This is a genomic window from Streptomyces sp. NPDC059816 (genome assembly GCF_042732055.1).
Lineage (GTDB): Bacteria > Actinomycetota > Actinomycetes > Streptomycetales > Streptomycetaceae > Streptomyces.
The window spans coordinates 101,416-156,028 of the sequence record NZ_JBHWIQ010000004.1 but is presented as its reverse complement, the minus strand read 5'-3'; the positions used below and the strand labels follow the sequence as shown (position 1 = coordinate 156,028).

Sequence of the window (54,613 nt, the reverse complement as noted above, 5' to 3'; positions counted from 1 at the left end):
CTCGCGGGGGGGTTCGGCCGCGCGGGGGGGGGGGGGGGGGGGGGGGGGGGGGGGGTGGGGGGGGGGGGGGTCGGGGGGGGCCGGCCCCCCCCCGCCCCCCCCCCACGGCTCGACGGCTCGGAAGGATCGAGAAAAGGGACAATGGCCGACAGGGGCCGCTCGACGGCCCCCACCGGTGGCCGACGGGCAACGCACGAGAGCGGACGGGTACGGAAGCGGATGGAGCGGATGGAAGGGTCCGAAGGGCCGAAGGCGGCCGAGGGACCGGAGGGGCCCGCGGGGCCGGAGCGGGTCGCGGGGCCGGGGCGGACCGGGGCGGCGGCCGGGAGCCCCCGGCCGGGGCGCGGCGGGTTCACCTTCAGCGAGGCGGATGCCGAACGGCAGCGCGGCGTGCGGCGGATGAAGCTCACCGCCACGGGGCTGCTGGTGTTCGTGGCCCTGGTGTACGTGCTCGCCAAGTGGGCCCAGAGCAACGGCGCGGGCGCCTGGACGGGGTACGTGGCGGCGGCGGCCGAGGCGGGCATGGTCGGCGCGCTCGCGGACTGGTTCGCGGTGACCGCGCTGTTCCGGCACCCGCTCGGGCTGCCGATCCCCCACACGGCGATCATCCCGACCAAGAAGGACCAGCTCGGGGCGTCGCTCGGGGAGTTCGTGGGCGAGAACTTCCTCTCCCGCGAGGTGGTCCGCTCCCGACTGCGGTCGGTCGGCATCGGCAACCGGCTCGGTGCCTGGCTCGCCCAGCCGGAGCACGCCGACCGGGTGACCGCGGAGCTGGCCACCGCGCTGCGCGGGGCGCTCACCGTGCTGCGGGACTCCGACGTGCAGGCCGTCGTCGGCGAGGCCATAACCCGACGGGCCGACGCCCAGGAGATCGCCCCCGGCATCGGGAAGGCCCTGGAGCGGATCGTCGAGGACGGCGGCCACCGGCGGGTGGTGGACCTGGTGTGCGTACGCGCCCACGACTGGCTGGTGGAGCACGGGGACTCCGTGATGGACGCCGTGCAGGGCGGGGCGCCCGGCTGGACGCCCCGGTTCGTGGACCGCAAGGTCGGCGAGCGCGTCTACCGGGAGCTGCTGCGGTTCATCACCGAGATGCGGGACATGCCCGACCATCCGGCGCGGGAGGCCGTGGACCGTTTCCTCGCGGACTTCGCCGGCGACCTCCAGTCGGACACGGACACCCGGGCCCGGGTGGAGCGCCTGAAGCGGGAGGTCCTCGCCCGCAGCGAGGTCCAGGACCTGATCGCCTCCGCGTGGTCCTCGGTACGAGCGATGATCGTGGCCGCGGCCGAGGACGAGCGCAGCGAACTGCGGTTGCGGGTCCGCACCTCCCTGCTGTCGCTCGGCGCGCGGCTGTCCACGGACGCCGGGCTCCAGGGCAAGGTGGACGGCTGGATCGAGGGCGCGGCGGTGTACGTGGTGACCACGTACCGGGACGAGATCACCTCGCTGATCACGGACACCGTGGCCGGGTGGGACGCCGAGCACACCTCGAAGAAGATCGAGGCGCACATCGGTCGCGACCTCCAGTTCATCCGCATCAACGGAACGGTGGTCGGCTCGCTGGCGGGACTGCTCATCTACGCGGTCTCGCACGGCCTCTGGCCCTGACCCGCGGCACCCGGCCCGTTCGCACCCGCCCCGGTGCGGACGGGTCAGTCCTTGCTCGGGGGGAGCTCCCCGCGGCGGGCCGCCCGGCGGTCGAGCTTCTCCTGCCGGCGCTCCGCCTTCAACCGCTCCTTCTCGGCGCGGGTCACCTTGCGGCGGACGCCGACCCCGCCCCAGAAGGCGAACCCGGTGACGATCACGCGGGGCGCGGCGGGGTCGGTGTACTCCTCGGGGTCGGGGTGGTCGAAACCGCCCATGACCCCGATGCCGCGCACCACGACGTCGACGCCGGGCGGCACGGTCACGTCGACCCCGCCCATCACGGCGATGCAGTTGATCACGATCTCGTTGTCCTGGAAGTCGGCGTCCCGCAGGTCGATGTCGCCGCCGCCCATCAGCGCGAAGGCGTTGAACCTGCGGGGTGCCGTCCAGCGGCCCTTGCGCTCGAACGCGCTCATGATCGCGACGCCCATCGAGGAGGTGGGCTCACCGCCGATCCGCTCCGGCCAGCGCGGGCCCGTGGCCGTACCGGGCGGGGGCTTCACCAGCGAGGTGGGCGCGGTGCCGACCTCGGGCAGGTCGCGGGTGATCGGCGCGAGTTCCCCGTAGGTGCGGGCCGCGTAGGCGGCCTCCAGTCGCTCCCCGAACTCGTCGAGGTCGAGACGGCCCTCGGCCATCGCGTCGCGCAGCCGCTCGACGACCAGTTCCCGGTCGGCGTCCGACGCCCGTAGCTGTGCCGGGTTCAGCTCCTTGCCACGGGGTACGGGGGCGTTCGCAGGGGAGGGCTCCCGTGCGGGGTCGGCGGCGGGTCCAGGCTCAGCGTCCGTCATGCGTTCAGCCTACGAGTTCGGCTCCGATCCCACTACGACGGGCACCCCTGGCTCACCCCTGAAGCGGTGCGCCGCGGTGCGCTAGCTGTGGACGCGGTAGCCGCAGCCACACTCCCACTTGACGAGGTGGTGGTCCTTCGCTCCGGTCATGTACCGCCCGCACTGTCTCGGGCACGCCATGCGCACGGCGCCGCCGTCCACCTGCCGGTACGGATTCCAGTACGACTGCCGGCCGCCCGACGGGGGCTGTTGCTCCATGAGCGCAGACTAGGGCAGATCACCTCCCGTGGGGCACACCTCACCCGGTGGGTGCGGGCGGGGCGGGGACCACGGACGGGGTGGCCATGTCGTTGTCGGCCAGGGCGATTTCGTCCAGTTCGACGCTGCGGACGAGGACGCCGGGGAGGTCCGCGAACCGGCTCAGCGCGTCGGCGACGGCCCCGGTCAAGGTCTCCGCCTCGAACGCGCACGTGAAGCGGGAGTACCCGGGTGCTTCCTCAAGGGCGATGCGCCCGTCGTGGAAGCTGGCCAGGCCCGCGAGCGTGTCGTCCTGCTCCTCGGTGAGGGCGTCCTGAAGGACCAGGTTGAAGTACCAGTTACGCACGGTTCGCGTGCCTCCGCGTGAATCGGTCGATGCCTCTGAGCACCGAGGATCAGATCACTCGGACGAGCGGGCGTCCACCCGCCGGGGACCAACGGGGCGGCGCGCCCGTCACTGTCCCTCCTTGCCCGCGTACATGCGGGCGATGACCGACTCAATGTCCGGCTCCCGCACCGACAGGTCGGCGAGCGGGTACTCCGCGGCGATCCGGGCGACCAGGGGCGCCGCGGAGCCCTCCGCCGGGAAGGCGAGCCACTGGCGGGGGCCCTCCACCTTGACCACCCGGGCCGCGGTGCCGACGTCGATCGGCCCCAGCTCGCGCTCCAGGTCCACCACGAGGGTCCGTTCGCTCTTGCCCGCCTCGTGCAGCCCGGCCAACGCGCCGTCGTACATGAGCCGCCCGTGGTCGATGACCATCACCCGGCGGCACAGCTGCTCGATGTCGGTCAGGTCGTGCGTGGTGAGCAGGACGGTGGTGCCGCGCTCGGCGTTCAGGTCCCGCAGGAACTCCCGCACCCGCACCTTGGAGACGATGTCGAGGCCGATGGTCGGCTCGTCCAGGTACAGCACCTCGGGGTCGTGCAGCAGCGCCGCGGCGATGTCCCCGCGCATCCGCTGGCCGAGCGAGAGTTGCCGCACGGGCACCTCCAACAACTCGCCGAGCTGGAGGAGTTCCACACAGCGGTCGAGGTTCTCCTTGAAGCGCGCGTCGGGCACCCGGTACATGCGGTGCGCCAGCCGGTAGGAGTCGATCAGCGGGAGGTCCCACCACAGGGTGGTGCGCTGGCCGAAGACGACCCCGATCCGGCGGGCGAGCCGGGTCCGCTCCCGCGTCGGATCGATGCCGGCGACCCGGATGCGCCCCGCACTGGGGGTGAGGATGCCGGTCAGCATCTTGATCGTGGTGGACTTCCCGGCGCCGTTGGGGCCGATGTACCCGACCATCTCGCCGCGCGCCACGCCGAACGACAGCGAGTCCACCGCCCGGACCTCGCTGCGCTCCCGGCGCAGGAAACCGGTGCGGCGGCGCACGTCGAAGACCTTCTCGACCCCGTCGAGCGTGATCAGTGGCGCTTCGGGCGGCCCGGCCTGGTCAGGGACGCTTCCCGTGGTCTGTGCCATGTTCCTTCCGGTTCTGCGTGGGGGCGGGGTGGGTGCGCACCGTGGTCAGCTGCCCGTGCTGCGGTACCCGCGCAGCCCCGCGCGCCAGGCCAGTCCGGCGAGCGCACAGCTGGCCACGGCGACCAGGGGCGGGGCGAAGGCCAGCCAGCTCGGCAGGTCCAACGGATAGGGGCGGTCCAGGAGGTACAGCGTGGGCAGCCAGTTGACGAAGGCGAGCGGGAAGACGAACGTCACCCCGCGCACCAGCTCCTGGGTGAAGATGGCCGGCGGGTACTGGAGCATGGTGACCCCGCCGTACGTGAACGCGCTCTGCACCTCGGCGGCGTCCTTCGCCGCGAACTGGAACGCCGCGCCCGCGACGAACACCGCGCCGAAGATCCCCGCCCCGCTCAGCACCATCAGCGGGACCATCAGCACCGCGAGCGGGGTCCAGTCCACGTCCACGTGCAGCAGCCCGTACCCGAGGACCAGCGCGCCCTGGGAGACCCGGCCGAGGCGGCGCAGGGCGAAACGGTCGGCGGCGACCTGGGCGAGGACCGGCGCGGGACGCACCAACAGGGTGTCGAGGGTGCCGTCCCTGACCCGCCGCCCCAGCCGGTCCACCGAGCCGATCGCGAGGTCGACGAGCCCGAACGAGGTCGAGGCGGTGCCGTACAGCAGCGCGATCTCGGCGAGCGCGTAACCACCGAGCGAGTCGACCTGCGAGAACATCAGCAGGATCGCCACGAAGTCGAGGATGGTGACGGCGAAGTTGCCCAACAGGGTCAGCGCGAACGACACCCGGTAGGTCATCGTGGAGCGGATCCACATGGCGGCGATCATCCGGTACGTGCGCAGTCCGTCCCGCAGCTTGGTCAGGGCGCCGTCGCGGGTTCCGAAGTCCGGGGCGGGCAGCGGCGCGACGGACCGGGGAACGGGGTCCCCGGGCGGCGCGGGAAGCGTGGTGCGCGGTGGTTCAGCCACCCTGGACCACCACCCTGCGGGTCGCGACCGTCTGGAGGAGCCGGCCCACCAGCAGCAGCGCCACGGCCCACCCGGCCTGGAAGGCGAAGGCGCCCCACAGCCGCGCACCGGAGTACTGGCCGAGCAGCACGTCGGCCGGCACCTGGATCAGCGCGGACCAGGGCAGCGCCCGGGCGACCTCGCCCAGGGCGCCCGGGAAGACGTTGAGCGGCAGCAGCATCCCGGAGAAGAAGATGCCCGCGAGGAATGCGATCTGCGCCACACCCGCGCCGTCCAACAGCCAGAACGCCGTCAGCGCGACGAGGTAGCGGATCGCGAAGCTGACGATCGCCCCGAGGAGGACGGCGAGCAGGAACGCGAGCCAGCGCGAGGGCCCGTCCGGGAGGGCGAGCGGGAAGGCGAGCGCACCGACCGCCAGGGGCACGACACCCCGTCCGAGCAGCTGGAACGCGCCCCGGCCCAGGTCGGCGGCGAGCCACCACCCCTGGAAGTCGACCGGCCGGTACAGGTCGATCGCGATGTCACCGCTGCGGATGCGCTCCATCAGCTCGTCCTCGAAGCCGCCGCCCATGGTCGCCATCACCGCGAGCAGGCCCTGGCTGACCCACACGAAGGTGAGGGCGTCGGAGACGTCGTAACCGCCGAGGCCGGGACGCTCGGCCCAGAGGGCGATGAAGGTGTAGGCGAGAATGAACCCGAAGACGGTGTTGGTGAAGACACCCGCTGCGGTGGCCGTGCGGTACGTCGCGTGGCGTCGGAACCCGCCGGCGACGACCCTCGCGTACAACCATCCGGTGTGCACGTACAACCCCTTCCGGTTTTGCGTCGTCTCCTGTTACGGGGCCGAAGCGCAGAACCCTAGTGGCAGGGCGTGACGCACCGCCACGGGGTTTCGGGGTTCCGGGTCCGATTGCGTGCCGTGTCACGGGCACCCGAGCAAGGGTGCGAAAGTTGAGGCCTGGGACGCGAAGGTTTACGGGGTGCGCAACCCTGTACGAACCTTTACGGGGCGTATGTGACGTATGACCCGTACGTCCTCAGGGGGCACCTTCCTCGGTCGTGCCGTGCACCGGCGCGCCCGAGGCAGCGGTAACGGCACCACGGCAGTACCCGCAGTAACAGAAGTATCCGGCGCACGAAGTGAATCGGGAGTTCCGCGAACCATGAGCGACGAGCCGCAACAGCACGACGAGGGCACTACGGGCCCGGAGCCCGAACGCCCCGCGGCACCGCCGACCGGCGAGGGGGAGCGGAGCTCCGGGAGCCCGTCCGGAACCGGGAAGAAGCCTTCGGACACCGGGAGCGGGGCTCCGGCCCCCGGGGGGAAGACCACGGGCGCCACGGGCGCGGGCGGGGCGCCGAAGCCTCCGCAGCGCCCGGCGAAGAGCAGCCCGGCCGGTCCGCGGCCGGCCACCAACGAGGAGCGCTCCTTCGACGCGTTCGCCCCGCGACCGCGCTCCGGCACCTCCGGCGGGAACCGTCCCGCGGGCACCGGTCCCGTGGGCTCCGGTGCGGCCCGGCGGCCCGGCGGCCCGGCACCCGAGCGCAAGGCGCCCGAGTCCGCGGCGCCCGGGGCCAAGGGTGCCGAACCGAAGGGGCCCGCACCCAAGGCGACCGAGCCCGAGTCACCCCTGTCCAAGAATCCGCAGTCCAAGAATCCGCAGTCCAAGGCCCCCCAGCCCAAGGGGCCCGCGCCCAGGGCGACCGGCGCCGAGGCTGCGGGAGCGGGCCCGGCGGCCAAGGTGCCCGGCCCCGGGGCCGCACCCGCGGAGTCCCGCACCGCGCAGAACGCACGGGACGACCGCAGCAAGCGCGACGCACCGGGCGCACCGGGCGCCGGCAAGGCACCCGGCGGCCAGAAGGGCGCCGCTACTGGTGCCGCAGCCGCCGCCGGCGCGGGAAGCGTGGGCACGGGCTCCGGCTCGGCGAAGCGACCCACCGGCGCGTCCCCCGCGTCGGGACGGACGACCAGCGGCACCGGTGGCACCCCGGGCGGCCCCCGCAAGGGCGCGCCCCGTGGACCCGAAGAGACGCCGGCGGAGCGCACCACCCAGCTCGGCGCCGTCCGCCGCGGCGGCACGGGCGGGGCAGGCGGCGCGGGACGACCCGGTGGCCCCGGTGGCCCCGCAGGTGCCGGCGGCTCCCCGGAGGAGCGGCCGGTCGAGCGCACCACCCAGCTGCGCCTCCAGAAGCCCGGCACCCCCGCAAAGAGTGGGCAGGGCGCGGTTCCGCCGCCCCGCGCAGCGGATGGCACCGCGGTCTTCGCCGCGGCCGACGGCCCCGCCGGGGAGCCGGCCGGGCCCGGCAAGAAGGCGAAGCGGAAGCGGCCCAAGCGCAAGGGCTGGCGCCGGCTCGTGCCGACCTGGCGCTTCACGCTGGCGGCCGTCCTCACGGTGCTGCTGCTGGGGATGGGCGCCTTCATCACCGGCTACATGATCGTGAAGATTCCCGCGGCGAACGCCGCGGCGACCAAGCAGAGCAATGTGTACCTGTACGCGGACGGCTCGCAGCTCGCCCGTGACGGCGAGGTCAACCGGGAGAACGTGCAGCTGTCGCAGATCCCGGAGGACGTCCGGCGCACCGTGCTCGCCGCCGAGGACCGCGACTTCTACGGCCAGTCGGCCGTCGACCCGAAGGCGATGGTCCGCGCCGGCTGGAACACCATGACCGGCAAGGGCAAGCAGTCCGGCTCGACGATCACCCAGCAGTACGTGAAGAACTACTACCTCGCGCAGGAGCAGACCTTCTCCCGCAAGGCGAAGGAGTTCTTCATCTCGATAAAGCTGGACCGTGAGCAGTCCAAGGACGAGATCCTGGAGGGCTACCTCAACACCAGCTTCTTCGGCCGCAACGCGTACGGCATCCAGTCCGCGGCGCAGGCGTACTACGGCGTCGACGTCGAGAAGCTGACCATCGAGCAGGGCGCGTACCTCGCGTCGCTGCTCAACGCCCCGAGCGCGTACGACGTGGTGGCCCACCCGCAGAACAAGCCGCAGGTGGTGTCCCGCTGGAAGTACGTCCTCAACGGCATGGTCACGGAGGGCTGGCTGTCCCAGGAGGAGCGGGACAAGATGAAGTTCCCGATGCCGCGGGAGGCCAAGGGCTCGGTCGGCATGTCCGGTCAGCGCGGCTACCTGGTGCAGGCCGTCAAGGACTACCTGTTCGAGCACGACATCATCAGCGAGGACGTGCTGAACGCCGGCGGGCACCGGATCACCACCACGCTCCAGAAGCCCAAGCAGGACGCCCTGGTCAAGGCCGTCAACGACCAGCTGATGGCCCGGGTCGACAAGAAGGCGCGCAAGGTCGACCGCAACGTGCGGGCGGGCGGCGTCTCCATCGACCCGGCGACCGGGCAGGTCGTCGCCATGTACGGGGGCATCGACTACACCAAGCAGTTCGTCAACAACGCGACCCGGCGGGACTTCCAGGTCGGTTCGACGTTCAAGCCGTTCGTGTTCACCTCCGGCGTGGAGAACGACTCGGTGACCCAGGACGGTCGTCCGATCACCCCGAACACGGTCTACGACGGCACCAGCAAGCGCCCCGTGGAGGGCTGGAGCGGCGGCCCGTACGCGCCGGGCAACCAGGACTACGTCAACTACGGGCCGATCACCATCCGGGAGGCCACCGACAAGTCCGTGAACTCGGTGTACGCGCAGATGGCCGTGGACGTGGGCCCCGGCAAGGTGGAGAAGACCGCGGTCGCGCTCGGCGTGCCGAAGAAGACCCCGGACATGCACCCGTACCCGTCGATCGCGCTGGGCGCGGCACGGGCGAGCGTGCTGGACATGACGGGGGCGTACGCGACCCTCGCCAACCACGGCAAGCAGCGCGACTACACCCTGGTCGCCAAGATGACCAAGAACGGTGCGGCGATCGCCCTGCCGAAGCGGACGGCCAAGCAGGTCGTCAGCCGGCAGGCCGCGGACACCACCACCTCGCTGCTGCGCAGCGTGGTCGACAGCGGCTCGGGCATGGCGGCGCTGGCCGCCGAGCGGCCCGCCGCGGGCAAGACCGGTACCGCGGAGAACGACAAGGCGGCCTGGTTCGCGGGCTTCACCCCGGACCTCGCCACCGTGATCGCGGTGATGGGGCAGGACCCGGTGACCGGCAAGCAGATCCCGTTGTACGGGGCCCTGGGCGAGCCGCGGATCAGCGGTGGCGGTCCGCCGGCGCAGATCTGGGCGCAGTACACCAAGGCCGCGCTCAAGGGCGGCGAGCCGCAGGACTTCACGCTGCGGCTCCAGGACGGGTCCAACAGGCGGCTCGACCTGCCGGGCGCCAGCAGCAGCAGTGACCCGGACGCCTCCACCAGCCCCGACACCGAGGAGCAGGAGACCGAGGGCCCCACGCAGAAGGAGGAGCCCGAGGACACCACGCCCAGCAACGACGCCACCCAGGACACCGAGAGGCCGACGACCCCGGGCAGCGGGGCCACCGACGGCACCACCGGGAACGGCCAGAACGGCGGGACGACGGGTGACGGCGGCACGTCCGCGGGGACCGGCGGCACCACGTCCGGCACCAACTCGGGCGGGACCGGCGGGACCGGCTCGGGCGGCACCGGCGGCACCGGCTCGGGTGGCACCGGCTCAGGCGGGACCGGGTCGGGCGGCACCGGCGGGACCGGCGGTGCCGACGGCGGCGCGACCGGCCAGGTGACGGGCGGCCCCGGCCAGACCGGCACGCCCACCGGCGGCAACAGCCCCGGACTGCCCACGACCCCGTAGCGGGACGGAAGCAGACACACGAGTGGCCCCCGGGGTGGGTACCCCGGGGGCCACTCGTGTGTGCGGGCGGGTGGTGACCCGCGCGCGGAAGGGTCCGTCAGTGGCCGGAGGTGGCCTTCAGTCCGATGACGGCGACCAGCAGCAGCGCGATGAAGAAGATCCGCGCGGCGGTCGCCGGCTCACCGAGCACCAGCATGCCGAGGATGGCGGCGCCACCGGCGCCGATGCCGACCCACACGCCGTAGGCGGTGCCGATGGGGAGGGTCTTCGCCGCGTACGACAGCAGGACCATGCTCGCCACGATCCCGGCGCCCGTGAACACACTGGGCCACAGTCGGGTGAAGCCCTCGGTGTACTTCATGCCGATCGCCCAGCCGACCTCCAGCACACCGGCGATGATCAGCAAAATCCATGCCATGACGGCACCTCCGTGGTTTCCATAACGGATCTACAGGGGTGCGTCGTCTTTGCGTGTCCCGGTACGGCGCGTCTCGTCGGGCTGCCCCCACCGTAGCAAAAAACGGCGAAAGGGCTGGTGACCGGGGTCACCAGCCCTCCCAGCGGGGCTCCGCCGGCTACAGGTACAGCCCGGTGGAGTCCTCGGAGCCCTCGAAACGGTCGGCGGCGACGGCGTGCAGGTCGCGCTCGCGCATCAGGACGTAGGCGGTCCCGCGCACCTCGACCTCGGCCCGGTCCTCCGGGTCGTACAGCACCCGGTCGCCGGTCTCCACGCTGCGGACGTTCTGCCCGACCGCGACGACCTCGGCCCAGGCGAGCCGTCGCCCGACCGCCGCCGTCGCGGGGATCAGGATGCCGCCGCCGGAGCGCCGCTCGCCCTCGGCCGTGTCCTGCCGCACCAGCACGCGGTCGTGCAGCATCCGGATGGGCAGCTTGTCGTGCGTGGTGTTCAAGTCCTTGTTGGCGCTCACGCCCCCGAACCTACCTGTCTCGGCCCCCGGTACGCCGATGGGGTGGTCCGCACGGCCCGTACGGGGGCGCACCGGCCCCGGTGCGCCCCGTTTCCCGCCGGGGGCGGCGCCCCGGCGCCCTCAGACCTTGCGCTTGCGGGAGCCGCCGAGGGCCACCAGTCCGACGAGCCCGACGACGACGATCGCGACCGGCACGATCCGCTCCAGCCGCGGGGCGCCGTCCTCGGACACCAGCTTGCCCGTGAAGCGGGAGATCACCCGGTTGGCGCCGACGTAGACGCGGCCCAGGGTGTGGTCGACGCTGGCTACCGCCTTGGCCTTGGCGTCCCCGACGATCGTCTTGGGGTGCACTCGGACGCCGATCTCGTCGAGCGTCTCGGCGAGGCGCTCGCGGCGGCGCTCGATGTCCGCCTCGATCTGCGCCGGGGTCCTGGTATCCGATGTCTCCGACACCGTGTTGCCTCCGTCGTGTCCGGCGTGGGTGTTCCCTACGGTCGACAGTCTGTCAGCTTCCCGCGCGACCCACCCCACGGCACCCCCATTACGCTCGTTTCCGTACTGCGTTCCGTACGCCGTTCCGTACTGCGTTCCGTAATCGCCCCGGGGACGACCGCCCCGGGGCAACCCACCCTCGCGAGGAGATGCGACATGAGCGAGCGACTCCAGCCCGGCGACACCGCCCCCGCCTTCACCCTGCCCGACGCCGACGGCAAGGAGGTCTCGCTGGCCGACCGCAAGGGCCGCAAGGTCATCGTGTACTTCTACCCGGCGGCCCTCACCCCCGGCTGCACCAAGCAGGCGTGCGACTTCACCGACCGCCTCGACTTCCTCGCCGGCGAGGGCTACGACGTGATCGGCATCTCCCCGGACAAGCCGGCGAAGCTGGCCAAGTTCCGCGAGCAGGAGGACCTGCGGGTCACCTTGCTGGCCGACCCCGACAAGGCGGTGCTGGAGGCGTACGGCGCGTTCGGCGAGAAGAAGCTGTACGGCAAGACGGTCACGGGCGTCATCCGCTCCACGGTGATCGTGGACGAGGACGGCAAGGTGGAGCGGGCCCTGTACAACGTCAAGGCGACGGGGCACGTGGCCAAAATCATCAAGGACCTCGGGCTGTAACCTCCCCCGCGCTGCCCGGCGCCCGGCCCCGGCCACTACGATGGGCGCGCGGACGCGGCCGTGGTGGAACTGGCAGTCACGCTGGGTTTAGGTCCCAGTGGGGTAACACCCGTGAGGGTTCGAGTCCCTCCGGCCGCACCGAACAGGGCCCGGCCCCCGAGCGATCGGGGGCCGGGCCCTGCTGCGTGCGGGCCGCGGCCCGGCTACGGGGCGGCCGGGAGGAGTTCGCGCAGGACGGGGACGAGGGCCCGGAACGCCTTGCCGCGGTGGCTGATGGCGTTCTTCTCCGCGGGGCTCAGCTCGGCGGTCGTCCGGTCGTCCCCGTCGGGCTGGAAGATCGGGTCGTAGCCGAAGCCGTTGCTGCCCTCGGGGGCGTGGCGCAGGGTGCCGGTCAGCCGTCCCTCGACGACGCGTTCGGTGCCGTCGGGCAGCGCGAGCGCGGCGGCACAGGTGAAGTGGGCGGCGCGGTGCGGGGCGTCGATGTCGGAGAGCTGCGCGAGCAGCAGGTCCAGGTTGGCCCGGTCGTCGCCGTGCCGTCCGGACCAGCGGGCGGAGAAGATGCCGGGGGCGCCGCCGAGGACGTCCACGGACAGTCCGGAGTCGTCGGCCACGGCGGGCAGCCCGGTCGCTTGGGCCAGGGCGTGCGCCTTGAGGAGGGCGTTCTCCGCGAAGGTGACGCCGGTCTCCTTGACGTCCGGGATCTCGGGGTACTGGTCGGCGCCGACCAGCTCGTGGGCGAGCGCGGCGGCGGCCAGGATCTCCTGGAGCTCGACGAGCTTGCCGGGGTTGCGGGTGGCGAGGATCAGGCGGGTCATGACGGGATTATGCCTGGTGGAACGGGGTGGGCCCGGGGGTGCCCCGGGCCCGGCCCCCGGCTACGGGGTGCACACCTTGGTCAGTTCGCCGGCCGCGTCGGTGACGGGGCCGATGTCCGGGGTCGAGTCGCCGTTCTCGATGGCGGTGCCGACGGTGTCGATGGCCTCGCCGAGTTGGTCCACGGCCTTGCCCAGGTCGGCGTTGTCGGTGGTGTCACCGATCTTGTCGAGGTTCTTCTCGATCGCCCGGAGCGATTCCTCGGCCTGCGTCGGATCGTTGGCGGCGTTCTCCACGGCCTGCTGGAGGTCGGTCACGCTGTCGGCGATCGTGTCGGCGGTCTGCACGCAGTCGAGCGCCTTGTCGACGGCGCTGCACCCGACGGCGAGCGGGGTGAAGAGTACTGCCCCGGCAACGGCGAGAGCGGTGATGGTGCGGCGGCGCGCGGCCATGGGGCGGGTCCCTCCCGAGAGTCACGGCGGACGCTGCGGGGTTCCCCCCTGCGCCCGTACTAGTAGAAACGCGATCCGCCGCCGCTTGGTTGCCCCCGGTGCCGGTTCGCCCGGTCACACCGCCGCCCGGCCCGGCCCCCCCGGGCGCGGACCGGGCGGCGGTCAGCGGTTCACTGCTCGTCGAGCGCCTTGCGCTGGAAGGCCGCCAACTCGTCGCAGCCGCCGACGGCCAGGTCGAGCAGGACGTTCAGCTCGTCGCGGGCGAAGGGCTCGGCCTCGGCGGTGCCCTGCACCTCGACGAAGCGGCCGTCGCCGGTGCAGACGACGTTCATGTCGGTGTCCGCCGTGACGTCCTCCTCGTAGCGGAGGTCCAGCAGCGGGACCCCGCCCACGATGCCGACCGACACGGCGGAGACGGTGCCGGTGAGCGGCTGGCGGTTCGCGCGGACCAGCTTGCGGTCCTTGGCCCAGGTGACCGCGTCGGCGAGGGCCACGTAGGCGCCGGTGATCGCGGCGGTGCGGGTGCCGCCGTCGGCCTGGAGCACGTCGCAGTCCAGCACGATCGTGTTCTCGCCGAGGGCCTTGAAGTCGACGACGGCACGCAGGGAGCGGCCGATCAGCCGGGAGATCTCGTGCGTACGGCCACCGACCCGGCCCCGGACGGCCTCGCGGTCGCCGCGGGTGTTCGTGGAGCGCGGGAGCATCGAGTACTCGGCGGTCACCCAGCCCTCGCCGCTGCCCTTGCGCCAGCGGGGGACGCCTTCGGTCACGGTGGCCGTACAGAACACCTTCGTGTCACCGAAGGAGATGAGGACGGAGCCCTCGGCGTGCTTGCTCCATCCGCGTTCGATCGTGATCGGGCGGAGCTGGTCGGGGGTGCGGCCGTCGATACGTGACATGGGGCCGAGCTTATCGCCCACGGCCTTCAGGGGGGCGTGGGCGGGTTGGTCCCCTGCGGGGCCGGTGCGGTGTGCTGCGCGTGCGCCGTCCCGTGCGGGTGCGCTGTCGATTTGCGCAGTTCCCCGCGCCCCTGATCGGGTGCGATGCGCTGCGGGTGTGCTGTCCCGTGCGGGTGCGTTGCTGTTTTGCGCAGTTCCCCGCGCCCCTATCGGGGTCGGGGTGCGATGCGCTGCGCTGCGGTTGGGCAACTGCCTTTCTGAGTAGTGCTCTTGTGGCATTCTGTCCGCACATTGGGTATGCCGTACAGGGGGAAGAATGAAGCGATCAGCGGAGTCGATAGAGGTCGGTCTGGTCTTCGAGAGCCCGGACGGCGCCGAGGTGACCGAACAGGAGATGGAGTCGCTGATCGAGGAACTCGACCAGCTTCCGCTGCTCCACCGGACGCACAGCCCGGCCCCACCGCCGCCCCCCGGCACCCGCGCCGGTGACACCACCCTCTACAGCTCCCTGATCTTGGGTTTGGCCGGAGCGCCCGCCATGCGGTCGCTGGTGCTGCTGGTCCAGGACTGGCTGGCGCGCCGCACCACGGGCACGGTCACCCTCCGGATCGAGGACAACGAGCTGCACCTCGAAGCCGGCTCGCCCGCCGAGCGCCGACGGATGGTCGAAGCCTTCCTCGCGCACCTCTCCTCCACCGACGGTCCAGAGGAGTCAGGTGACTAAGCGGGCCCTGGTGCTGGCCACCGAGACGTACGAGGACGCCCGGTTCGCGGCCTTGCCGGGCGCCGCCTCCGACGCCGAGCACCTGCGCGAGGTCCTCGGCGACCCGGCGGTCGGCGCGTTCGAGGTGAACGTCCTGGTCAACGAGTCGATGCGGAGCTGGGGAATAGCGATCGAGCAGTTCTTCGGCTCCGCCACCGCCGACGACACGCTGCTGTTGCACCTGTCCTGCCACGGCCGGAAGGACCGCCGCAACCGACTGCACTTCGTCACCCGCGACAGCGAGTTCGACTCGCTGGCCGCCACTTCGATCGGCGCCGACTTCCTCGCCGACTGCATGGACCAGAGCCGCAGCCGACGCGTCATCCTGCTGCTCGACTGCTGCTACAGCGGGGCCTTCAACAAGGGCATGCGCACCCGCGGCGACCAGGAGGTCGCCCTCGACGAGACCTTCCAGGGCAGCGGCCGGATCGTCATCACCTCCTCCACCGCCCTCCAGTACAGCTACGAGACCGTCTCGCTCAGCCGGGTCGAGGGTCAGCCCTCGGTGTTCACGTCCGCCGTCGTGCACGGTCTGCGTACCGGAGACGCGGACCTCGACGAGGACGGCATCGTCAGCGTCGACGACCTGTACCGCTTCATCAGCCGCCGGATTCCCGAACAGGTGCCCGATCAGACGCCGACGCTGAGCGTTTCCTCGGCCGAGGGGGAGCGCTTCGAGCTGGCCCGGAACCCCCGCGCCGCCGAGTTGGCCGACCGGGCCCTGCGCCGCGCGCTCGAAGGTGACCCGGGGCTTTCCCGTGCCGCGGAGCAGTTGGCCCTCGCCGAGGCCAGCCGCCGGACCCAGGAGTCCGAGGCCAGGGCGGCCGAGCTGAGCGAGCAGGTCAAGGCGGCGGAAGCAGCAGTGGCCCACCACACCAGTTTCCGGGCCCGGAGCACCCAGAACCTCACGAGGATGCTGGGCCTGTTGTTCTCGCTCGCCGGAGGGGCGGCCGGACTGTGGTCGGCCTCGCTCTGGGTGGACGGCTTCACCCTGCCCGACGGTGGCGGGAAGCTCTTGGCGCTGGCGATCTGCGCCGTCGTCCTCGACCTGTTCTTCGTCGCCGTGGTCGTCGGGACGATCAAGGCGATGGTCACCGCGGGAGGGCTCCTGATGGGCTGGATCATCGAGGAGGAGCCGTTCGCCCGGCACGAGCCGACCGGACGGAGGGTCCTCGCCGGCCTGCGGGTGGGCGGCGGCGTGGCACTCCTGCTCTTCGTGGTGGCCGCCGAGGTGATCTGGCTGTTGCCGGCCGGCCTGCGCCTCGGCGGATGGCTCTCCGGCCTCGCCGGGCTCCCCGTCGACATCCGGTCCGGCTGGAGCGACACGCTGGCCACGCTGTCCGGGATCGCCGGGCTGTTCACCGCCGCGATCGTGCTCGACGTCAAGGAGCGCACGCCTGACGAGGAGATCATCGAGGAGAGGAACCCCGGCTTCGTCCGGCGAGCCCGGTACAAGAAGAGGTGGAAGTTCGGCCCCTTCTACTCCTACGACCAGCAGGAATTCACCCAGGGCAGAAGCACCGACTTCCTCTGACCACGCCCCCGGGAACACCACACCCGCCAGCGAACGCGCCCCGACAGGGGCGCGGGGAACTGCGCAAGAACGACAACGCACCCGAGCCAGGCCACACACCCCCAGCGGATCGCGCCCCGATAGGGGCGCGGGGAACTGCGCAAAACGACAGCGCACCCCACAGAACAGCCCACCGCCAGGTGATCGCACCCGATCACCAGCACGAGCAACCACGCAAGAACCGGAGCGCACCCGCACGGGACAGAGCCCGAATCGGTGATAGCGCGGGTGAGTTCGCCCACAACGGTCAGTGACGGGGGAGCGCCCACCCCTTTCGCGCTTTACGCTCGACAGACTCCACCCCTTCGGCCCCCCGCAGGGCCCGTCTTCCGTCAGCGCGGAGGTTCCAGCTCCCATGAAGCTCACCGTCGTCGGCTGCTCGGGGTCGTTTCCGTCCGTGGACTCGGCCTGTTCGAGCTACCTCGTCGAGGCCGACGGCTTCCGGCTGCTGCTCGACATGGGCAACGGCGCCCTCGGCGAGTTGCAGCGCCACTGCGGTCTCTACGACCTCGACGCCATCTTCCTCAGCCATCTGCACGCCGACCACTGCATCGACATGTGCGGGTACTTCGTCGCCCGCTACTACCGCCACGAAGGCGGCCGCTGCGACCCCGTCCCCGTGTACGGCCCCGAGGGCACCGAACACCGGCTCACCACCGCGTACGCGGACACCCCCTCGGCCTCCTCCATGAGCGAGGTGTTCGACTTCCACACGGTCAAGCCCGGCACCTTCGACATCGGCCCCTTCACGGTGCGCACCGAACGCGTCGCGCACCCCGTGGAGGCGTACGGCATCCGCGTCGAACACGGGGGCCGCGCGCTCACGTACTCGGGGGACACCGGCGTCTGCGAGCCGCTGCAGGAACTCGCCGCGGGCGCCGACCTGTTCCTGTGCGAGGCCGCGTTCACCGCCGGCAAGGAGAGCATCCCCGACCTGCACCTGAACGGGCGCGAGGCCGGGGCGGTGGCCCGCCGGGCGGAGGTGGGGCGGCTGCTGCTCACCCACATCCCGCCGTGGACCGACCCCCAGGTCAACCTGCTGGACGCCCGTGAGGTCTTCGAGGGCCCCACGGAACTCGCCGTCCCGGGCGCCACGTACGCGGTCTGAGCAGAGCACCGGGGAGTGCCGCGCCCGGCGGGCACGGCGCCCCCGCCGGCACCCCTACTTCACGTTCTCGCGGTCCTCCGCCTCCGACTCCTCCTCCGGCTCCCGGCCCGGGGTCTGGAGGTTGAACTTGATGATGGCGAACCGGAAGACCGCGTAGTACACCACGGCGAAGGCCAACCCGATCGGAATGATCAGCCACGGTTTGGTGGCGAGACTCCAGTTGATGACGTAGTCGATCAAGCCGGCCGAGAAGCTGAACCCGTCCTTGACGCCCAGCGCCCAGCTCACCGCCATCGAGACGCCGGTGAGCACCGCGTGGATCGCGTACAGCAGCGGTGCGACGAACAGGAACGAGTACTCGATCGGCTCCGTGATGCCGGTGACGAACGAGGTCAGCGCCACCGACAGCATCAACCCGCCGACGATCTTGCGGCGCTCGGGCCGTGCGCAGTGGGTGATCGCGAGGGCCGCCGCCGGCAGGGCGAACATCATGATCGGGAAGAAGCCCGTGGTGAACTGCCCGGCCGTCGGGTCACCGGCGAGGAAACGGTTGATGTCACCGTGCACGACCGTGCCGTCCGGCTTGGTGTAGTCGCCGAACTGGAACCAGACGAACGTGTTGAGGAACTGGTGCAGCCCCACCGTCAGCAGCGCCCGGTTCGCCACGCCGAAGATGCCGGAGCCCCAGGAGCCGAGGTCCACGAGCCATTCCGAGAAGCTGGTGAGCGCGTCACCGATCGGCGGCCACACCCAGACGCACAGCGCGGCGAAGAGCAACCCGATGAACGCCATGATGATCGGGACGAGCCGCCGCCCGTTGAAGAAGCCCAACCAGTCGACCAGCTTGGTCCGGTGGAACCGCTGCCACACGTACGCCGTGACCAGGCCCATGACGATGCCGCCGAAGACCCCCGGGTTCTGGTACGACGCCTGCGCCGAGGTGCCGTCCTCGGCGACGCACAGTCCGCTCCAGACGCCCGCTCCCTCGAAGTCGGCGCCCGGCGCACAGCTCTCCGGGAACGCGCGGAGGATCGCGTAGTACACCAGGAAACCGGCGACCGCGGCGAGCGCGGTGGAGCCGTCCGACTTCTTCGCCATGCCGATGGCGACGCCGATGCAGAACAGCAGGGGCAGGCCCAGCGAGGAGTCCAGCAGGGCGCCGCCCGCCGCCGCGAACACCGTCGCGACATCCGTCCAGCCCAGTCCCTCGGTGCCGAAGACGTCCGGCTGGCCGAGCCGGTTCAGGATGCCCGCGGCAGGCAGGACGGCGATGGGCAGCTGAAGGCTGCGCCCCATCTTCTGCAACCCCTGGAACAGGGTGTTCCACCGTGAGCGGGCGGGTGCTGCCGCGCTGTCCGCGCTCATGGGCGACCTCCTGGGATGACGGACGCCACCCGGTCGGGTGGCGCGTCGTGATCGTCATCCTTCGTCAAGCCAACGGTCACCGCTCGCGAAGTTGGGCCAACAGTGGGTTAACGTGACAAAGCAGTCATCAGTGGCGCCAGGGAGGCAGCATGGCCAGCAAGGCTGAGAAGATCATCGCGGGGCTCGGCGGGCTTGAGAACATCGTGGAGGTCGAGGGCTGCATCACCCGGCTGCGCACGGAGGTCGTCGATCCCTCGAAGGTGGACGACGGTGCGTTGAAGGCCGCGGGGGCGCACGGCGTCGTCAAGATGGGGACCGCCGTCCAGGTCGTCATCGGCACGGACGCGGACCCCATCGCCAGCGAAATCGAAGACCTCATGTGAGCTCCCCGGCCGGACGCACCCGATAGGGGCGCGGGGGACTGCGCAGAACAACAGCGCACCCGCACCGAACGGCCCGCCGCCAGGCGATCGCCCGGGCCCGGCAGGGAACCCCCGCCGGGCCGCAAGCCGAACCGCTCAAGCCCAGAGCTGACCGTGCAGCCGCTCGATGGCCTCCTCGGTGGTGGCAGCCGTGTACACCCCCGTGGAGAGGTACTTCCAGCCCCCGTCGGCGACGACGAAGACGACGTCCGCGTCCTCCCCCGCCTGAAGGGCCTTGCGACCGACCCCGATGGCCGCGTGCAGCGCGGCCCCCGTCGAGACGCCCGCGAAGATGCCCTCCTGCTGGAGCAACTCCCGGGTCCGGGTCACCGCGTCCGCGGACCCGACGGAGAACCGGGTGGTGAGGACGGACGCGTCGTACAGCTCGGGCACGAACCCCTCGTCGAGGTTGCGCAGCCCGTAGACGAGGTCGTCGTACCGCGGCTCCGCAGCGACGATCTTGACGTCCGGCTTGTGCTCGCGCAGGTAGCGGCCGACGCCCATGAGCGTGCCGGTGGTGCCGAGGCCCGCCACGAAGTGGGTGATGGACGGCAGGTCGGCGAGGATCTCCGGCCCGGTGGTGGCGTAGTGCGCACCCGCGTTCCCGGGGTTGCCGTACTGGTAGAGCATGACCCACTCCGGGTTCGCCGCGGAGAGTTCCTTGGCGACCCGGACGGCCGTGTTGGAGCCGCCCGCCGCGGGCGACGGAATGATCTCCGCGCCCCACATGGCGAGCAGCTCCCGCCGCTCCTGCGAGGTGTTCTCAGGCATCACGCAGACGATCCGGTAGCCCTTGAGCCGGGCGGCCATCGCCAGCGAGATGCCGGTGTTGCCGGAGGTGGGTTCGAGGATCGTGCAGCCCTCGGTGAGCCTCCCCTCCTTCTCGGCCTGCTCGATCATGTGGAGCGCGGGGCGGTCCTTGATCGAGCCGGTCGGGTTGCGGTCCTCCAGCTTCGCCCAGATCCGTACGTTCTCGGAGGGCGAGAGCCGCGGTAGGCGGACGAGCGGCGTGTTGCCGACCGCGGCGAGCGGGGAGTCGTACCGCATGCCGGTCAGGCCATCCCGCCGGCGACGGCGGGCAGGATCGTGACGCTGTCGCCGTCGGTGAGCTTGGTGTTGATGCCGTCGAGGAACCGCACGTCCTCGTCGTTGAGGTACACGTTCACGAAGCGCCGCAGCTGGCCGTTGTCGACCACCCGGTCGTGGATGCCGGCGTGCCGGCTCTCCAGGTCGGCGAAGAGGGCGGCGAGGGTGTCCCCGCTGCCCTGGACGGCCTTCTCCCCGTTGGTGTAGGTGCGGAGGATGGTCGGGATGCGGACCTCAATGGCCATGGCGTGGGCTCCTGTCGGGAGTCGGGCAAACGGTGTGGCGGCGTACCGAGCGGATCTCGGCGGTGGGGCGGGCGGACGGAGCGCGAGGTGGCGGGCGGACCGGGAGCCGGCCGCCGCTCGGCGGCCGGGCGGGTGCGCCCGCCGGTGCGTCAGGGCCGCTCGGCGGCGGAGGTCAGCACGGACAGATGGCACTGTCGGACCGGCACAGGTCGACGTGCAGCCGCGCCACGAGCAGCGGCGTGCCCGGCGTCTTCTCGCTCACGTCAGAGGGAACCATGCGGTCATCGTATCGATTCCCCCCGCGGGTCCCAGAGGGTCATTCCACATCGCGGACGGAATCCGGCCGCGATGTGGACATACCGGGGTCGAGGGCGCCGGTCAGTACGCCTCGACGACCCGGACCTCCTCCTCCGTGACTGCGCCGTCCACGATGCGGAACGAGCGGAACTGGAACGGTCCGGCGTCGTCCTGGTCGGCGGTGGAGACGAGGACGTAGTGCGCGCCGGGTTCGTTCGCGTACGCGATGTCCGTGCGGGAGGGGCGCGCCTCGGTCGCGGTGTGCGAGTGGTAGATGATCACGGGTTCCTCGTCCCGGTCGTCCATCTCGCGGTAGAGCTTGAGCAGATCGCCCGAGTCGAACTCGTAGAAGGTGGGCGAGCGGGCGGCGTTGAGCATCGGGATGAACCGCTCGGGCCGCCCCGTGCCGGCGGGTCCTGCGACGACTCCGCACGCCTCGTCGGGGTGGTCCTCGCGCGCGTGGGCCACTATGCGGTCCCGCAGGTCCTGGGTGATGGTCAGCATGGGCCCAGGATAAGCAACGGGTCCCTCCCGTACCGGATTGCGGTACGGGAGGGACCGGATGCTGGACACGGGGTGGGGTCCGGTCAGCGGCCGGCGTCGCTCGGTACGGCGTCCGAGGACCTTTTCTGCCGGTTGAAGGCCGCCGCGTCGGGGTTGCGCCGCTTCAGCACGAGGTACGAGACGCCGAGCAGCAGCGCCCAGACGGGGGCGCAGTAGAGGGAGATCCTGGCGTCCTCGTCCACGGCCATCATGACGATCACCATGCTGATGAAGGACAGGGCGAACCAGCTGGTGAACGGGGCGCCGGGGGCCCGGAAGGAGGACTTCGGGAGTTCACCGCGGTCGGCGCGGGCCCGGTAGCGGATCTGGCTGACCAGGATCATGATCCAGGCCCACATGCCGGAGATGGTCGCGAACGACACCACATAGGTGAACGCCTCGCCGGGCCACCGGTAGTTGATCCAGACGCCGACCAGCATGAGCGCCGCGGAGAACGTCGTGCCGATCAGCGGGGTGCCGCGGGAGGTGAGGCGGGTGAAGACCGCGGGTCCCTGGCTGTTGAGGGCGAGGTCGCGCAGCATGCGGCCGGTGGAGTACATGCCGGAGTTGCAGGAGGAGAGCGCGGCGGTCAGCACCACGAAGTTGACGACGGCGGCGCCGAGGGCGAAGCCCATCTCCTCGAAGGCGGCCACGAAGGGGCTGACGCCGGGCTGGAAGGTGGTCCACGGCACCACCGAGAGGATCATGATCAGCGCGCCGACGTAGAAGACGGCGATCCGCCACGGAACGGTGTTGATGGCCTTGGGGAGGTTCTTCTCCGGGTCCTTCGACTCCCCCGCGGTGACGCCGACCAGCTCCACGGCGAGGAAGGCGAACATCACGATCTGGAGGGTCATCAGGGTGCCGCCGACGCCCTCGGGGAAGAAGCCGCCCTCGTTCCACAGGTGGGCGACGGTCGCGGTGTCGCCGGCGTCGGAGAAGCCGATGGTCAGGATGCCGGCGCAGATGAGGATCATGCCGATGATCGCGGTGACCTTGATCATCGAGAACCAGAACTCCAGCTCCCCGAAGAGCTTCACGGAGATCAGGTTGGCCCCGTAGAGGATCACGGTGAAGACGAGCGCGGACAGCCACTGGGGGATGTCCCACCAGTACGTCATGTAGGTCGCCGCCGCGGTCACCTCGGTGATGCCGGTGACCACCCAGAACAGCCAGTACGTCCAGCCGGTCACGAAGCCGGCGAAGGGGCCGACGAACTCGCGGGCGTACTCGGCGAAGGAGCCCGACACCGGTCGGTACATGAGGAGTTCGCCGAGGGCCCGCATGATGAAGAAGATGACGAGCCCCGCGACGGCGTACGCGAGGATCAGGCTGGGCCCGGCCTTGGAGATGGCCTTGCCCGCACCGAGGAACAGTCCGGTGCCGATCGCGCCGCCGATGGCGATCATCTGGATCTGTCGGGCGCCGAGCGCGCGTTGGTACCCCTCCCCGTGGGAGTCCGTCCGCGGGTGCGCGCCGGTGGGGGGAGTGGGGAGGTCGCCGCCGTCCTTGCCGACCTGGGTCGAGGTCATGGTGCCGTGCCTTTCGCCGGGTGAGTGGGGCCCCGTCAAGTGCGGAAGGTCTACCACGCGACCGGCGGAGATCGACTGAGGCGCGTGTGGGGCACGCCACAGGAAGAAAGGGAGGAAACCCCCCTCCCCCGGCAAACGCCGCAGGGGTGGTGACGGATTCGTTATCCGGATTTGAGCGCCCGCTGAGCGAACGCACGCCCCTTGCGCACCACTGCGCGCCCACCCCTTGCGGAAGGGGGCCACCCTTCGCGTATTGTTCTAGTTGACATAGAACTAGTGAACATTTTCGCTGATCTGGATGGGGGATGTCATGGCACGTACGACCCGAATCGACCGCCTCCCGGGGTGGCGCGGGGCCGCCCCGGTGGCACTGTCCGCAACCCTGGCGACCGGGGCGTTCCTGGCCGTCTTCGCCGCCGCGTACGACCGGCTGCCGACCGAACTGGCCACCCATCTGGGCGCCGACGGACGGGCCGACGACTTCACGGGGCGGGGCGCGTTCGCCGCATCGGCCCTGCTGCTCGTCCTCGGGACGGCCGCGTTGTTCGCGGTGCTGAGGCACCGCGCCCGGGGCTCCGGGACGGCGGCCCGGCTGCTCACCGCCACCGGCACGGCCCTACCGGTCTTCGTCGGCTACCTGACGGTGGCGCTCACCCGGGCCAACACCGGGGTGAGCGACCCGCACGCGGTGCACCTCCCCGGCTGGCACGCGGCGCTCGCCGCCCTGGCCGCGGTCCTCGCCGGCACCGCGGGATGGCTCCTCGCCGGGACGGACCCGGCCGCGCACCGCACCGCCGTGCGACCGCCGCCGGCCACCGCGGACCGACTGGCCCTCACCCCCCGGGAGCACATCGCGTGGACCCGTTCGGTCAACTCCCCCGGCCTGTGGGCGATCGGGGCGGTCGTCGCGGTGGGCGCCCTGGTGTCGGGGAGCGCCGTGGGCTGGTGGGCGCTGCTGCCCGCGGTGGTGGTGGGGCTGCTGGTGGCGACGACCGCCCGGGTCCGGGTCACGGTCGACGCCCGGGGCCTGACCGTCGCCCCCGGCCTGCTGCCCAAGCCCCGGGTCCACGTACCGCTGGCGCAGATCACCGCCGCCGGGACCCAGGACGTCAGCGCCCTGCGGGACTTCGGCGGCTGGGGGTACCGCACCCGGGCCGACCGCAGCGGGATCGTCCTGCGGTCGGGCGGCGCCCTGGCCGTGGACCGGGCGTCGGGGCGTACCTTGGTGGTCACCGTGGACGACGCGACCACCGCCGCCGCGGCACTCAACGCCCTGGCCGACCGGGCCCGCCGCACCGAGCCGAACGAAGCCTGAGATGCTGTTCCGAATCGACCCCCAGTCCCCGCTGACCCTGAGCGACCAGGTCGCCGCGTCGGTCCGCCGCGCGGTCGCGGAGGGGACGGTCACCCCCGACGAACGGCTGCCCGCCGCCCGGGAACTCGCGCGCTCGCTCGGCATCAACCTGCACACCGTGCTGCGCGGCTACCAGAAGCTGCGGGACGAGGGGCTGGTGGAGCTGCGGCGCGGGCGCGGCGCCGTCGTCACCCGCGGGGCGGACCCGGGGCGCAGCCGGCTGACCGAGCGGGTGCACGAGGTGGTGGCCGAGGCCCGGGCGACGGGCCTGTCCGACGAGGAGTTCCTCGACCTCGTCCGCCGGGCCATGGGGGCGGGGGCGCCCGAGTAGGTCCGGGGCACCGGACCGCACCGGACCGCACCGGACTGGAGCCGCCGGATCGTCGGACGTCAGGTCGTCGGACGTCGGACCGCTACGGCATCAGGGTGGTGACCAGGGTTTCCTGGAGCCCTCCGAGCCACAGGTAGGCCATGACCATCGGCTTGCGGGGGTCCTCGTCGGACAGCCGGTAGAGCAGATCGGCGTCGTCCTCGTCGGAGATCTCCAGCCGCGCCGCGATCGCGAGCCGCAGGTCGTTGAGCGAGCCGAGCCAGCGGCGGCTGTCGTCCGCGGTCAGCCGCAGCACGGCCCCGCCGTTGGAGTCGGTCGTGAGCCCGTCGAGGGCGCGGATCACCGCGAGGGCGTCCTCCCGCTTGCGGGCCCGCAGGTCGTTCTCGGTGAACCGGCGGAACTCCGAGGAGCGCTCGGTGAGTTCCGCGGCCTCCTCCGGCTTCGTCGGGGCCTCGCCGGGACCCCCGTACGCATCGGGGAAGAGGCGGTGCAGGACCGGGTCGGCGGGCGGCTCGGTCGGGCCGTCGGCGAACAGTTCGGCGAGCGGGTCGGCCGGGGCGTCCCCGCCGGGGCCGGGCCCGACGAGTTCCAGGAGTTGGACCGCGAGCGAACGGATGATGGAGATCTCGACCTCGTCGAGCGTGACGGCCGCGCCGCCACCGGGGGTCGGTTCGAAGTGTCCTGGCATGGAGTCAGTCGCTACTTCCGGTCCTGCTGGAGCGTGGCCCACAGACCGTAGCCGTGCAGGGCCTGCACATCGCGCTCCATCTCCTCGCGGCTTCCGCTGGAGACGACGGCACGGCCCTTGTGGTGGACGTCCAGCATCAGTTTCGTGGCCTTGTCCTTCGAGTACCCGAAGTACGCCTGGAAGACATAGGTCACGTAGCTCATCAGGTTGACCGGGTCGTTGTGGACCAGCGTGATCCACGGGACGTCCGGCTCCGGTACGGCGAACACCTCTTCCGCCGACTCGGTCTTCTCGATCTCTAGGGGAGCGGGAGCCGTCACACCGCCCATGCTGCCACTTGGTGCGCCCATACGCACAAACGGCCCGCCCCTCGGGTGCCCCGACGAGCTTCCGCTTTGAAATCGTCAGAGTGACGAGATTGGGGGTAGCATCATCGTCATGAACACTGCGGACCTCGGGTTGCCGGTGGACGTGCCGTCGACCGCGCTCTTCACGGACCACTACGAGCTGACCATGCTCCAGGCGGCACTCGCCGCGGGCACCGCCGACCGGCGCTCCGTCTTCGAGGTCTTCACCCGGCGGCTCCCCGAGGGCCGCCGCTACGGAGTCGTGGCCGGCACCGGACGGGTGCTGGACGCCGTGGAGAACTTCCGCTTCGACGAACCGGTCCTCGGTTTCCTGCGCGAACGCGGAGTCGTCGACGAGCGGACCCTCGCCTGGCTCGCGGACTACCGCTTCTCCGGTGACGTCTGGGGCTACCCCGAGGGCGAGGTGTACTTCCCCGGCTCGCCCCTGCTGCGGGTCGAGGGCTCGTTCGCGGAGTGCGTGCTCCTGGAGACGGTCATCCTGTCGATCCTGAACCACGACTCGGCGATCGCCGCCGCGGCCTCCCGGATGGCCTCCGCCGCCGGGGACCGGCCGCTGATCGAGATGGGCGCCCGGCGCACCCACGAACTGGCGGCGGTGGCCTCGTCCCGGGCCGCGTACGTCGGCGGCTTCGCCACCACCTCGGACCTCGCCGCGGGCTTCCGGTACGGCATCCCGACCGTCGGCACCTCCGCCCACGCCTTCACCCTGCTGCACGACACCGAGCGCGACGCCTTCCGCGCCCAGGTCGACTCGCTGGGCGCGGGCACCACCCTGCTGGTCGACACCTACGACGTGGCCGATGCCGTGAAGGCCGCCGTGGACGTCGCCGGACCGGAGCTGGGCGCGGTCCGGATCGACTCGGGCGACCTGCTGCTCGTCGCCCACCGGGTCCGCCAGCAGCTCGACGAGCTGGGAGCCACCCGGACGAAGATCGTGGTCACCTCCGACCTGGACGAGTACGCCATCGCCTCGCTCGCGGCGGCCCCCGTCGACGCGTACGGGGTGGGCACGCAGCTCGTCACCGGCTCCGGGCACCCGACCTGCTCCATGGTCTACAAGCTGGTCGCCCGGGCCGCCTCCGGTGACCCGAAGGCCCCGCTGGTGCCGGTCGCCAAGCGCTCCACCGGCGGGAAGACCTCCATCGGCGGCCGCAAGTGGGCCGCGCGACGGCTCGACGCCCAGGGGGTCGCCGAGGCCGAGGTGATCGGCACCGGTCCCGTACCCACCGACCTGGCCGACCGACAGCTGCTCGTCGAGCTGATCAAGGGCGGCTCGGTGCTCGCCCGCGAGTCCCTGGACGTGGTCCGCGACCGGCACTCGGCGGCCCGTGCGGCACTGCCGCTGTCGGCGACCCAGCTGTCCCGCGGCGAGGCCGTCATACCGACGGAGTACATATGAGCGCCGCAGCGGGATTCGGACCCCACCCTTGGGGTACGTGCGACTACACAAAAGCCGTGTGACGAGGGAGGTCGTGCCCTCTCCCGGTCCGACGCAGGAGTGCCTACGCTCGGTCCGTCCGACCGCACCACCCTCCCTCACCCCGACCCGACAAGGACCATCGACATGCGCCGCGCCCTGATCGTCGTAGACGTGCAGAACGACTTCTGCGAGGGCGGCAGCCTCGCCGTCACCGGAGGCGCCGACGTGGCCGCCGCCATCACCGAGCTGATCGGCCAGGCGCCGGCCGGCTACCGGCACGTCGTCGCGACCCGCGACCACCACATCGCACCCGGCGACCACTTCTCGGACCAGCCCGACTACGTGGACTCCTGGCCCGTGCACTGCCTCGCCGGAACCGAGGGCGTCGGCTTCCACCCGAACTTCGCCCCCGCGGTCGCCTCCGGCGCGGTGGAGGCCGTGTTCGACAAGGGGGCGTACTCGGCCGCGTACAGCGGGTTCGAGGGCGCCGACGAGAACGGGGTCACCCTGGCGGACTGGCTGCGGGACCGGGAGGTCACCGAGGTGGACGTGGTCGGCATCGCCACGGACCACTGCGTACGCGCCACCGCCCTGGACGCGGTGCGCGAGGGGTTCCGGGCGAACGTGCTGTTGGACCTCACGGCGGGCGTCGCCGGGGAGACCACCGAGCGCGCGCTGGGTGACCTCCGCGAGGCGGGCGTCACGCTGAGCGGCGAGCCGGTCGTGGCCGCCTGACGCCCCGGGGCGGGCCTACGGCTCGCCCACCGGTGGCTGACGCGCCAGGAACTCCTCGAACGCCGCGAGCTGCTTCGGGTCCATGTACCCCTGCCGCCCCTGGACCGCTTGCGCCTCCAGCCACTCAAGGGACCAGGCGGCGTACAACTCGGCCACCACCGTCCGACCCCGGGTGAACGTCATCCGCACGCCGTCCGCGTGCACGTACTGCGTATACGGGCCGTGTTGCGCGGGTCCGGGCGGGCGCTCCTTCGCCCGGCCCGGCGGGGGCAGGACGCCGAGGTACCGCCGCGCCCAGTACTCCAGCTCGGCCAGCTCCGCGGCCGGGAGCAGCACGCTGGCCGGGCGCCCGTCCCCGGTGAGCGTCACGCGCTCGCCGGTCTCCGCGACACGGTCGATCAGCAGCTCGAAGTCGGCTGCGGCGTACGGTGGTTCACCACTGTCCATGGTCTCGACGGTACCGACCGCGGGGCCTCGGTCGCCGGAGCAGGAGGGTGCGGCAGGTGCAGGTGCAGCGGTCCCCCCGGAGCAGGGCCCGCACCGTCCGCCGGGCGTCGTGGCAGCCGTGCTCGGGCAGTTCGAAGATCCGCGCCCGGACGCACCCGGCGCACACGATGGCCCAGTCCACCGCACACCATCGGTGCAGGTGGTACGGGCCCGGGGCGTCGAGCCGTCGCACGTAGGGGTGGTGCCACCAGCGCACGGGGCCCTTGCAATCGACGCAGAGACGGGTCGTCCTCACGGGTCGTTCCTCCTTCGCTCCCCGCCGGTCACTGGGACAGCAGCGCGCGGACCGTCTTGCCGTCTGCGTCCGGCCGCCACGACAGCCGCGCGAAGCAGCGGACGAGCAGCAGCCCGCGGCCCCCTTCGTCGTCGGGCGCGGTGTCCTGTTCACCGTGGTCGGGCATCCGGGCGACCGGGTCGCTGACGTCCACCAGGAGGCGAGCGTCCGCCAGCACGGCGAGCCGCAGTCGCAGCAACCTCCCGGGCACGGCCGCGTGGACGACCGCGTTCGTCGTCAGCTCGGACACCACGAGCAGGGCCGCGTCCCGGTCACCCGGCCAGCCCAGCCGGTCGAGCGCCCGTGCGGACTGTCGGCGGATCAGTCCGATGACGCGCGGGGTCATCGTGAAGCTCATCGACCATTCGCCGGTCACCGAATGGTCCACCGGCAGTGGGTACGTGCGGCCCATAACCGCCCTTCCTGACGTGGGCCGACGGGATGGCGGCCCGGGAGTGGGTGCACACATTCCAACGAGCAAGTGAACTGGCCTGACAGGCAATTAGGTGGAGCCTTCGTTAGCCGAAAACCGGCAACTTAACGCAGGATCCGATGCACCCTGGGCACATGAACGGCTACTTTGAGCACGGAAATGAAGGGACTGCACGCGAGACAACGGCGCGCTCTCGAAGAAGAATTCAGATGTACGGCCGTCGAGCTGGGCTTCCGCAGACCTCCGCCCAGGACAGCGGCACACCGCCAAGCCTCAGTGGAGGAGTCCGTGAAACGACGCCAGTTCGCCGCTTCGGCCGGAACGATCGCCGCCGCCAGCACTCTGCCCGGCACAGCCTCCGCATCGACGCCCCGCATCGGCATGGCCGATGTCCACCGATTCGAATCCGCCTTCCATCAGATCGTCGCTGCCGACAACGCGCGCGGCGGGGGCATTCGATTGGAGACCCGCGCGCTCAGCTTCACGAAGCTCGTCACTGACGTCCAGGCGAACAGCACCGCCAGCCAGCGTGTGCGCCAGCGCCTGTACTACCTCGCCGCAGCCTTCACTGGGAGCGCTCTTTGGGCCGCGATCGAGGATCAAGAGCCTGAACGGGCCAACCAACACCTCGACCGCGCGACCCGGCTGGCCGGTCTTTCTGGCAACCCCGACATCCAACTCCGAATCTGGGGTCATGCCTCGATGCTGGCCACCCAGACAGGCAACCTCTCCGAGTCGCTCGCCGCATCCGAGGCTGCCAAAGCCTCGCCGTTGTGCCGCCGGGACCCGTTGTACCGCTCGCTGACGGCTGCCCGCTTGGCAAGTTCGCAAGCCCGCATGGGTGAGCGCACCCAGGCCCGCCGCAGCCTGGCGGTCGCCGCCCAAGCGTTCGAGCAAGCCGACCAGCAAACGTCTCGGGCGCCCTGGGTGGCTTTCTACGATCGCTCAGAATTGGAAGGGCTGTCCGGTCTCGCAATGTCGGATCTTGGGCGACACGATCAGGCAGAGGCGCACTTCCACCGCGCCCTCGCGCACTTGCGTCCGGACTACGAGCGCAACCGGAAGTACTACACCTCGCATCTGGCCCTCTCCCAAATCCGCCAAGGTGACGTGGAACTGGCGTACACGACGGCGTCCTCCGTGTTCCCCCACCGCGACGACGCTCCGCTGACCGGACGCCAATGGAAGCTGCTCAAGAAGTTCAGCCACGAACTAGCCATTCAGGCGAAGGGCACGGACGTGGCTGCCTCCTGGGCGGAACGCTATGCCGACGAAAGGAACCACAACGGGCGGGCGTCCGGCAGGCGCTGATCTACGTACACACCGCGCGGCCCGAGACCGACCCGGAGAACCCCGTTCACCCAGTAGCTCCCCTGCCTCGTGAACCACTGGAGCGGTGCAGGCGAGCGGCCACTGTTCGAGGACGCCGGCCCGGGAGTGGATGGCGCACATTCCAACGAGCAAGCGAGCTGGTCTGACAGGCAATGAGGCGGAGTCTTCGACAGGCGCGGACCGGCAATTTTTACGCAGGGCTCGATGCACCCAGGGTGCATGAACGGCTACTTTGAGCACATGACGGGGAACGTCTTGCTCGCCGCTCGGATGAAGGCCGAAGGCTTGAAGCAACACGAGCTGGCCGATGCGCTGAATCACCGCATCGCTTCCTTCACCGGAAGACTCGGAACGCTTCAGGATCGCCACGTCCGCAACTGGTTGACCGGAAAGACGAAGTGGCCGCACGCGAGGCAACGGCGCGCTCTAGAGGAAGAATTCGGGTGCTCGGCTGCCGAGCTGGGCTTCCGGAGACCGCCGCCCAGGCAGGCGGCACACCGCCAACCCTCAGTGGAGGAACCCGTGAAACGTCGCCAGTTCACCACCGCCACCGCCGTCGGAACGATCGCCGCAGCCACCGCGCTGCCCGACCCCGCCTCCGCCTCCGCCTCCGCCTCGACCACCCGCATCGGCATGGCCGACACCCAGCGGCTGGAGGCGGCCTTCCAGCAGATCGCCACCGCCGACCAGACCCGTGGCGGCAGCACCGCTCTGGAGTCCCGCGCCCTCGGCTTCGCCCGGCTCGCCCTCGGACTCCAGAAGAACGGCATCGCCAGCCAGCGGGTCCGCCAGCGGCTGTACTACCTCGCCGCGGTCTTCACCGACACCGCACTCTGGTTCGCGATCGATGCGCGGGCCCCGGAGCGGGCCGAGCGGCACCTGGACCGCGCCCTTCGGCTGGCCGGGCTCTCCGGCAGTCCGGACATCCAGCTGTGCCTCTGGGGGCACGCCGCGATGCTCGCCGTACAGACGGACAACTTCCGCGACGCGCTGGCCGCGTCCGAGGCGGGCCAGGCGTCCACCGCCTGCCGCCAGGACCCCGCGTACCGGTCCCTGGCAGCCGCTCGGCTCGCCGGCGCCCAGGCCCGGATCGGCGACGGAACGGCCGCGCGACGGCAGGTGGACGTTGCCGCGCGGGCCTACGAGCGGGCCGAGCCGGACGTTCCGCGCGAAGCCTGGGCCGGGTTCTTCGACCGCGCCGAACTGGAGGGCCTGTCCGGCCTCGCACTGGCCAGTCTCGGGGAGCACGAGCAAGCCGAGGCGTACTTCCATCGCACCCTCTCCCACCTGCGTCCGGAGTACGCGCGGAACCGGCAGTACTACAGCACCCAACTGGCCCTCTCCCAGCTCCGCCAGGGAGACGTGGAGCTGGCCTGCGTCACCGGTTCCGCCGCGCTGGCCGGTGCTGGCCACGCCCCGCCGAACGGGCGTCAGCGCAAGCTGCTCGACACCTTCCACCGCGAGCTGAACGCCACCGCAAAGCACACCGGCGCTGCAGCGGCCTGGACGGAACGCTACGTCGGCGAACGGAACCACGACGGGCGGCCATCCGCCGGCAGGCGCTGACCGGCGCGCACACCACGCCGCCCCGTTCGGCTCACGCGGCGCCCCGGTTCTCCGCCTCCAGGCGGGCGAACACCTCGGCGTCCTCGGGGTCGGAGGCGAGGTCGAGGACCCAGCGCCGCAGTACGTCGGCCACCGTCTCGACCGTGGCGCCGCCCAGCTCCTCGTCGAAGAGGCGGCGCTGTTCGTCGGAGAGGGCCGCGCGGACGCCGGCCACCGTGGCGGGCACCTCCACCCGCTCCTCGTTGTGGATGGTCCATCTCGACGTTTCGGGGTCGGCCACGGCAGTGGGTCCTCTCCGGTCCAGCGGCGCCCGGTGCTCGCCGCGTCCATGGGGTCCGCGCCAGCGTAGGGCTCGGGAGCGGGCTTCTGGGCGTGCCCCGGCCCGGCGCGTGCAGCACGGCAGGGGCGTGTGCAGCGTCACGGGGTGTGGAACCGGGGGCGAAGGGCGGAAAGGGGAATGTTCGCGCGCTTTCCGTGTTCAACGTATAGCGCAGTGGGGGGCTTGCGGCAAGGCCCCGGTCGTGCCGCAGAATCGCCGACCGAAGCCGTACCCCCCGGGACCGGGGCGGGTCCGGGGGCGCCCGGGTCTTCGGGCCGGGGAGCGAACGCTTACGCTCGTTGCTGCGCGCGCCGTGGTCGCCAGCACCCCCAGATCGGACCCCCCTGATCGGACCCCGATCCGACACCGCAGATCGAAACCGAGGCCATGAACCCCCTGACCACCAGCGCATTCGACCTTCCCGACCGCCTCTCCCCCAAGGCGGACCCGGCACTGATCGACGGCGACGAACGGCACTTCGCGGCCATTGCGGAGAGCCTGGAACAGTCGATCGCCGAGGTGTCCGAGCTGCTCGACCGGGAGCGCAGGGCGCCCGGCGGGGTCGGGCGGGACGCGATGGACCGGGACGCGGAGGTCCACCGGCTGACCGGGCGCCTGCATGGGCTGCGCCGCTTCGGCCTGGACCTGTGCCTGGGGCACTTCGTGTCCGCGGACAGCCCGGAGCCGGTGTACGTCGGACGGCTCGGTCTCACCGACAGCTCGGGGCACCGGCTGCTGCTGGACTGGCGCTCGCCCGCGGCCGAACCGTTCTTCGCGGCCACCCACGCCCGTCCGATGGGCCTGGTGAGCCGCCGCCGCTACCGGTGGACCCGGGGTCGGATCGGTGACTACTGGGACGAGGTGTTCACCGCGGACGGGCTGGAGGGGCACGCGGCGCTGGACGACCAGTCCGCGTTCATCGCCAGTCTGGGCAGCAACCGGTCGGAGCGGATGCGGGACGTGCTCGGCACCATCCAGGCCGATCAGGACGCCGTCATCCGGGCGGGGTCCCGGGGTGCGCTGGTCGTGGACGGGGGGCCGGGTACGGGGAAGACCGTGGTGGCCCTGCACCGGTCGGCCTATCTGCTGTACTCCGACCCCCGGCTCGGTCACCGTCGGGGCGGGGTGCTGTTCGTCGGCCCGCACCAGCCGTACCTGGCGTACGTCGCGGACGTCCTGCCGAGCCTCGGCGAGGAGGGCGTGCAGACCTGCACCCTGCGGGACCTGGTCGCGGAGGGGGCGGCGGCGACGGTCGAGAAGGACCCGGAGGTGGCCCGACTGAAGTCGTCCGTGGAGCTGGTGAAGGCGATCGAGCCGGCCGTCAGGATCTACGAGGAGCCGCCCACCAAGGGCATGACGGTCACCAGTCACTGGTCCGAGACCTGGCTGAGCGCCGAGGACTGGGCGGCGGCGTTCGAGGCGGTGGAGCCGGGCACCCCGCACAACGAGGCGCGCGCGCAGATCCGGGAGGAGCTGCTGACGATCCTGATCGACAAGGACACCAGCGAGGCCACCCCCGAGCTGCTGCGCAGGTCACTGCTCCAGAACCGGGAGCTGCTCGGGGCGCTGAACCGGGCCTGGCCGATGATCGAGGCGACCGACCTGGTCGGGGACCTGTGGACGGTGCCCGCCTATCTGCGCAAGTGCGCCCCGCACCTGAGCGTCGCGCAGGTGCGCCGGCTCCAGCGGGCCGACGCCCAGGCGTGGACGGTGTCCGACCTGCCGTTGCTGGACGCGGCCCGGCAGCGGCTGGGCGATCCGCGGGCGTCGGTGCGCAAGCTGCGGCGGGACGCCTCGGTGGCCGCCCAGCGGGCCCGTAGGTCCGCGGTGATCGACAGCCTGTTGGCGGCCGACGACGACGCGGAGGGGGCGGTGACCATGCTGCACGGGAGGGACCTCCAGGACAGCCTGATCGACGAGAGCGGGCTGCCCGTCGCCGATCCGGAACCCCTGGTCGGCCCGTTCGCGCACGTCGTCGTGGACGAGGCCCAGGAGCTGACCGACGCCGAGTGGCAGATGCTGCTGCTGCGCTGCCCGTCGCGGAGCTTCACCGTGGTCGGGGACCGCGCCCAGGCCCGGCAGGGGTTCGAGGAGTCGTGGGAGCAGCGGTTGGAGCGGATCGGGCTGGACCGGGTGACGGTGGCGTCGCTGAGCATCAACTACCGGACGCCCGAGGAGGTCATGGCCGAGGCGGAGCAGGTCATCCGGTCGGTGCTGCCGGACGCCAATGTGCCGACGTCCGTGCGCAGCAACGGGGTGCCCGTGGTCCACGGGTCGGTGGCGGACCTGGATGCGGTGCTGGACGCCTGGCTCGCGGAGCACCCGGACGGGGCCGGGGTGGCGTGTGTGATCGGTGACCCCTCGTTCCGGCCGCGGCCCCGGGTGCGGTCGCTGACTCCGGGGACGTCGAAGGGGCTGGAGTTCGACCTCGTCGTCCTCGTCGATCCGGAGGCCTTCGGCGAGGGCGTCGAGGGGGCCGTGGACCGCTACGTCGCGATGACCCGGGCGACGCAGCGGCTCGTCGTCCTCAGGAGTTCCTGAGCCCTCAGGAACTCCCGAGCCTGCCGCGCGGGCTCCTGAACCGGCCGCGCGGGCTCCCCAGCCGGCTGCCCGGGCTCCTCAGCCGGAGTCCCGGGCCGCGGTCTCGATCAGGTCGGTCACCTCGACCGGCCGGGACGCCAGGGAGGCATGGCTGGCGTCCAGCTCGATGATGCCGCGCGGGGACATGCGCTGGGCCATCTTCTTCTCGTTCTCCGGGTTGATCATCCGGTCCTGGGTGGAGATCTGGTACCAGGTGGGCTTGCGGCGCCAGGCCGGGTCGGTGATCGTGTCGCCGAAGGTGCTGCCCAGCGGTGCCTTCTGGGTGACGGCGAGGACGAACGCCTCGTCCTCGTCGAGGTCCTGGCAGAAGCTCTCGCGGTACTTCTCGGGCTTCACCCAGAGGTAGCCGTCGGAGTCGGGGGCGATGTTCTCGAACGCGGCGGGCGGCAGGTCCTGGCTGATCTGTCCGGGGCTCTCGCCGGCGTCGGGGGCGAAGGCGGCGATGTAGACGAGGCCGGTGACGTTCGGCAGGTCGCCCGCCTCCGTGATCACAGCGCCGCCGTACGAGTGGCCGACCAGCAGGACCGGGCCGTCGATCTGCTTGACCATCTTGCGGGTGCGTTCGGCGTCCTCGGCCAGGGAGGTCAGTGGGTTCTCGACGGCGTGCAGCCCGGTGTGGCCGCGGCGCTTCAGTTCGAGGATGACCTTGCCCCAGTGGGCGGCGCCACCCCAGAATCCGTGGACGAGGACGATCGAGGGCGTGTCAGCCATGACTGCGGGCCTTTCGGTGCGGTTCGCCAGGGCCCCCCGGTCGACCGTAGGACCGCCGGAGTGCCTCCGCCACCGGAGCGGTGCCGCTACTCGCCCTTCACCCGGGCGTTCAGCCCGGGGTGGGTGCCCAGCGGGGGGCGCCGCAGCAGGCTGCGGATCGGGTGCCACAGTTCGGCCGAGTCGTCGGGGGCGGTGCGCCACACCAGCCCGTCGGGGTGGTGCAGGACCGCGGTGATCTCGTCGGGGGTCGGCGGTTCGACGTTGCCCCGCAGGTAGACGGAGCGCAGGCCGAGGTTGCGGAGCCGGGTGAGGGCGCGGGCCCGGTTGCCGGCGACGATCAGGACGCGGACCCGGTCCGCGGTGTCGGACAGGGCGTTCTCCGCGGTCGGGCTCGGCAGGTTCAGGGCCACGACCACGTTCCCGTTCGGAAGTCTGCAGAAGCCTCCCGCACTCATATCGTCACACCCCCGTGAGACATCGTGTCAATAAGGACCGTACAGACGCACCTAAGCACGGCCGGCCGCCACCCCGCTAGAGGGTGGCGGCCGATCATGGCTTGACCTGCGAAGACGCCTTCTACCTGGTAGATCGTCCGACCTGGACGGTGATCGTCGAGCCGTCCCGGGGCTGCTTGATGATCTTGATCCGGGTGTTGGTGTCAGTGACCTTGACGCTGGCGGTCGGGTTGGCCACGTCCCAGTAGCTGCCCTTGCGGTCGTCGAAGACCGGGACCCCGCGGTGCGCCGCGATCTTGGCCGGGACGTCCGCGGTGTGCAGCGTGAACGCCGCCGAGCCGCGGGTGCTGAAGGTCGAGTCGAAGGACTGGATGCGGTTGCGCATCAGGTTGCCGTTCGCCCACTTCAGCGGGGTCGGGCTGGCGTCCACCGGGAGGATCAGCCCCCGGCCGTGGTGCTGGCTGGTGTTGTTGTCCTTCTGGGAGGTGTCCCAGAGCCAGACCAACAGGCCCTTCTGGTACTTGTAGTGCTCCACCCAGTCCGGACGGGTGGTGGAGAAGCCGAAGTTGTACGGGCCGACCTCCAGGGTCTGGTCGTACGACACGTACTGGCGGTTCTCGGCGATGTAGTACTGCTCGTACTGGTTGGTGAAGGACTCGCCGATCCGCGAGAAGCCCTTGGTGGTCCAACCGCCCGCATCCGTCTCGGCGTTGTCCGAGAAGACGGGCGCGCCGTCGCCGGTGACCGTGAGCGCGTCACCGGTGAAGCCGAGGCCGCCGGTGCCGCCGTCGGTGGCGTACCGCAGGCGCAGGTCGATGCGCTGGCCGGCGTACGCGTCCAGCGAGTAGGCGAGCTTCTTGTGGCCGCCGGAGACGCCGCTCAGCGCGGGGCGGTCGGCGCCGTCGCGGGCGAGGGGGCCGCCGTCGGCGGTGCCGTCGAGCGCGGTCCAGTTGGCGCCGCCGTCCGTGGAGACCTCGGCGTAGAGGTAGTCGTAGTTCTCCTCGATGTCCCACCAGCCCTGGAGGGACAGCTCGGCCTTGGTGCGGCCGGTGAGGTCCACCGAGCGGGTCAGGGTGTTCTGGAGGTCGTCGCCCTGGCCGCTCCACCACTGGCGGGTGCCCTCGGCGGGCTTGGTGACGGTGGTGGTGACCGGCTTGGTCGGCAGCTGCACGATCAGCGCCTGCGGGTTCTTGGTGTTGTACGCCGAGACGCCGAGGCGGTGCGTGGACCTGGTGGCCGCCCGCGCGAGGTCGTAGTCCAGCCAGCCGAGCTGGAGCTTGTCCCAGGCGGTCATGTCGCCGGGCAGGTCACCGATGGCGTCCTTGCCCCGGCCGAGCCAGGAACCGCTGGACATCAGCGACCAGAAGCCGGTGGAGTTCTCGCCGCCGCCGGAGGTGTCGTAGAGGTCCGGCAGACCGAGGTCGTGGCCGTACTCGTGGGCGAAGACGCCGAGTCCGCCGTTCTCCGGCTGCACGGTGTAGTCGCCGACCCAGATGCCGGTCTCGCCGATCTGGGTGCCGCCGGCGCGGTTGTCGCCGGGGCCGGTGCGCCCGGCGTCGCTCCCGTACGCGTACCAGCGGTGCGCCCACAGGGCGTTGGGGCCCTCGGTGCCGCCGCCCGCGGACTCGTCCTCGCCCGCGTGCACCAGCTGGAAGTGGTCGATGTACCCGTCGGGCTCGTTGAAGTTGCCGTCCTGGTCGAAGTCGTACCGGTCCCAGAGGTCGTAGGCGGAGAGGTCCTGCTTGATCTGGGCGTCGGTGCGGCCGGCGGCCTTCTGGTCGCGGACCCAGGCGTTGACGCCGTCGCGGACCGCGTCCCAGACGTTGACGCAGTTGGAGGAGCCGCAGTAGTTGGAGCCGTAGCGGGCCTCGTTGTAGTCGACCTTGACCCAGTCGGAGACGTGGCCCTCCACCGAGTAGCGGCCCGAGGACGCCTTCTCGTAGTAGGTCTTCAGGGACTCCTTCTTGCGGCCCTGCTCGTCGACGCCGGTGCCGAAGTAGAGGTCCTGGAAGTGGGCGCGGTTGTAGTCCGCCTGCCAGGCCGTCGAGTTGTCCTTCGCCCGGTCCGGCTGGGGGATCTTGTTGTGCGCGGGGCCGGGCGTGCCGCCGTACTTCAGTACGGGGGGCTTGGGGCCGTTCGGGCCGTCCGGGTCGTGCTGGGTGGTGCTGTCGACCTTGTCGCCGAACTCCAGCAGGATCGTGAAGATCTTGTCGGTCTTCTCGCGGCCCAGCTCCACGTACTTCTTGTCGTCGAGCTTGACGACCTTCGAGCCCCCGCGCTGCTGCACGGTCGCCTCACCCGCGAGGACCTGCTCCAGCGCTGTCTCGCGCTGTTCGGCCCGGGCCTCGCTGAAGGGGCCTTCGAGGTCGTGGTCGACATGACCCTTCGCCGGGGCCGGGTCGTGCCGGTCGGCGGCCGGGGCGGGGGCCCCGGCGTCCGGAGCGGCCAGGGCCGGGCCGGAGTAGGCGGCGGTGGCCGCGGCGAACGCCACGGCCACCGCGGCGACCCTGAACGTCCTGCTTCTTCTGCTCACGTGACGGTGTCCTCCCCTGCGCCCCGCGTACGGCGGCCGTTGGGGGGTTCCCGGAGCGGGGAGGGCCGCGCGCGGTGTGCGCGTCACAAGTGCGGTCATTCGATCGGAGTTACAGAAGAAAAGACAGACCTTGACTTGAACACCTCAACGCACTATGCAGGGCGATGACTCCGCTATCCGGACGTGCCGTGCGCCGTCCGTTGACCACCGTCCGAGCCCAACCGGCGCGCCGAAACGTCCACTTCATGGAATCGGTGACCCTGTGCGCCCCCCGTGCATCGGCACCGTGTGCCACGTCACGCTTACCGTTCGGGTCCGAGGGGCATGGAGGCGGTGAAGTCGCCCCGAGACGTTCCCTCGTACCCTGTACCTCGTCCCGGGGGGCCTCGCCGTTCCCTACCGACCCCCGTACCCGATAGTCCCGAGGACTGATACGCCATGCCTCGTCCGACTGCCGCACAGATCGCCTACGGAACCGCCACCGTCGTCTGCTCGACACTCGCCATGCTGTTGCTCTCCCGGACGAGTTCGGGCATCGCCGTCGCGGTCATCGCCATCGCCGCACTCGGACTCGGCCTCCTCGTGGCCGTCACCGTTCCCCTGCCGAAACCCCGCCCGCGGGGCACGCCGGTCGCCGCCCGCGCCGCGACGCCCCGCATCCCCGGACAGCGCACCGGCGGGACGCAGGCGCCCGCGGCGCGGGACACGGTCGACACCGTCGCGGCGGTGCGGCGGCTCGGTTCCGCCCGTCGACCCGCGGGCCGGCCGGGACCCACCCGTCCTTGAGGCCCGGCGAGGCGCCCGGCTCAGACGGTGCTGACCTCGACCGTCTTGGCGGCCTTGTCGTGCAGGCCCTGCTTGAACGGCTTGTCGAAGAAGCTCCACCCGCCGGCGATCGCCGTCCAGACGCAGGCGCAGCAGAACGCGAACGGCAGCCACAGCACGGCCGCCCGGACCAACGAGGTCTGGACGGAGGGAGTCGCCCCGTTATCGAGGTTGGCGACCCGCATCTTCAACAGCCGTTTGCCGACGGTCTGCCCGGTGCGGGAGATCAGCACCGTGTCGTACCCGATGTAGAGGATCGCCGCGAGGACGGACTGTCCGAAGGACTTCCCGTACTCCACCTGGTCCGGGTCCACGGAGTACTCGGAGACGCCGAACGCCCAGGACAGCAGCCAGACCACCACCCCGACGATGATCATGTCGATGATCCGGGCGAGGACGCGTTTGCCGCTGTCGGCCAGCGGGGGCATCCCCGCGAGCGGGTCGGCGCCGCCGTGGGACCCGCCGCCGGCGGCACCGTACGGACCGCCGCCGGGCGGGGGCGGCGGGGCGCCGTACGGGGAGCCGCTGCCCGGGGGCGGCGGTGGAGGTTCACCGCCGGGAGGCGGGGCGCCCCAGGTCGGGCCGCCACCGGAGGGGGGTGGCGGCCCGCCCGGGGGGCCACCGTCTTCGGGCCAGCCGCCCGGGGGCTGCCCGGGCGGCTGGCCGCCCGGCGGCGGACCTCCGGGGGGCGGGCCTCCGGGGGGCGGGTCGTAGGGCGAACCGCCCGGGGGGACACCGCCCTCGGACGGCGGCTGCTTGCTGAACGGGTCGTCTTCCGGCTGTCCGGGCCCGGGCCGCGGCGGTTCGCTGCTCATGACCCGAGTGCATCGCGAACCCCCCTGGCCCGCATCCGGCACGCACCCGTCCGGGCGATCACCCGGCCCGGCAGCGCCCCCGACGCCTACCGGGCGACGAACGTACGGGCCGCCTTGTCGTGCCAGCCCTGCCGCCACGGCCGGTCGAACACCGCCCACAGCACGCCCAGTGCACCGACCGCGAGCAGCCCGGGCACGGTGAGCACCAGGAACCGGCGCAACGCGGCCCCGAAGGACGGGGCCTCGTGCGCCCCGATGTCCTGGACCCGCAGCCCGAACAGTCGTTTGCCCGCGGTACGGCCCCACTTGGCGGTGGGCAGCACCTCGTACACGATCCCGGTGAGGAGCAGCACCGCGACGACGGCCCCGAGGTAGCCGGCGGTCGTCCCGTCCACCAACCAGACGGTGACCGTCCGGCCGGACAGCTTCGCCGCCTCGATCTTCTCGTCGACGTGGTCGGCGGCCCGGATGCCGAGCGGCACCGCCGCGGCGCCGGTCACCGCGGCGAGGACCGCGGTGTCCACCAGCCGTGCCAGCAACCGCCGGCCCAGGCCCGCCGGCCGGGCCGCCGCCTGGGCCTGCGCCACGGCCAGGAACGGATCGCTGACCGGGGGCTTGAACGGGATCACGGGCCCCTCGCCGCGCCCGTCGTCCGCAGCGGCGGGCGCGACGGGCGCCGACTGGGCGAGGCGGTGGACCTGCTGCGCCCATGAGGGCTGCCCGGCTGCGGGCCCGGGCGGTACCTGGGCCGGGAGTTCGGGAGTGCCGTGCTGCACGGGAGCGGCCGGAGCGAGGGGAGCCGCCGGGGCCGGGGGGCCGGACACGGGGGGCGCGGGAGCTGCGGGAGCCGGCAGCGCGGGTGCCGGGGCGGCGGGCTGCAGGGACGCGGGCGGCGGGGACGATTGGGCGGGGACGACGGGGGCGGGTGCCGGGGCCGCGGGGATGGGCTGCGGCGGGAGTTGGACGGGGCCCTGCTGGTGCGGCACCGGGCCCGGCGCCGCGGGCGCGGGGGACGTCGGGGTGCCGGGCGGGGCGTGGGTGCGCGGCGCCCGGTGGAACGTCATGGTGCTGTTGTCGCCCGGGACGACCCGGGCGACCTCGCCGCGGACCGGGGCCTCCGGTCCGGCGCCCTGTCCCGCGGCGTCGGGGAAGTTCGGGGCGGCGGGCGCCGGGGGCGCGGAGCCGGTGGCGGGCGCCGGGGGCGCGGCCTGCGCGGTGGACGCGCGGGGGTCGGGCACCGACGGGGCGCCCCAGGAGACCTTGCGGTCCTGGTCGCCGCCGAAGCCCGACTGGAGGCCGGGGCTCGCGCCCCAGGAGGCGGCGGGTTCGGGGCGGTTGCCGTGCGGGGACGACGGGAGCGCGGGCTCCGACCGGGGCGGCTCCTCCTCGTCGAAGAAGACGGGGCCGGTCTCCTCCACGGGCGGGGCGGCGGGGTTCGCCGGGGCGGCGGCCGGGCCCGGGGCGGCCGGGGCGACGGGCGCGGTCGGCTCGGGGGTGTGCAGGAGGGCGCCGTCCGTGGGCGCGGGACGACTGGTGCCCGGTACCCACGAGGCGCCGTTCCAGTACCGGACGTAGCCCGGAATGGAGGGGTCCGGATAGTAGCCCTCACGGGGCGTTTCGTCGCCGGGTGCCGGAGTTGGGGCGCTCATGTCCGTCGTCCCGTATCTGCTCGTTGGTGGGTGATGGGGGCTCCACATCTATCAGACCCGCGCCCCCGCCCGTGCGGGACCGGCGTGACACGCCCCTTCCGAGCAGGGCGCACCACCCGGTGGCACGGTGGTGCGCCGGTGGAACCGGGCCCGGGTGACGGGCCATCGGGCGGGTACGCGCGGCAGGACGCGACGGGTCGCCGGGAACCGCTGAAAAAACTTTCCGGAAGTCGCGTAATGCTCCCGGGCGGACGCGCTCTCCCTCGCGTGGACCTGTTCCGGGTCCGCGTACTCAGGGAGAGGAACGAAGAGATGCACACCGTGGTGGAGCGCGAGTTGGAACTGAGGCTGGTCCTGTCGCCCGAGCGCAGCATTCCCGTGCCGGCCCGGCTGACCTACCGGTCGAACGACCCGTTCGCCGTGCACATCACCTTCCACATCGGTACGGAGCACCCGGTGAACTGGACGTTCGCCCGGGAGTTGCTGGTGGAGGGGGTGTTCCGGCCGTGCGGGCAGGGGGACGTACGGGTGTGGCCGACCAAGGTCGACGGCCGCAGCGTGGTGTTGGTGGCGCTGAGCTCCCCGGACGGGGACGCCCTGTTGGAGGCGCCCGCCGCCCCCGTGTCCGCGTGGCTGGAGCGCACCCTGCGGGCCGTGCCGCCGGGCACGGAGACCGAACAGCTCCACATCGACGACGGTCTGGCGGCGCTGCTCGCGCCCACCCCGGACCGCGGGCAGGACGACCTGTGGCCCTGCGAACCGCTGGCCGGCGACGAGGGGCACGACGGGGAGTGAACACGGTGCAGGGCCGCCGCGCACCGCTGCGGTCAGAAGAGCTTGCCCGGGTTGAGGAGCCCCAGCGGGTCGAAGGCGTGTTTGACGGCCCGCTGCGCCTCCATGCCCACCGGGCCGAGTTCGCGGGCCAGCCACTCCTTCTTCAGGACGCCGACGCCGTGTTCACCGGTGATGGTGCCGCCCAGTTCGAGCCCGAGGGCCATGATCTCGTCGAAGGAGGCGCGGGCCCGGCGCGTCTCCTCGGGGTCGGTGGCGTCGAAACAGACGGTGGGGTGCGTGTTGCCGTCGCCCGCGTGGGCGCACACCCCGATCGTCAGCCCGTGCCGCTCGGCGATCCGCTCGACTCCGGTCAGCATGTCGCCGAGCCGGGTGCGCGGCACGCACACGTCGTCGATCATCGTGGCGCCCTTGACCGCCTCCAGGGCGTTCAGTGCCAGCCGCCGGGCCTGGAGCAGCAGTTCGGACTCGGCACGGTCCGCGGCGGGCACCACCTCGGTGGCGCCGGCCGCCGTGCACAGGGCGCCCACCGCGGCGAGGTCGGCGGCCGGGTCGGCGGTGTCGAAGGCCGTGAGCAGCAGGGCCTCGGTGGTGTCGGGCAGGCCCATGCGGGCGAGGGAGTTGACGGCGCGGACGGTGGTGCGGTCCATGAGTTCGAGCAGCGCGGGCGTGTGGCCGGCGGCCATGATCCGGCAGACCGCGTCGCAGGCGGCGGCGGCCGAGGGGAACTCGGCGGCCAGGACGAGGCGTTCCGGCGGCTTGGGCACCAGGGCGAGGACGGCGCGGACGACGATGCCGAGACTGCCCTCGGAGCCGACGAACAGCCGGGTCAGGTCGTAGCCGGCGACGCCCTTGGCGGTGCGCCGTCCGGTGCGCAGCAGTCGGCCGTCGGCGAGGACCACGTCCAGGCCGATCACGTACTCGGCGGTGACCCCGTACTTGACGCAGCACAGGCCGCCGGCCGCGGTGCCGATGTTGCCGCCGATCGTGCACGTCTCCCAGCTGGACGGATCGGGCGGGTAGGCGAGGCCCAGCTCGCCGGCGGCCCGGTTCAGCGCCGCGTTCACCACGCCCGGTTCGACCACGGCGATCCGGTCCACGGGGCTGATCTCCAGGATGCGGTCCATCTTCACCAGGGACAGCACGAGGCAGCCGTCCACGGCGTTGGCGCCCCCCGACAGTCCGGTGCGGGCGCCCTGCGGGACGACCGGGACGCGCAGTTCCGTCGCCGTGCGCATCACGTGCTGGACCTGCTCCACGGTGCGCGGCAACACCACGGCGGCCGGGACGCCCGCCGCGCAGAAGCTCGCCATGTCACGGGCGTAGGAGGCGGTGACGTCCGGATCGGTGTGGATCGCCTCGGCCGGCAGACCGGCGAGGAGGCGGTCGACCAGGGTGGTGCTCGTGGTGCTCATCCGCCCAGCGTCGCACCCGGGGCCATCGGTGTGAACCCGGGCGTGCTGCGCGTCACCTGCGCGGACGCCGCCACCGGGCCGGGTCACAGTGAGCGCCATGAAGGCCACGACGAGCGCGATCCGGGCCCTGGAGTCGCCCGCGGAGACGGCTACGGAGACGGCGGCGGACGAGCAGCCGTCGCGGTCGGCGGTGCGGTGGCGGCGGGCCGGCCGGGTGCTGCGGGCGACGCTCGTGGCGGGGCTGGTCGCCGGGGGTGCGGCAGCGCTGGTGCTGTGGCCGCAGCCGCGCGCGACGGTGCCGCCCGCGCCGGGCCCCGGGGCACGGGCCCTGAGCGCGGTGGAGAGCGGCGGCCCGGCGACGGCGGCGGACCTCGCGGTGCTGATCGCGGACCGGGAGCGGCACCTGCGGGTGCACCCCGGGGACACCGCGTCCCAGGCGGTGCTGGGCGCGGCCTACGTCGAGCGGAGCCGGCGCACCGGCGACTGGGCGGACTTCCCCCGGGCCGAGCGGGCCCTGCGCGCCGCGCTGGCGGCCCGGCCCGGGGGCGATGCGGGTGCGCTGACCGGGCTGGCGGCGCTGGCGGTCGCCCGCGGTGACCTGCCGGCGGCCCGGACCTGGGGCGAGCGGGCGGTACGGCTCGCGCCGAAGCGGTGGGCCTCGTACCCGCCGCTGATCGAGGCGTACCGGGGGCTCGGTGACGACGCGGCGGCCGGGAAGGCGCTGGAGGCCCTGCGGGGGCTACGGGTGCCCGAAGCCGCGGTGCGCACGGTGACCGGGCGGTTGTACCGGGAACGGGGGTGGCGCGAAGACGCGGTGGCGAACCTGACGGACGCGGTGACCGCGGCCCGGACCCCGGCCGAGGAGGCGTGGGCGCGGCAGTTGCTGGGGGAGGTCGCCTGGGACCGGGGCGAGACGGAACCGGCACTGCGGCACTTCGACGCGGCGCTACGGGTCGACCCCGGCCGGTACGAGGCGCTCGCGGGGCGGGGGCGTGCGCTGGCGGCGCTGGGGCGCGGCGACGAGGCGGTGCGGGCGTTGCGGGAGGCGTCCGCGCGGCGGCCCGTGCCGGAGTACGCGGTGGAGTTGGGCGAGCTGCACGAGGCGCTGGGCGCGCAGGACGCCGCCCGGGACGCGTACCGGGTGGCCCGGGAGCGGGTGCGGGTCCGTACGGCGCACGGGGCGCGGGACCTGGTGCTGCTCGGGCGGTTGGAGGCCGACCACGGGGACGGGGCCGCGGTTGCGGCGGTGGTCGAGGAACTGGAGGCGGAGGTGCGGCGGGCCGCGCGGCCGGCGGTGTTGGACGCGCTGGGGTGGGCGTTGTTCCGTGCCGGGGAGCCCGAGCGGGGGCTCGTGCGGGTGCGCGAGGCGCAGGAGAAGGGGCCCCGGGTGCCGATGGTGTCCTATCACCGGGGGGTGATCGAGCGGGAGCTGGGGCGCGGGGGCGCGGCTCGGCGGCATTTCGGGGACGCGGTGCGGTTGCATCCCGCGTTCTCTCCGCTTTTTGCGCCTCGGGCTCGGGCTGCGCTGGGTGCGCTCGGGGAGCTGGGTTCGGGGGGGCCTGCGGAGGTGGACGGCCCGCCCCAACCCCTGACGTCGCCGTCGGCTTCTCCGTCCCCCTGACCCTCCGATGTCCCGTGCGGGTGCGCTGTCGTTTCGCGCAGTTCCCCGCGCCCCTTGATCCTGCGTGTGCGCTGTCCCGTGCGGGTGCGTGGTGGTTTTCGCGCAGTTCCCCGCGCCCCTTATCGGGTGCGATCAGCTGCGTGTGCGCTGTGCCGTGCGGTGCGCCCCTGTCGGGGCCCGCAGGAGACGACGCGCCGTCGCCAGAGGCCCCGATCAGGGGCGCGGGGAACTGCGCAACCCCACGGCGCACAGCACAGGAAAGCGAACCCAGGACCGGACGCACCCAATAGGGGCGCGGGGAACTGCGCGAACACACCGCGTACCCGGCCGGGACAGCGCACCCCCAGGTGGACAGTGGACGGGTACGGGGGTTACGGGGGAACCGTTACAGGTTGCCGCGGGCTTCCTGTTCGCGTTCGATCGCCTCGAACAGCGCCTTGAAGTTGCCCTTGCCGAAGCCCATGGACCCGTGCCGCTCGATGATCTCGAAGAACACCGTCGGCCGGTCCTGCACCGGCTTGGTGAAGATCTGGAGCAGGTACCCGTCCTCGTCCCGGTCCGCGAGGATCTTCAGCTCGCGCAGCGTCTCGACGGGGACCCGGGTGTCACCGACCCACTCCCCCAACGTGTCGTAGTACGAGTCGGGGGTGTCGAGGAACCGGACGCCCGCGGCCCGCATCGTCCGCACCGTCTCGACGATGTCGTTGGAGGCGAGGGCGATGTGCTGGACGCCGGCGCCCCCGTAGAACTCCAGGTACTCGTCGATCTGCGACTTCTTCTTCGCGATGGCGGGCTCGTTGATGGGGAACTTGACCTTGAGCGTGCCGTCGGCGACGACCTTGGACATGAGGGCGGAGTACTCGGTGGCGATGTCGTCGCCGACGAACTCCTTCATGTTGGTGAAGCCCATGACCTCGTTGTAGAAGGCGACCCATTCGTTCATCCGGCCGAGTTCCACATTGCCGACGCAGTGGTCGATGGCCTGGAAGGTCCGCTTCGCGGGGGGCGCCACGATCGGCTCGGCGGCGACGAAGCCGGGCAGGTAGGGGCCCTCGTAGCCGCGCCGTTCGACCAGGGTGTGCCGGGTGCGGCCGTAGGTGGCGACGGCGGCGAGGACGACGGTGCCGTTCCCGTCCCGGACCTCGTACGGCTCGGTGATGCTGCGGGCACCGTGCCGCACCGCGTACGCGTGGGCGGCGCGGGCGTCGGGCACCTCGATCGCGAGGTCCACGACGCCGTCACCGTGTTCGGCGACGTGGTCGGCGAGGAAACGACCCCACTCGGTGGCGGGTTTGATCACGGAGGTGAACACGAAGCGCGCGGAGCCGTTCTCCAGGACGTAGGAGGCGGTCTCGCGGCTGCCGTTCTCGGGGCCGGAGTAGGCCACGAGCTTCATGCCGAACGCGGTCGAGTAGTAGTGGGCGGCCTGTTTGGCGTTGCCCACGGCGAAGACGACCGCGTCCATGCCCTTCACCGGGAAGGGGTCTGCCTCGCGCGCGGTGGTGGGGGCGGGATTCATGTGCGCAGAAGTAGCTGCCATGTCGGCAGGCTCCCGCCCTTCCACAAGGTGCGCAATAGTTTGCGTTTTTAGTGGGCATTATGACTAGGCAGAAGACCGTTCAGGGGGTCTTTCTGTACATGATGACCATGAGGGAGGCCCCATGGCGATCGATCATCTGGACGGCCGGCTCATCGTGCTGCTGGCCCGCGAGCCACGGATCGGGGTGCTGGAGATGTCCCGCCGCCTCGGAGTGGCCCGGGGCACGGTGCAGGCCAGGTTGGACCGGCTTCAGTCGAACGGAGTCATCCGGGGGTTCGGTCCCCAGGTCGATCCGGCGGCCCTCGGCTACCCGGTGACGGCGTTCGCCACGCTGGAGATCCGACAGGGTCAAGGCGCCGATGTCCGGGCCCACTTGGCGACCGTTCCGGAGGTGCTGGAACTGCACACGACGACCGGCAGCGGGGACATGCTGTGCCGGCTGGTGGCCCGCTCGAACGCCGATCTCCAGCGGGTGATCGACCGGGTGGTGGGTTTTGATGGCATCGACCGGGCCGCCACGGCGATCGTCATGGAGAACCCCGTACCGCTGCGGATCATCCCGCTGGTGGAGCAGGCGTCACAGGACGACTGACCTGACCCCACCGGCGCGCTCCCCCGGCGGACCCGGCGCCGGGCGAGGAGGGCGGGACGGGTGTGAACTTCTGGAGCTATCTCGGCAACCGTCACGAACAGTTGCTCGCGGACGCGTACCAGCACGCCTCGGCGGTCTTCCAGTGCATGGTGGTCGCCACCGTGCTCGGCGTGCTGATCGGGGTGTTCACCTACCGCAGCGAGTGGGCGGGCAACCTCGCGACCACCACCACGGCGACCCTGCTGACCATTCCCTCCCTGGCGATGATCGGTCTGCTGATCCCGCTGGTGGGCCTGGGCGTCGCCCCGACCGTCATCGCGCTGACCCTGTACGGGCTGCTGCCGATCGTCCGGAACGCGATCGTGGGGCTGCGCGGGGTGGACGCCACCCTGGTGGACGCGGCGAAGGGCATCGGCATGTCGCGCGGTGCCCGGTTGCTGCGGATCGAGCTCCCGCTGGCCTGGCCACCGATCCTCACCGGCATCCGGGTCTCCACCCAGATGTTGATGGGGATCGCCGCGATCGCCGCGTACGCCTCGGGCCCGGGCCTCGGCAATGAGATCTTCCGCGGGATCGCCTCGCTGGGCAGCAAGAACGCACTGAACCAGGTGCTCGCCGGCACCCTCGGGATCGTCGTGCTCGCCCTGTTGTTCGATACGGCGTACGTCCTGCTCGGGCGGCTGACCATTCCGAGGGGGATCCGTGTCTGAGCCCGCCGCAGCACCACCGCAGGTCGACGGGCCCGCCGTCCGGGCGGCCACCGGGGCGGCCATCGAGTTGGAGAACCTGAGCAAGCGGTACCCGGGCAGTGAGGCGCCCGCCGTCGACGACGTGTCCCTGGAGATCAAGGCGGGCGAGACGGTCATCTTCGTCGGCCCCTCCGGCGGCGGGAAGACCACCCTGCTGAAGATGATCAACCGGCTGATCGAGCCGACCGGTGGTCGGATCAGGATCGCCGGCGAGGACGTCACCGACATGGACCCGGTCCGGCTGCGCCGCAAGATCGGGTACGCGATCCAGTCCTCCGGGCTGTTCCCGCACATGACCGTCGCCCAGAACATCGCCCTGGTCCCCCGCATGACCGGCTGGACGAAGTCCCGGACCAGGGACCGGGTCGAAGAGATGCTGGACCTCGTCGGGCTGGACCCCGGCGAGTTCCGCGACCGCTACCCGCGCCAGCTCTCCGGCGGTCAGCAACAGCGCGTCGGGGTGGCCCGGGCCCTCGCCGCCGACCCGCCGGTCCTGCTGATGGACGAACCGTTCGGCGCGGTCGACCCGATCACCCGCGACCACCTCCAGGACGAGCTGATCCGCCTCCAACAGGAGCTGCGCAAGACGATCGTCTTCGTCACCCACGACTTCGACGAGGCGATCAAGCTGGGCGACCGGATCGTGGTGCTGCGGGAACGGTCCCAGATCGCCCAGTTCGACACCCCGGAGGCCATCCTCACCAATCCGGCCGACGACTTCGTCTCCGGGTTCGTCGGCGCGGGCGCGGCCCTCAAACGGCTCAACCTCACCCGGGTGCGGGACGTGGAGATCCGCGACTACCCGACGGTCACCGTGGACGACCCGCTGCAACGCATCTTCGACCTGCTGAAGACCGTCGGCACCAACGAGATCCTGCTCCTCGACAAGCGGGGCCGCCCCTACAAGTGGCTCCGGCGCGGCGACCTGATGCGGGCCCGCGGCTCACTGGCCCGGGCCGGCACCCTGGTGCACGACACGGTGACCCGGGACGCCACGCTGCGGGACGCCCTGGAGGCCGTCCTCACCGACAACGCGGGCCGGGTCGCGGTCACCGGGCGGCGCGGGGAGTACACCGGGGTGGTCGACATGGAGACGCTGATGAACTCGGTGCACGAACTCCTGGAGGCCGACCGGCTGGAAGCCCTGGAGCACCAACACGAACTGCTCGCCCAGCACGCCGACCGCACCCGCGCCGAGCAGGAGGGCGCCTCGGACGGGAAGCGGGCGCCGTGAACGGGCCCCCGGGCTCCCACGAGGTCAAGGGCGTCGGCTTCCAGGACACCGGCGAGGCCCCCGAAGCGGCCCGGCCGTCGACCGCCAACTCCCGGGTTCCCGCGCGGGTCACCTGGCGCAAACTGGTGATCCTGCCGTCGGTGATCGCCATCGTGCTGCTCGCGACCTGGCTGTGGTTCCAACAGGCCAGCCTGGACTCGGTCAGCCGCAACGCGCTCGCCGGGGACGTGGTGCGGCTACGGCTGTGGGAGCACATCCAGCTGACGGCGATCTCCACGTTCTTCGTGCTGATCATCGCGATCCCGCTCGGCATCCTGCTGACCCGGCGACTGCTGCGCCCGGCGGCACCGTTCGCGATCGCCCTGGCCAACGTGGGCCAGGCGACCCCGGCGATCGGACTGCTGGCCCTGCTGGTGATCTGGCTCGGCATCGGGGCGCGCACCGCCCTGGTCGGCATCATCGCCTACGCACTGCTGCCGGTGCTGTCCAACACGATCGCCGGGCTACGGGCCAACGACCCGACGCTGCTGGAGGCGGCCCGCGGCATCGGGATGTCCCCGGTCGGGGTGCTGCGCCGGGTGGAACTGCCGCTCGCCGTCCCGCTGATCCTCGCGGGCGTGCGCACGGCACTGGTGCTCAACGTCGGCACCGCGACCCTGGCGACCTTCGGCGGCGGCGGGGGCCTCGGCGATCTGATCACCGCCGGGATCACCAACCAGCGGATGCCGGTCCTGGTACTCGGCTCGGTGCTGACGGTGTCGCTCGCCCTGTTCGTGGACTGGCTGGCGTCCATCGCCGAACTCCTGCTCCGCCCACGGGGGTTGGAGGTGGGGACGTGAACGGCCGCGCCACCCGGTCCGGGGTACGGGCACGGGTGCGGGGACGGGTGCGCGGGGCGGTGGTGGCGCTGGCGGGCGGGGCGCTGCTGGCGGGGTGCGGACTGACCAGCGGGTCACCGATGGTGGACGACGTGCACCCGGGGTCGATCGGACAGGGGCTGCCGCTGAAGGGCGCGCACCTCACGGTGACCTCGAAGGAGTTCACGGAACAGCTGATCCTGGGCGCGATCATGGGCATCGCCTTCGAGGCGGCCGGCGCCGAGGTCCTGGACCGGACCGGCATCCAGGGCTCGATCGGCGCCCGCGAGGCCGTCAAGTCGGGGGACGCGGACGGGATGTACGAGTACACCGGCACCGCCTGGATCACCTACCAGGGCAACTCGGCGCCGATTCCGGACCCGGAGGCCCAGTGGCGGGCGGTGCGCGACGCCGATCTGAACAACGGCATCACCTGGTTGGCGCCGGCCCGGCTGAACAACACGTACGCCCTGGCCACCAACCGGGCGAACGAGGAGAAGTACCGGACGCGGACGCTGTCGGACGTGGCGGCCCTGTCGAGGTCGGACCCGAAGGCGGTGTCCCTGTGCGTGGAGAGCGAGTTCGCCTCCCGTGACGACGGGCTGGTCGGGATGGAGAAGGCGTACGGGATGGACATCCCCCCGTCCCGGGTGATCCGGATGGACACCGGGATCATCTACACCCAGACCGCCAAGGGCGCCTGCACCTTCGGCGAGGTGTTCACCACGGACGGCCGCATCAAGGCCATGGACCTGGTGGTCATGACCGACGACAAACACTTCTTCCCCAACTACAACGTCGCCCCGGAGATCAACACCAAGGCCCTGGAGAAGCACCCGGCGATCCGGGACGTCCTCGACCCGATCACGGCCCGGCTCGACAACACGGTGGCGCGCGAGCTGAACGCCAAGGTGGACGTGGACGGCGACGACCCCCACGAGGTGGCCTTGGACTGGCTGGTCACCGAGGGGTTCGTGAAGGAGTGAGCCAAGTTACAAAGATTTCTATGCAACGCCCTCTTTGCAAGACGTTCTTTGCATAGCTATCTTTGTACACATGGAACCTGTGGAACCCTTGGAGCCCGTAGCACCCCTGGAGCCCTCGGAGCCGGTGGAGCCCTCGGAGCCGGTGGAGCTCACGGCGGCGGTGGAGCCCGCGGCGGCGGCCGGCGCCGAACGCAAGATCCGCCAGCTGGACGCCCGGACCCTGCGCGGACTCGCGCACCCCTTGCGCATGGCGCTGCTGCACGCCCTGCGCCGTGGCGGGCCCGCGACCGCCTCGCAACTCGCCGCGAAACTGGGCGAGTCCAGCGGGGCCACCAGCTACCACCTGCGCCAGCTCGCCGCGTACGGCTTCGTCGAGGACGCGCCCGAACAGGGCAAAGGGCGCGAACGCTGGTGGCGCGCCGTGCACGAGGGCACCGAGTTCGGGAGCGGCCTGATGCACGACGCCGATCCGGAGACCCGGGGCGCGGTCGACGTGTTCCTGCACGAGATCGCACACAGTCACGCCCGCGAGGTGTCGACCGCGATCGCCACTCGGGACGACTGGTCGCAGGAGTGGTCCGACTCGACCGACCTCAGCGACTTCACGCTGCGGCTGACACCCCGTCAGACCCGTGAGCTGTCCCGGCGGATGCACGAGCTCGTCAACGGCTACCTGGACTCTGCGGCCGAGGACGACACCGGATCCGCCGCCCGGGTCCGGGTGCACCTGCACGCCTTCCCCCAGCAGGACGTCTGAGTCCGCACCCGGCCCCCGCTCCCGATCTCCGTACCCGGAGGGAGAACGTCATGCATCCCGAGGTCCATCTGATGATCCACCGTCAGCGCGCCGTCGAACTGCGGCAGGAAGCGGCGCCGTACGCACGGGCCTCGCCCCGGCCGCGAACCGGTCGGCCCACCGGTCGACGCAGCGAACTGCGGACCCGACTGGGCTGGGCCCTGGTCGAGTTGGGGCTACGGCTGGCCACCGCGCCCCGACGGCTCGGTCACGGTCTCTGACACTCCCCTGTGGTGCCGGGTCAGCAGCTGGGGACCCCGTCGCCCTTCTCCAACGCCTTCAGGGAGTTCACCGCGCCCTTGAGATCGGTGACCGGGACCAGTCGCAGCCCCTTGGGAAGGTCGGTGCGGGCGTCTTTGCACTCCGCCTTCGGCACCAGGAAGACCGTGGCACCGTCGCGCCGCGCCGCCCGGGTCTTCAGGGAGACCCCGCCGACGGGTCCGACCTCGCCGTCCGGGGTGATCGTGCCGGTGCCGGCGATCGTCCGGCCGCCCGTGAGGTCACCGCCGATGCCGTCGCCCTGGAGCTTGTCGATCACGCCGAGGGCGAAGAAGAGGCCCGCGCTCGGGCCCCCCACGTCGGCCAGCCGCAGCGAGACCCGCACGTCGTCGAAGTCGCCACCCAGGTAGTTCAGAGCGGCCTCGGACGCGGTGTCCTGGGACTTCTCCATCTCGCGGGTGTTGTGCTGCTCGATCTCCTCGGTCGAGTCCCCGGACGGGTAGACCGCATCGCGCGGCATCACGGCCCGGTCCTCGCGGAACCAGCTGTCCCAGACGGTGCCGAACTGGACGTCGGTACCCGGGCCCGTCGCCTCGATGGTCGTCATCCGCAACTGCCCCGAGGTCTTCCGCACCGGAGCACCCTCGATCGTGATCACGGCGGTGCCGTCGTTCTTGCCGAGGACGTCCGCCGTCAGACCCGGTTGGGCGATGACGAAGGGGAGGGGTGCGAAGACCGCGGTGGCCACCAGGGCGACGACCGGAACCGCGCAGAGAACGATGGCCTGGAGGCGTGTGAGGCGTGAGAGCACCCTGCAACCTTACGGGCACCGGGCGCTCCCGCTCGTGTCCCGGGTCGCGCTCAGCGCAGGGCGTCGGCGACCTCGCGGGCCGCGTCCACCACCCGCGGCCCCACCCGCTCCGGCACCGAGTCGGACAGCATGACGACCCCGACGCTGCCCTCAACTCCGGTCACCCCGAGCAGGGGCGCCGCGGCGCCGCTGGCCCCGGCTTCGAGTTCGCCGTGCGTGAGGGCGTAACCGGGATGGTCGAGGAGGCCCTGCCGGGCGGCGAGGATGGCCCGACCCGCGGCCCCCCGGTCCAGCGGGTGCCGGAACCCGGTGCGGTAGGCGACGTGGTAGTCGGTCCAGGTGGGTTCGACCACGGCGACGGCCAGGGCCTCCGAGCCGTCGACCAGGGTCAGATGGGCGGTGGCCCCTATGTCCTCGGCGAGCGCGCGCAGGGCGGGTAGCGCGGCCTCCCGTACGAGGGGGTGCACCTGGCGGCCCAGCCGGAGCACCCCGAGGCCGACCCGGGCCCGACCACCGAGGTCACGGCGGACCAGCGCGTGCTGCTCCAACGTGGCGAGCAGTCGGTACACGACGGTACGGTTCACACCGAGCTTGGTGGACAGCTCCGTCACGGTCAGCCCGTGGTCGGTGTCGGCGAGCAGTTTGAGGACACGCAGTCCTCGGTCGAGCGTCTGAGAAGTCTCCGCGGTCACGACGCCCACTCCTTCGGTGATGAGGGGTCGCGGCCTCCTCCGCGGACGAGCGTCACCCGTCCCTGGGCGATGCGTGGCGGAGGCTGCCGGCAGCCAAGGCGACCCGGGGCCCACGGGCGAAGCCCACGGCACACCGGCTGCGCTCCGCGGCGGCGCTGCCACGGGGCGTGTGCGTTGCGGGGACACTAGCGAGCCGGTTCGATGAGCGGAAGTCTCCGTCCAGAATCCGGGCACGGACTCGCGAGTAGCGTCCGCTTTTCCCTGTTTCGTTCTCCGGGTACGCGGTGCTCGGCGCAGTTCCCCGCGCCCCCGGGTGGATGCCTGTCGCGGTGCGTCGTTCACCGCGGGTGCGTCGCGCTTGCTCGCGCAGTTCCCCGCGCCCCTTCGGTGCGC

At 71.8% G+C, this 54,613-nt stretch carries 57 protein-coding genes, 1 tRNA gene and 1 riboswitch; of the genes, 25 read left to right on the top strand and 33 right to left on the bottom strand.

Going from position 1 to position 54,613, the window contains the following annotated elements; all coding sequences use genetic code 11:
• Positions 1-219 precede the first annotated feature (219 nt).
• Complete coding sequence (locus ACFV88_RS07315) at positions 220-1,611, top strand: DUF445 domain-containing protein (protein WP_385487002.1); 1,392 nt, start codon at positions 220-222, stop codon at positions 1,609-1,611.
• A gap of 44 nt (positions 1,612-1,655) precedes the next feature.
• Here the strand turns inward: ACFV88_RS07315 and ACFV88_RS07310 are convergent, their stop codons facing one another.
• The 6 genes from ACFV88_RS07310 to ACFV88_RS07285 all read right to left on the bottom strand — a co-directional run bounded on the left by ACFV88_RS07310 (position 1,656) and on the right by ACFV88_RS07285 (position 5,932).
• Positions 1,656-2,438, bottom strand: coding sequence for a DUF1707 domain-containing protein (locus ACFV88_RS07310; protein WP_385487000.1), 783 nt, complete (start codon positions 2,436-2,438; stop codon positions 1,656-1,658).
• A gap of 81 nt (positions 2,439-2,519) precedes the next feature.
• Entirely contained in the window at positions 2,520-2,696 is a 177-nt protein-coding gene (locus ACFV88_RS07305; protein WP_385486998.1) for a hypothetical protein, read from the bottom strand.
• 40 nt (positions 2,697-2,736) lie between these two features.
• Positions 2,737-3,042 carry a hypothetical protein gene (locus ACFV88_RS07300; RefSeq protein WP_385486996.1) on the bottom strand — a complete coding sequence of 102 codons (306 nt, stop codon included), beginning with the start codon at positions 3,040-3,042 and terminating at the stop codon, positions 2,737-2,739.
• Between the two features lie 108 nt (positions 3,043-3,150).
• Entirely contained in the window at positions 3,151-4,161 is a 1,011-nt protein-coding gene (locus ACFV88_RS07295; protein ID WP_385486994.1) for an ATP-binding cassette domain-containing protein, read from the bottom strand.
• Positions 4,162-4,206: 45 nt separating this feature from the next.
• The gene (locus ACFV88_RS07290; protein WP_385487418.1) at positions 4,207-5,055 is read right to left on the bottom strand and encodes an ABC transporter permease; all 849 of its coding nucleotides are present in this window, start codon (positions 5,053-5,055) and stop codon (positions 4,207-4,209) included.
• A gap of 61 nt (positions 5,056-5,116) precedes the next feature.
• Entirely contained in the window at positions 5,117-5,932 is an 816-nt protein-coding gene (locus ACFV88_RS07285; RefSeq protein WP_385486992.1) for an ABC transporter permease, read from the bottom strand.
• Positions 5,933-6,287: 355 nt separating this feature from the next.
• On the opposite strand from ACFV88_RS07285, the gene ACFV88_RS07280 reads away from it, so the two are divergent.
• Positions 6,288-9,857, top strand: coding sequence for a transglycosylase domain-containing protein (locus tag ACFV88_RS07280; protein ID WP_385486990.1), 3,570 nt, complete (start codon positions 6,288-6,290; stop codon positions 9,855-9,857).
• Between the two features lie 97 nt (positions 9,858-9,954).
• On the opposite strand, the gene sugE is transcribed toward ACFV88_RS07280, so the two are convergent.
• The 3 genes from sugE to ACFV88_RS07265 all read right to left on the bottom strand — a co-directional run bounded on the left by sugE (position 9,955) and on the right by ACFV88_RS07265 (position 11,239).
• Positions 9,955-10,275: a quaternary ammonium compound efflux SMR transporter SugE gene (gene sugE / locus ACFV88_RS07275; protein WP_385486988.1), complete on the bottom strand. Its 321-nt coding sequence runs from the start codon at positions 10,273-10,275 to the stop codon at positions 9,955-9,957.
• 37 nt (positions 10,276-10,312) lie between these two features.
• Positions 10,313-10,377, bottom strand: a riboswitch (guanidine-III (ykkC-III) riboswitch).
• Positions 10,378-10,432: 55 nt separating this feature from the next.
• The gene (locus ACFV88_RS07270) at positions 10,433-10,735 is read right to left on the bottom strand and encodes a GroES family chaperonin (protein WP_385487416.1); all 303 of its coding nucleotides are present in this window, start codon (positions 10,733-10,735) and stop codon (positions 10,433-10,435) included.
• Positions 10,736-10,906: 171 nt separating this feature from the next.
• Positions 10,907-11,239 (bottom strand): DUF3618 domain-containing protein, encoded by a 333-nt coding sequence (locus ACFV88_RS07265; protein ID WP_385486986.1) that lies wholly within the window; start codon positions 11,237-11,239, stop codon positions 10,907-10,909.
• Positions 11,240-11,434: 195 nt separating this feature from the next.
• On the opposite strand from ACFV88_RS07265, the gene bcp reads away from it, so the two are divergent.
• Both bcp and ACFV88_RS07255 read left to right on the top strand, forming a co-directional pair.
• A complete protein-coding gene (gene bcp / locus ACFV88_RS07260; RefSeq protein ID WP_385486984.1) occupies positions 11,435-11,902 on the top strand; it encodes a thioredoxin-dependent thiol peroxidase in 468 nt (155 codons plus the stop codon).
• 54 nt (positions 11,903-11,956) lie between these two features.
• A tRNA-Leu gene (locus tag ACFV88_RS07255) sits at positions 11,957-12,040 on the top strand.
• 65 nt (positions 12,041-12,105) lie between these two features.
• On the opposite strand, the gene rdgB is transcribed toward ACFV88_RS07255, so the two are convergent.
• The 3 genes from rdgB to rph form a co-directional block, all read right to left on the bottom strand.
• A complete protein-coding gene (gene rdgB, locus ACFV88_RS07250) occupies positions 12,106-12,717 on the bottom strand; it encodes an RdgB/HAM1 family non-canonical purine NTP pyrophosphatase (protein WP_385486982.1) in 612 nt (203 codons plus the stop codon).
• Positions 12,718-12,777: 60 nt separating this feature from the next.
• Positions 12,778-13,167 (bottom strand): hypothetical protein, encoded by a 390-nt coding sequence (locus tag ACFV88_RS07245; RefSeq protein ID WP_385486980.1) that lies wholly within the window; start codon positions 13,165-13,167, stop codon positions 12,778-12,780.
• Between the two features lie 170 nt (positions 13,168-13,337).
• On the bottom strand, positions 13,338-14,066 hold the full coding sequence (gene rph, locus ACFV88_RS07240) for a ribonuclease PH (RefSeq protein ID WP_385486978.1): 729 nt from the start codon (positions 14,064-14,066) through the stop codon (positions 13,338-13,340).
• A gap of 316 nt (positions 14,067-14,382) precedes the next feature.
• Between rph and ACFV88_RS07235 the strand changes: the two genes are divergently transcribed.
• The 3 genes from ACFV88_RS07235 (at position 14,383) to ACFV88_RS07225 (ending at position 17,510) form a co-directional block, all read left to right on the top strand.
• Positions 14,383-14,790, top strand: a complete 408-nt coding sequence (locus ACFV88_RS07235; protein ID WP_385486976.1) for a hypothetical protein — start codon at positions 14,383-14,385, stop codon at positions 14,788-14,790.
• On the top strand, positions 14,783-16,363 hold the full coding sequence (locus tag ACFV88_RS07230) for a caspase domain-containing protein (protein WP_385486974.1): 1,581 nt from the start codon (positions 14,783-14,785) through the stop codon (positions 16,361-16,363). Before ACFV88_RS07235 ends, ACFV88_RS07230 begins: the two co-directional genes overlap by 8 nt.
• Before the next feature lie 394 nt (positions 16,364-16,757).
• Positions 16,758-17,510 (top strand): MBL fold metallo-hydrolase, encoded by a 753-nt coding sequence (locus tag ACFV88_RS07225; protein ID WP_385486972.1) that lies wholly within the window; start codon positions 16,758-16,760, stop codon positions 17,508-17,510.
• Positions 17,511-17,564: 54 nt separating this feature from the next.
• On the opposite strand, the gene ACFV88_RS07220 is transcribed toward ACFV88_RS07225, so the two are convergent.
• The gene (locus ACFV88_RS07220; RefSeq protein WP_385486970.1) at positions 17,565-18,875 is read right to left on the bottom strand and encodes a PTS transporter subunit EIIC; all 1,311 of its coding nucleotides are present in this window, start codon (positions 18,873-18,875) and stop codon (positions 17,565-17,567) included.
• Positions 18,876-19,024: 149 nt separating this feature from the next.
• Between ACFV88_RS07220 and ACFV88_RS07215 the strand changes: the two genes are divergently transcribed.
• Positions 19,025-19,258, top strand: coding sequence for a glucose PTS transporter subunit EIIB (locus ACFV88_RS07215; protein ID WP_385486968.1), 234 nt, complete (start codon positions 19,025-19,027; stop codon positions 19,256-19,258).
• Between the two features lie 135 nt (positions 19,259-19,393).
• Here the strand turns inward: ACFV88_RS07215 and ACFV88_RS07210 are convergent, their stop codons facing one another.
• From ACFV88_RS07210 to ACFV88_RS07190, 5 genes are all read right to left on the bottom strand, one after another.
• Positions 19,394-20,344, bottom strand: coding sequence for a PLP-dependent cysteine synthase family protein (locus tag ACFV88_RS07210; protein ID WP_385486966.1), 951 nt, complete (start codon positions 20,342-20,344; stop codon positions 19,394-19,396).
• Between the two features lie 5 nt (positions 20,345-20,349).
• The gene (locus ACFV88_RS07205) at positions 20,350-20,628 is read right to left on the bottom strand and encodes a MoaD/ThiS family protein (RefSeq protein WP_385486964.1); all 279 of its coding nucleotides are present in this window, start codon (positions 20,626-20,628) and stop codon (positions 20,350-20,352) included.
• A gap of 172 nt (positions 20,629-20,800) precedes the next feature.
• Positions 20,801-20,905 (bottom strand): putative leader peptide, encoded by a 105-nt coding sequence (locus ACFV88_RS07200; protein WP_385486962.1) that lies wholly within the window; start codon positions 20,903-20,905, stop codon positions 20,801-20,803.
• A gap of 101 nt (positions 20,906-21,006) precedes the next feature.
• On the bottom strand, positions 21,007-21,429 hold the full coding sequence (locus ACFV88_RS07195) for a Mov34/MPN/PAD-1 family protein (RefSeq protein ID WP_385486960.1): 423 nt from the start codon (positions 21,427-21,429) through the stop codon (positions 21,007-21,009).
• Positions 21,430-21,512: 83 nt separating this feature from the next.
• A complete protein-coding gene (locus tag ACFV88_RS07190; RefSeq protein WP_385486958.1) occupies positions 21,513-23,000 on the bottom strand; it encodes an amino acid permease in 1,488 nt (495 codons plus the stop codon).
• Positions 23,001-23,310: 310 nt separating this feature from the next.
• Between ACFV88_RS07190 and ACFV88_RS07185 the strand changes: the two genes are divergently transcribed.
• Both ACFV88_RS07185 and ACFV88_RS07180 read left to right on the top strand, forming a co-directional pair.
• A complete protein-coding gene (locus ACFV88_RS07185; RefSeq protein ID WP_385486956.1) occupies positions 23,311-24,315 on the top strand; it encodes a DUF1648 domain-containing protein in 1,005 nt (334 codons plus the stop codon).
• A 1-nt stretch (position 24,316) separates the two neighbouring features.
• Positions 24,317-24,685 (top strand): GntR family transcriptional regulator, encoded by a 369-nt coding sequence (locus ACFV88_RS07180; protein WP_385486954.1) that lies wholly within the window; start codon positions 24,317-24,319, stop codon positions 24,683-24,685.
• Positions 24,686-24,767: 82 nt separating this feature from the next.
• Here ACFV88_RS07180 and ACFV88_RS07175 read toward each other — a convergent pair whose 3' ends face one another.
• Positions 24,768-25,373 (bottom strand): DUF2017 domain-containing protein, encoded by a 606-nt coding sequence (locus tag ACFV88_RS07175; RefSeq protein WP_385486952.1) that lies wholly within the window; start codon positions 25,371-25,373, stop codon positions 24,768-24,770.
• An 11-nt stretch (positions 25,374-25,384) separates the two neighbouring features.
• Positions 25,385-25,702 carry an ATP-dependent Clp protease adapter ClpS gene (gene clpS, locus ACFV88_RS07170; RefSeq protein ID WP_385486950.1) on the bottom strand — a complete coding sequence of 106 codons (318 nt, stop codon included), beginning with the start codon at positions 25,700-25,702 and terminating at the stop codon, positions 25,385-25,387.
• 109 nt (positions 25,703-25,811) lie between these two features.
• Between clpS and ACFV88_RS07165 the strand changes: the two genes are divergently transcribed.
• Both ACFV88_RS07165 and ACFV88_RS07160 read left to right on the top strand, forming a co-directional pair.
• Complete coding sequence (locus ACFV88_RS07165) at positions 25,812-27,140, top strand: nicotinate phosphoribosyltransferase (RefSeq protein ID WP_385486948.1); 1,329 nt, start codon at positions 25,812-25,814, stop codon at positions 27,138-27,140.
• A 165-nt stretch (positions 27,141-27,305) separates the two neighbouring features.
• Complete coding sequence (locus ACFV88_RS07160; RefSeq protein WP_385486946.1) at positions 27,306-27,896, top strand: isochorismatase family protein; 591 nt, start codon at positions 27,306-27,308, stop codon at positions 27,894-27,896.
• A 15-nt stretch (positions 27,897-27,911) separates the two neighbouring features.
• On the opposite strand, the gene ACFV88_RS07155 is transcribed toward ACFV88_RS07160, so the two are convergent.
• Genes ACFV88_RS07155 through ACFV88_RS07145 form a run of 3 tightly spaced genes read right to left on the bottom strand, consistent with a single transcriptional unit; the run spans position 27,912 to position 29,065 of the window.
• Positions 27,912-28,343, bottom strand: coding sequence for a type II toxin-antitoxin system prevent-host-death family antitoxin (locus tag ACFV88_RS07155; protein ID WP_385486944.1), 432 nt, complete (start codon positions 28,341-28,343; stop codon positions 27,912-27,914).
• The gene (locus ACFV88_RS07150) at positions 28,330-28,638 is read right to left on the bottom strand and encodes a hypothetical protein (RefSeq protein WP_385486942.1); all 309 of its coding nucleotides are present in this window, start codon (positions 28,636-28,638) and stop codon (positions 28,330-28,332) included. The genes ACFV88_RS07155 and ACFV88_RS07150 overlap by 14 nt, the downstream gene beginning before the upstream one ends.
• Before the next feature lie 28 nt (positions 28,639-28,666).
• Positions 28,667-29,065, bottom strand: coding sequence for an ATP-binding protein (locus ACFV88_RS07145; protein WP_385486940.1), 399 nt, complete (start codon positions 29,063-29,065; stop codon positions 28,667-28,669).
• Positions 29,066-29,398: 333 nt separating this feature from the next.
• Here ACFV88_RS07145 and ACFV88_RS07140 point away from each other — a divergent pair, with 333 nt between their 5' ends.
• A complete protein-coding gene (locus tag ACFV88_RS07140) occupies positions 29,399-30,421 on the top strand; it encodes a hypothetical protein (protein WP_385486938.1) in 1,023 nt (340 codons plus the stop codon).
• 543 nt (positions 30,422-30,964) lie between these two features.
• Positions 30,965-32,008 (top strand): Tat pathway signal protein, encoded by a 1,044-nt coding sequence (locus tag ACFV88_RS07135; protein ID WP_385486936.1) that lies wholly within the window; start codon positions 30,965-30,967, stop codon positions 32,006-32,008.
• A gap of 31 nt (positions 32,009-32,039) precedes the next feature.
• Here the strand turns inward: ACFV88_RS07135 and ACFV88_RS07130 are convergent, their stop codons facing one another.
• Positions 32,040-32,288 (bottom strand): hypothetical protein, encoded by a 249-nt coding sequence (locus ACFV88_RS07130; RefSeq protein ID WP_385486934.1) that lies wholly within the window; start codon positions 32,286-32,288, stop codon positions 32,040-32,042.
• Between the two features lie 426 nt (positions 32,289-32,714).
• On the opposite strand from ACFV88_RS07130, the gene helR reads away from it, so the two are divergent.
• Entirely contained in the window at positions 32,715-34,868 is a 2,154-nt protein-coding gene (gene helR / locus ACFV88_RS07125) for an RNA polymerase recycling motor ATPase HelR (protein ID WP_385486932.1), read from the top strand.
• A 78-nt stretch (positions 34,869-34,946) separates the two neighbouring features.
• Here helR and ACFV88_RS07120 read toward each other — a convergent pair whose 3' ends face one another.
• The 3 genes from ACFV88_RS07120 to ACFV88_RS07110 all read right to left on the bottom strand — a co-directional run bounded on the left by ACFV88_RS07120 (position 34,947) and on the right by ACFV88_RS07110 (position 38,543).
• On the bottom strand, positions 34,947-35,639 hold the full coding sequence (locus ACFV88_RS07120; RefSeq protein ID WP_385486930.1) for an alpha/beta hydrolase: 693 nt from the start codon (positions 35,637-35,639) through the stop codon (positions 34,947-34,949).
• A gap of 86 nt (positions 35,640-35,725) precedes the next feature.
• Positions 35,726-36,094, bottom strand: a complete 369-nt coding sequence (locus ACFV88_RS07115) for a hypothetical protein (protein ID WP_385486928.1) — start codon at positions 36,092-36,094, stop codon at positions 35,726-35,728.
• Positions 36,095-36,215: 121 nt separating this feature from the next.
• Positions 36,216-38,543, bottom strand: a complete 2,328-nt coding sequence (locus ACFV88_RS07110; RefSeq protein ID WP_385487414.1) for an immune inhibitor A domain-containing protein — start codon at positions 38,541-38,543, stop codon at positions 36,216-36,218.
• A 522-nt stretch (positions 38,544-39,065) separates the two neighbouring features.
• Between ACFV88_RS07110 and ACFV88_RS07105 the strand changes: the two genes are divergently transcribed.
• Entirely contained in the window at positions 39,066-39,413 is a 348-nt protein-coding gene (locus ACFV88_RS07105; protein ID WP_385486926.1) for a hypothetical protein, read from the top strand.
• Between the two features lie 20 nt (positions 39,414-39,433).
• On the opposite strand, the gene ACFV88_RS07100 is transcribed toward ACFV88_RS07105, so the two are convergent.
• Complete coding sequence (locus tag ACFV88_RS07100; protein ID WP_385486924.1) at positions 39,434-40,267, bottom strand: RDD family protein; 834 nt, start codon at positions 40,265-40,267, stop codon at positions 39,434-39,436.
• An 86-nt stretch (positions 40,268-40,353) separates the two neighbouring features.
• Positions 40,354-41,916 (bottom strand): RDD family protein, encoded by a 1,563-nt coding sequence (locus ACFV88_RS07095; protein ID WP_385486922.1) that lies wholly within the window; start codon positions 41,914-41,916, stop codon positions 40,354-40,356.
• A gap of 312 nt (positions 41,917-42,228) precedes the next feature.
• Between ACFV88_RS07095 and ACFV88_RS07090 the strand changes: the two genes are divergently transcribed.
• Positions 42,229-42,711 (top strand): SsgA family sporulation/cell division regulator, encoded by a 483-nt coding sequence (locus tag ACFV88_RS07090; RefSeq protein WP_385486920.1) that lies wholly within the window; start codon positions 42,229-42,231, stop codon positions 42,709-42,711.
• Positions 42,712-42,743: 32 nt separating this feature from the next.
• Here ACFV88_RS07090 and ACFV88_RS07085 read toward each other — a convergent pair whose 3' ends face one another.
• Positions 42,744-44,123, bottom strand: a complete 1,380-nt coding sequence (locus tag ACFV88_RS07085) for an FAD-binding oxidoreductase (protein WP_385486918.1) — start codon at positions 44,121-44,123, stop codon at positions 42,744-42,746.
• 97 nt (positions 44,124-44,220) lie between these two features.
• Here ACFV88_RS07085 and ACFV88_RS07080 point away from each other — a divergent pair, with 97 nt between their 5' ends.
• Positions 44,221-45,744, top strand: a complete 1,524-nt coding sequence (locus ACFV88_RS07080) for a tetratricopeptide repeat protein (protein WP_385486916.1) — start codon at positions 44,221-44,223, stop codon at positions 45,742-45,744.
• Between the two features lie 385 nt (positions 45,745-46,129).
• Here ACFV88_RS07080 and hppD read toward each other — a convergent pair whose 3' ends face one another.
• Positions 46,130-47,284 (bottom strand): 4-hydroxyphenylpyruvate dioxygenase, encoded by a 1,155-nt coding sequence (gene hppD / locus ACFV88_RS07075; protein ID WP_385486914.1) that lies wholly within the window; start codon positions 47,282-47,284, stop codon positions 46,130-46,132.
• Between the two features lie 121 nt (positions 47,285-47,405).
• On the opposite strand from hppD, the gene ACFV88_RS07070 reads away from it, so the two are divergent.
• The 7 genes from ACFV88_RS07070 to ACFV88_RS07040 all read left to right on the top strand — a co-directional run bounded on the left by ACFV88_RS07070 (position 47,406) and on the right by ACFV88_RS07040 (position 52,719).
• The gene (locus tag ACFV88_RS07070; protein ID WP_385486912.1) at positions 47,406-47,876 is read left to right on the top strand and encodes an Lrp/AsnC family transcriptional regulator; all 471 of its coding nucleotides are present in this window, start codon (positions 47,406-47,408) and stop codon (positions 47,874-47,876) included.
• A gap of 62 nt (positions 47,877-47,938) precedes the next feature.
• The gene (locus tag ACFV88_RS07065; RefSeq protein WP_385486910.1) at positions 47,939-48,586 is read left to right on the top strand and encodes an ABC transporter permease; all 648 of its coding nucleotides are present in this window, start codon (positions 47,939-47,941) and stop codon (positions 48,584-48,586) included.
• Positions 48,579-49,859 carry a betaine/proline/choline family ABC transporter ATP-binding protein gene (locus tag ACFV88_RS07060; RefSeq protein WP_385486908.1) on the top strand — a complete coding sequence of 427 codons (1,281 nt, stop codon included), beginning with the start codon at positions 48,579-48,581 and terminating at the stop codon, positions 49,857-49,859. Before ACFV88_RS07065 ends, ACFV88_RS07060 begins: the two co-directional genes overlap by 8 nt.
• Positions 49,856-50,698, top strand: coding sequence for an ABC transporter permease (locus ACFV88_RS07055; RefSeq protein WP_385486906.1), 843 nt, complete (start codon positions 49,856-49,858; stop codon positions 50,696-50,698). The genes ACFV88_RS07060 and ACFV88_RS07055 overlap by 4 nt, the downstream gene beginning before the upstream one ends.
• 47 nt (positions 50,699-50,745) lie before the next feature.
• Entirely contained in the window at positions 50,746-51,702 is a 957-nt protein-coding gene (locus tag ACFV88_RS07050) for a glycine betaine ABC transporter substrate-binding protein (RefSeq protein WP_385487412.1), read from the top strand.
• A 70-nt stretch (positions 51,703-51,772) separates the two neighbouring features.
• A complete protein-coding gene (locus ACFV88_RS07045) occupies positions 51,773-52,459 on the top strand; it encodes an ArsR/SmtB family transcription factor (RefSeq protein ID WP_385486904.1) in 687 nt (228 codons plus the stop codon).
• A 50-nt stretch (positions 52,460-52,509) separates the two neighbouring features.
• Complete coding sequence (locus ACFV88_RS07040; RefSeq protein ID WP_385486902.1) at positions 52,510-52,719, top strand: hypothetical protein; 210 nt, start codon at positions 52,510-52,512, stop codon at positions 52,717-52,719.
• Positions 52,720-52,739: 20 nt separating this feature from the next.
• Here the strand turns inward: ACFV88_RS07040 and ACFV88_RS07035 are convergent, their stop codons facing one another.
• Together ACFV88_RS07035 and ACFV88_RS07030 are read right to left on the bottom strand one after the other, a co-directional pair.
• Positions 52,740-53,528 (bottom strand): S16 family serine protease, encoded by a 789-nt coding sequence (locus ACFV88_RS07035; protein ID WP_385486899.1) that lies wholly within the window; start codon positions 53,526-53,528, stop codon positions 52,740-52,742.
• A 50-nt stretch (positions 53,529-53,578) separates the two neighbouring features.
• Positions 53,579-54,220 (bottom strand): IclR family transcriptional regulator, encoded by a 642-nt coding sequence (locus ACFV88_RS07030; RefSeq protein ID WP_385486897.1) that lies wholly within the window; start codon positions 54,218-54,220, stop codon positions 53,579-53,581.
• Positions 54,221-54,613: the final 393 nt, after the last annotated feature.

Bases quoted from the DNA above. Each gene is read 5' to 3' on its own strand.
- rdgB (WP_385486982.1), bottom strand. From the start codon at position 12,717: ATGACCCGCCTGATCCTCGCCACCCGCAACCCCGGCAAGCTCGTCGAG.
- ACFV88_RS07105 (WP_385486926.1), top strand. From the start codon at position 39,066: ATGCCTCGTCCGACTGCCGCACAGATCGCCTACGGAACCGCCACCGTC.
- ACFV88_RS07120 (WP_385486930.1), bottom strand. From the start codon at position 35,639: ATGGCTGACACGCCCTCGATCGTCCTCGTCCACGGATTCTGGGGTGGC.
- ACFV88_RS07090 (WP_385486920.1), top strand. From the start codon at position 42,229: ATGCACACCGTGGTGGAGCGCGAGTTGGAACTGAGGCTGGTCCTGTCG.
- ACFV88_RS07165 (WP_385486948.1), top strand. From the start codon at position 25,812: ATGAACACTGCGGACCTCGGGTTGCCGGTGGACGTGCCGTCGACCGCG.
- ACFV88_RS07155 (WP_385486944.1), bottom strand. From the start codon at position 28,343: ATGGACAGTGGTGAACCACCGTACGCCGCAGCCGACTTCGAGCTGCTG.
- ACFV88_RS07045 (WP_385486904.1), top strand. From the start codon at position 51,773: ATGGAACCTGTGGAACCCTTGGAGCCCGTAGCACCCCTGGAGCCCTCG.
- ACFV88_RS07220 (WP_385486970.1), bottom strand. From the start codon at position 18,875: ATGAGCGCGGACAGCGCGGCAGCACCCGCCCGCTCACGGTGGAACACC.
- rph (WP_385486978.1), bottom strand. From the start codon at position 14,066: ATGTCACGTATCGACGGCCGCACCCCCGACCAGCTCCGCCCGATCACG.
- ACFV88_RS07070 (WP_385486912.1), top strand. From the start codon at position 47,406: ATGGCGATCGATCATCTGGACGGCCGGCTCATCGTGCTGCTGGCCCGC.
- ACFV88_RS07080 (WP_385486916.1), top strand. From the start codon at position 44,221: ATGAAGGCCACGACGAGCGCGATCCGGGCCCTGGAGTCGCCCGCGGAG.
- ACFV88_RS07200 (WP_385486962.1), bottom strand. From the start codon at position 20,905: ATGGTTCCCTCTGACGTGAGCGAGAAGACGCCGGGCACGCCGCTGCTC.
- ACFV88_RS07160 (WP_385486946.1), top strand. From the start codon at position 27,306: ATGCGCCGCGCCCTGATCGTCGTAGACGTGCAGAACGACTTCTGCGAG.
- ACFV88_RS07195 (WP_385486960.1), bottom strand. From the start codon at position 21,429: ATGCTGACCATCACCCAGGACCTGCGGGACCGCATAGTGGCCCACGCG.
- ACFV88_RS07235 (WP_385486976.1), top strand. From the start codon at position 14,383: ATGAAGCGATCAGCGGAGTCGATAGAGGTCGGTCTGGTCTTCGAGAGC.
- ACFV88_RS07095 (WP_385486922.1), bottom strand. From the start codon at position 41,916: ATGAGCGCCCCAACTCCGGCACCCGGCGACGAAACGCCCCGTGAGGGC.
- hppD (WP_385486914.1), bottom strand. From the start codon at position 47,284: ATGGCAGCTACTTCTGCGCACATGAATCCCGCCCCCACCACCGCGCGC.
- bcp (WP_385486984.1), top strand. From the start codon at position 11,435: ATGAGCGAGCGACTCCAGCCCGGCGACACCGCCCCCGCCTTCACCCTG.
- ACFV88_RS07305 (WP_385486998.1), bottom strand. From the start codon at position 2,696: ATGGAGCAACAGCCCCCGTCGGGCGGCCGGCAGTCGTACTGGAATCCG.
- ACFV88_RS07190 (WP_385486958.1), bottom strand. From the start codon at position 23,000: ATGACCTCGACCCAGGTCGGCAAGGACGGCGGCGACCTCCCCACTCCC.
- ACFV88_RS07225 (WP_385486972.1), top strand. From the start codon at position 16,758: ATGAAGCTCACCGTCGTCGGCTGCTCGGGGTCGTTTCCGTCCGTGGAC.
- ACFV88_RS07215 (WP_385486968.1), top strand. From the start codon at position 19,025: ATGGCCAGCAAGGCTGAGAAGATCATCGCGGGGCTCGGCGGGCTTGAG.
- ACFV88_RS07205 (WP_385486964.1), bottom strand. From the start codon at position 20,628: ATGGCCATTGAGGTCCGCATCCCGACCATCCTCCGCACCTACACCAAC.
- ACFV88_RS07210 (WP_385486966.1), bottom strand. From the start codon at position 20,344: ATGCGGTACGACTCCCCGCTCGCCGCGGTCGGCAACACGCCGCTCGTC.
- ACFV88_RS07085 (WP_385486918.1), bottom strand. From the start codon at position 44,123: ATGAGCACCACGAGCACCACCCTGGTCGACCGCCTCCTCGCCGGTCTG.
- helR (WP_385486932.1), top strand. From the start codon at position 32,715: ATGAACCCCCTGACCACCAGCGCATTCGACCTTCCCGACCGCCTCTCC.
- ACFV88_RS07270 (WP_385487416.1), bottom strand. From the start codon at position 10,735: ATGCTGCACGACCGCGTGCTGGTGCGGCAGGACACGGCCGAGGGCGAG.
- ACFV88_RS07115 (WP_385486928.1), bottom strand. From the start codon at position 36,094: ATGAGTGCGGGAGGCTTCTGCAGACTTCCGAACGGGAACGTGGTCGTG.
- sugE (WP_385486988.1), bottom strand. From the start codon at position 10,275: ATGGCATGGATTTTGCTGATCATCGCCGGTGTGCTGGAGGTCGGCTGG.
- ACFV88_RS07040 (WP_385486902.1), top strand. From the start codon at position 52,510: ATGCATCCCGAGGTCCATCTGATGATCCACCGTCAGCGCGCCGTCGAA.
- ACFV88_RS07245 (WP_385486980.1), bottom strand. From the start codon at position 13,167: ATGGCCGCGCGCCGCCGCACCATCACCGCTCTCGCCGTTGCCGGGGCA.
- ACFV88_RS07315 (WP_385487002.1), top strand. From the start codon at position 220: ATGGAGCGGATGGAAGGGTCCGAAGGGCCGAAGGCGGCCGAGGGACCG.
- ACFV88_RS07185 (WP_385486956.1), top strand. From the start codon at position 23,311: ATGGCACGTACGACCCGAATCGACCGCCTCCCGGGGTGGCGCGGGGCC.
- ACFV88_RS07180 (WP_385486954.1), top strand. From the start codon at position 24,317: ATGCTGTTCCGAATCGACCCCCAGTCCCCGCTGACCCTGAGCGACCAG.
- ACFV88_RS07100 (WP_385486924.1), bottom strand. From the start codon at position 40,267: ATGAGCAGCGAACCGCCGCGGCCCGGGCCCGGACAGCCGGAAGACGAC.
- ACFV88_RS07175 (WP_385486952.1), bottom strand. From the start codon at position 25,373: ATGCCAGGACACTTCGAACCGACCCCCGGTGGCGGCGCGGCCGTCACG.
- ACFV88_RS07310 (WP_385487000.1), bottom strand. From the start codon at position 2,438: ATGACGGACGCTGAGCCTGGACCCGCCGCCGACCCCGCACGGGAGCCC.
- ACFV88_RS07295 (WP_385486994.1), bottom strand. From the start codon at position 4,161: ATGGCACAGACCACGGGAAGCGTCCCTGACCAGGCCGGGCCGCCCGAA.
- ACFV88_RS07280 (WP_385486990.1), top strand. From the start codon at position 6,288: ATGAGCGACGAGCCGCAACAGCACGACGAGGGCACTACGGGCCCGGAG.
- clpS (WP_385486950.1), bottom strand. From the start codon at position 25,702: ATGGGCGGTGTGACGGCTCCCGCTCCCCTAGAGATCGAGAAGACCGAG.